Source organism: Arthrobacter hankyongi (assembly GCF_022012395.1).
GTDB classification, from domain to species: Bacteria; Actinomycetota; Actinomycetes; order Actinomycetales; family Micrococcaceae; genus Crystallibacter; species Crystallibacter hankyongi.
Genome location: NZ_JAKLTQ010000002.1, coordinates 170,364 through 226,299, shown reverse-complemented (window position 1 = coordinate 226,299; position 55,936 = coordinate 170,364). Strand labels below are relative to the sequence as shown.

The following is a 55,936-nucleotide window of genomic DNA, read 5'->3' as shown; positions in this document are numbered from 1 at the left end:
GCTGACACTGCGCGGCATTGTTACTGGCGGCCAGCGCCGACAGACAGTTCCTCCCCGCCTGCCGGCTGCGCTTCGGCTGCGGCCTGCCGCCGGCCGCGGTACCGCCACACGCCGATGGCGACAACGACGGCGGCCAGCAGCACCGAAAGCAGCAGCGACTCACGGGTCTCCGGCAGGACCACCATGCCGACCACCAGGGCCACGATGCTGGCAATGGACAGCCAGGTCAGGTACGGGAAGAACCACATCTTCAAGGTGAGGTTCTTCGCCTCCGCTCCCATGCGCCGGCGCAAGATCAGCTGCGAGGCCGCGATGACGAGCCAGACGAACAGCGCAATGGCACCGGAGGTGTTGACCAGGAACAGGAAGACCGTGTCCGGCGCAATGTAGTTCAGGCCCACGGTGATGAACCCGACGACGGTCGAAGCCAGCACCGCCGACACCGGCACGCCGCGCTTCGAGATGCGGGTCCAGGCCCGCGGGGCGTCGCCGCGGGTGGACAGCGAGAAGAGCATGCGGCTGGCGGTGTAGAGGCCAGAGTTCAGGCAGGAGAGCACCGAGGTCAGCACGATCACGTCCATGATGACGCCGGCACCCGGGATGCCATAGAGCTCCATGACGGCCACGTACGGGCTCTTGGCCACCGAGGTGCTGTTCCAGGGCAGCAGCGTCACCACGATGGCGATGGAACCGATGTAGAAGACCAGGATGCGCCACACGGTGGAGCGCACGGCCTTCTTGACCGCGTTCACCGGATCGGCGGACTCACCGGCGGCGATGGTGGCGATTTCGGCACCGAAGAAGGCAAAGACCACCACAAGGATGCCGGCCAGGACAGCGGCACCACCGTTGGGGAAGAATCCGCCCTGGCCGGTCAGGTTGCTCAGGCCCGGGGCGTCAACGCCAGGAACCAGGCCGAGAATGGCGGCAATGCCGAACAGCAGGAAGCCGACGATGGCGGCCACCTTGACCGAAGCGAACCAGAACTCGAATTCGCCGTAGGACTTCACCGACACCACTTTGGTCAGCGTCAGCAGGACCATCAGGACCAGCGCCCAGATCCACTGGTCGACGCCGGGAACCCAGCGGTGGATGATGGCGGCACCGGCGGTGGCCTCGATACCGAGCACGATGATCCAGAACCAGGCGTAGAGCCAGCCGATGCTGAATCCGGCCCAGCGGCCCAGCGCCTTGTCAGCATAGGTGGAGAAGGAACCGGTTTCCGGGTGCGCGGCAGCCATTTCGCCGAGCATCCGCATCACCAGGATGACCACCAGGCCCGCCGCCGCGTAGGCGACGAGGATACCGGGGCCGGCCTGCTGGATGGCGGCGCCGGAGCCGACGAACAGACCGGCCCCGATGACGCCGGCAATGGCGATCATGGACAGATGGCGGGGTTTAAGCGACTTGGACAGGGCGGGTTGTCCGCCCTGCACCGTGTCGCCGGGCGCGACAGAGCGCATGTGCAGTTCTCCAGTATTGGTAGAGGTAGGAAACGCCACGGTGGGATGGCCGTGAAGCGCGCCCCAATGAACGGTCGAATACACTACACCGACCGATCGGTCAGGCAATAATTGCGACGAAGCCGCATTACGGCCTGCCCTAGCCCCGGCGCCGGGGCCGCCGTGCCTCCGCGTAGGCCGGTTCGCGCAGCCGGCGGGTCCATTCGCAGGTCCGTGCCCCGGGCAGCAGGATGCAGCACCGGATCGAACCTAGTATCCGTGTCCGGCCGCAAATGGTCCAGGTTCAAGGACAGCGTGCCGAACCGCCGCCATTTCCCCAGAGAGCGCCGTAGTACAGTGCCACGGCCCAGGTCCGTCCTGCCAAGGCCCGGCGGAAATCGTCCGGTGCCGAGGCGAGCAGGACGTCAAAGTAGCCGGTGCCGGTGGAGACCCGGAATGCCGAGCCAGGAGATGCCGCTGTCCGGTGCCCGCGTGGGCCGCCGTTCGAGCACCCCGGCCAGGCGTACTCCCCCCGGATGTATCAGACGCACGGGGCGGACGGCCTTGACCGCCCGGAACATCTGCTGGAGTCCGCGTCCTGCAACGGTACTTGCGATGTGCCTCATGATGCCTCTGCTCATCCGCCGGCTCGGCGGCGCCCAGGTCAGCCGCGGTCGGGCCCCCTCAGGTCAACGTCCTTCCCGGGTTCGCGGTGCGCTTTCCGCGCGGCTTGTTCGGCCTGGATGCGTTTGGCCTGCTCCAGGATCGCCCGCTCCGCGACGCCCCGGACACCGGCAAAAAGGCCTTTGACAGCGCCGCCGACTGCGTCCGAGCCCTTCTGCGCAACGTCGGCAACGGATTTGCTCCAGTCCTTCTGGGAGGCATCCAGCCAGGCGAGCGGACCGATCTGGGCGATGCTGACGAATCTGCCAATCTGTTCGTGCGCCTGGTTCACCGCCTGCACCAGATCAGCAGCAGAGATCGGCTGGAAGACCCGGTCCAGGTCCGAGACGCGGCCCGCCTGCTCCAGCGCCCGGGTGAGGCGTTGCAGGGTCCGGGCGATGCTCTGCCCCATGGCCTGATGGTGCCTGGCGACGGCGTCCCGGCGGGCGTCGGCGTCCTCCGGGTGTTCCTGCTCCCCGCGCGCGATTTCGAGGATGTGGAACCGCTTCTGGTCGATGAGGCTGACCGCGGTCATGGACAGCCAGTAGGGCAGTTCGTCCCCCGCCACCTGCTGGACCGCCTTTGCCTTCTCCGCTACCGATCCCTGCGAGACCTTATCCGCCAGCGAGTCCAATTGCGCCAGGCTCCGGGCCGCGAGGGAGGCCAGCTGCGCCGGGGACTGCTGCACCGTCTCCCAGCTCTCCGGCGAAACGCGGCCGGTCTGCTGGTACCTGTCGAAGGCCTCGGAGAGATTCCGCGTGGTGCCGGAAGCATCCCCCATCGCTTCGGCCCTGCCGTCCTGCAGCAGCTGGTCCGGCGTGACGTCCATGGTTTCGAGGTAGTTCGCCAGGTCCTCGACGGTCACCTGGATGGCCATGGACATCGCCATGGCCGCCGCGTTGGACATCCTCAACGGGCTGGGCGTGCCGCCGCCGGGCATGATGAACTTCAGCTCCTGCCCGGTCCTTCCCTTCGGCCCGCGGAGGATTCCGGCCACGACGCCGTGGTGCGGCTTATCCGTCCCAGCGACTCCCCCGAATCGGGCGGCAGCGTCCGGCGTCAGCCTGACCCACCGGCCGCCTGCCGGCGTCCCCGGCGCCATTCCGGCCAGTCCGGCCACGGCTGCGAGCGCGTCCCTGGTCAGGGCCCGGCTTTTCAAGCCTGAACCAGCCGAAAGTTGCGCAATAAGGTGGTCAATGTCGTCCTCGTGCCCGACAATCATCATGACGTCGCCATCAACGTAGATGCCCAGCTCCGTCGATTCGTTATCCATGCAGACACCTTCTCACGGTGTCCGCACGAGATCGACAGCAGCGCGGCCGCCCGCCGAGCTGTCCAAAACGCTCTCCGGCTCGATAGCCTTGCAACACCCCTGAACAGGAAGGACGCCATGGCCGATCCCCACCGCAACCGTGCCGCCGTCGTCGTCAATCCGATCAAACGGACTGAAGTCGATTTACGCTCGCTGGTCACCAAGGTGTGTCTCGATGAGGGTTGGGACGAGCCACTCTGGCTGGAAACCAAGGTGGAGGATCCGGGCCAGGGCATGACCCGGGAGGCGCTCGAGGCCGGGGTGGACCTGGTGATCGCCGCCGGCGGGGACGGCACGGTGCGCTGCGTCTCGGAGGTCCTGGCCGGGACAGACACCCCGCTGGGCCTGTTGCCGCTGGGCACCGGGAACCTGCTGGCCCGCAATCTGGACATCGACATCAACGATCCGCAGGCGGCCGTCCTGGACGCCCTCAACGGCACCGAACGCCGCATCGACGTCGTGCATATCCATGTCGACCATGCCCAGGATTCCCATGTGTTCCTGGTGATGGCCGGCCTCGGCTTCGACGCCGCGATCATGGGCGACACCCGGGACGATCTCAAGGACAAGGTCGGCTGGCTGGCCTATGTGGACGCCGGGATCCGCAACCTGCCCGGAAAGCCGGCGCGGACCAAGCTCCGCATCGACGGCAAGAAGCCGTTCTACCGCCGGGTGCGCAGCGTGATGGGCGGAAACTGCGGGAAGATCATGGGCGGGCTGGAAATCTTCCCCGGCGCACGCCTGGACGACGGCCTGCTGGACATCATGACCGTGGCGCCCCGCGGCAAACTGGGCTGGCTCGGCGTCGCCGCCGGCCTGCTCCGGCGGGGCAAGGGCAGGGACCCTTCGCTCGAGTATTTCCGGTGCGAATCCGCCGAAATCCAGACCCTGCTGCCGCAGGAAATCGAAATCGACGGGGATACGCTCGGCCAGGGCACGCACCTGTTGCTGCGGGTCCAGCCCCGGTCATTGCGCATCCGGATGCCGTACGGCAAGAAAGACCCTGCGGTCCTCAGCCAGACCGAACCGTAGCCGTGTGGTTTCCACGATCCGTCCGTAGACTCGTGGCATGGAATTCACAGGTGACTATTTCGCTGCGGCGGCCCCCGGTGATGCCGATGCGCAGGTACGCGTCTACCACGGGGCCCAAGGTCTGGACGCGGTGCAGTTGGGTGAAGCACTGGACAATCCGGAACTGCTCGAAGGCAACTGGCAGCTGGTGCACACCATTCCAGCGGCCGCGGCCAGCACGGAAGACATCGTCGCCAGCCTGGCGGGGGACACCACGCTGTCCTGCGCGGAAGGCGAAAGCCAGGTCGTGGGCCGGTGGCGGATCGTAAGGCTGCAGGACGTCCGTCTGGTGCCGGGGCGGCAGGTCCGGTAGCTGCCGGGCGGCTAAGGCAAGGCCCGACCCCGGGCGGAGACCCACAGCGAGTACCACTCGGCCCGGGTCATGGAGCGCGCCACCCGTTCCGCATCGGAGCAGGCCCTGATCCGGTCCGGTTTGCTGGTGCCCACCACCGGGCGGATGCCCGCCGGATGGCGCATCAGCCAGCCGAGCACCACCGCTTCCGGTGCGCACTCCTTCTCCCCGGCCAGGGTTGAGACCAGTTCCGCCGTCGCCGCATCCGGCCCGGTCTCGGCCGCTCCCGGTGCCCCGCTATAGCGTCCCTGCGCCAGCGGGCCCCAGGCCTGCAGCTCCAAGCCGTTCGCCTGGCAGTATTCCAGCGCCCCGTGGGGAAAGCCCACCGCCGCGGACTCCGGGTGGTTGACCAGTACACCGGATTCCAGCCACCCGCTGCGGTACAGGCTCATCTCCAACTGGTTGGCCGCCAGCGGGTCCGGCAAGGCCGACTGCAGCCAGCGCATCTGGTCCGCGGACATGTTGGAGACACCCAGCCGCAGCACCTTCCCCGCGTCCTTGAGCTGTTCGAAGGCGGCCGCGATATCCTCCGGATGCGCCAACGGATCCGGGCGGTGGATCAGCAGCGTGTCCACGCGGTCCGTGCCCAGCCGCCGCAGGCTGTCCTCCACCCGGGCGATGATGGCCTCGCGGGACGAGTCGTACCAGCCCGTCTGGCCGGCCCCCGGAAGCCTGATGCCGCACTTGGTCTGCAGCCGGATCTGGTCCCGGAGCCCGGACCGCCCGGCCAGCACCTTGCCGAAGGCTTCCTCCGCCTTGCCATGCGCATAGATGTCCGCATGGTCGAAGTCGCTGATGCCGGAGTCCAGCGCGGTTTGGACGGCCTCGTGGGCGGCGGCCACCTGGGCTGCTTCCAGCGGACCGGAGGACCAGCCCCCGCCCAGCCCCATGCAGCCGAAGATCAGGCGGGAACCGGCGACGGCGGGGACCCGCCGCGGTGGGTCCCCGCCGTCGTTCCTTTCCGGTTCTGTTCCGGGGCGGATCCGGGTCAACTAAATCCGGGCCGGATCAGACGACCAGCGGCACGGGATGGACCTCGTCCGCCGGATGCCCGGCCCGCTCGTGGATACGCTTGATGGCGTCCGCGGAGGGAGCCTCGGACAGGCAGTAGACGACGCCGGAGTCCGGGTCCGCCCAAGCCTGCTTGAAGTTGACCTGTTCCTCGCCCTGGATGGCGAGATCGGCGTCGTGTGCTTCCTTCAACTGTTCGGCTGTTATTCCGACCATGTTGTGGTGGACATCCATGAATTCCGGCATGATGACCCCTAAACTGCTTGGCGGGTTTAATTGCGGATATCTAAAACCGTACGCAGGCGCGGATGGGCGGTCAACAGGCCGGCAAGGATCTCGGCGATGGCATCCTACTGCGGGCCCGGGCCGCATCTCGCCGTTCACCAACCCCGTCACGCTGGCGACGGCGGCGGGCCTGGCCGTGGCGGCCGCCGGCCTGCACGTGCCCGAACTCATCTGGAATCCGGTGGAACTGGTGGGCCATGCCTCGGTGCCGCTGCTGATGGTTTTCGGCATGAGCTTGGTTGGGCACCGGCCGCTGGGTCTTCGGGCTCCAGGGCGTGGACCTGCTCGGCGTGGTGGTGATGAGCGCCCTGCCCAGCGCGCAGAATGTGTTCTTGTCTTCCGGCCAGTTCCCGATGGACTCGGTAGTGGCCCGGGACGTCGTCTTCATCACCTCGCTGCTGTCGTTCCCGGTGATCCTAGCCATCGCGCTCGCGCTGGCCTAGGCACATCACAGCAATTCGGCCAGTGGGGTGTTCGGCACGTGGATCCAGCCCTCCTCGGCGGCTACACCGGCAAGGTGTGCCGGAACCGGATACGTTTTCCCTACCGCGGCCGCCCGTGCCGTCAGGGATGCCACCAACGCATCGTGCAGATCATCCGAGGCAAGCAGTTGTTCATCCCGCCCCTTGAGCCGCAACCAGCCGGCCTGATCCCGCAGGGACCGCAGCGACGACTCGCGCACCAGCCGCGCATCCGCCGAAGTCCCCTTGTACTTGCGGGCCTTGATCCCCCAGGACCGGAGTGAAGCAGCCGGATAGACCTCGGCGATGCCATCGGAGCCATCGCGCCGCGCCGGCCCTGCCGCGCGGGCGGCTTTTGCCTGGATGACGGCGCACCGCATGGCCACGTGGCCCAGCCTGTCGGCCGATACGCTCATCGGCACCAGCCGCAGCAGCCCGGCGACGAAACGGTCCGTCTGCCGGTAGGCGAGCGTGCGCCGGCCCTCGGGTCCGTCGTGGGCCAGAACGGCGCCGGTGTCGTTGTCGATATGCCCCTGCAGGAAAGGCAGGAGCCCGGCGGGCCAGCCCAGCGGGCAGTCGATGCCCGTGTAATCGCAGCCGGCGATCAGGGAGATGATGTCCTCGTCGAGGACTCCCAGCCGCAGCTCGACCAGTTCCGCCCGGTCCGGCTGCCAATCCAGCACCGCGACGGCGGTCTTCCTGGGGTTGGCCGACAGGTCGACGCCGAGTGTCCTCATGCTACCCACGATGTCATCCCTTCCGCCGGCTGGCGGCACGGACGCCGCCGCCCAGCATGAACCATGCACAATAGAGGCACATCCCGGTCAGACTTGCCCATCCCGGCCCGGGCGACCGCCTGCGGCCCGAAGCCATGGAGGACTGCAGTGAAAACCGTCGTCGTCGCAGGAAACCCCAAACCCAGCTCCCGCACCTTGGACGCCGGCGTCCGGCTGGCCGGACTGCTCGGTGCCGAACCACCGGAGGTCCTGGATGTCATCGCGCTCGGGCCCGGCCTGCTCGGCTGGGGCGACCCGGAGGTGAAGCACGCCGTCGAACTGGTTGCCGGCGCCGATCTGGCCGTGTTCGCCTCGCCCACGTTCAAGGCCACCTACACCGGGCTGCTGAAGCTGTTCCTGGACCAGTTCGCCACCGGCGAGGGGCTGCGCGGTGTCGTCGCCGTGCCGCTGATGCTCGGCGCGGGGCCCGCCCACGCGCTGGCGCCGGAGCTGCTGCTCAAGCCCGTCCTGGTCGAGCTCGGTGCGACCTGCCCGGCCCCCGGGCTGTACCAGCTGGACTCAAGCTATGACACCGATTCGAGCGCAGCGGACTACGTCCGCCGATGGGGCCCGGCGCTGACAGCCAGCATCGGCAGCCGCTGACCCAGCCCCGTCCCACGTCACCCCCGCCCTACCCCCCCATCGACCCGACACCTAACGACCTTTTCACGGCTGAGAAGGTCGTTAAGTGTCGGGTCGATGGGGGCGGATAGAGGATGGGGGCGAATAGACTGGGCGGGAATACCTTGCCGGTCCGGCCTGTTGGCCCTGTATCGGCCTGTGTCGATGCAGGCCTCCGGCTCCATCACTTCCCCAAGGAACCCGACGTGAGCAAATCTCCGCCCTCCCCTGCCCTGTTGCAGCCGGACCTGACGGCCGTCACGCGGCGGAACCGCAAGGTCATCCGGCTGCTGCTGGCCGCCACCTTCGTGGTCATCCTGAACGAGACCATCATGAGTGTGGCGCTGAGCGAGCTGATGACGGATCTGGATATCACCGCCCGGGCCGCGCAGTGGCTGAGCACCGCCTTCATGCTGACCATGGCCGTGGTCATTCCCGTGACCGGCTTCCTGCTGCAGCGGTTCAACACCCGCCCGGTCTACACCGCCGCCATGACGCTGTTCTCGGCCGGCACGCTCATCGCCGCGCTGGCGCCGGGCTTCGAGGTACTGCTGCTGGGCAGGATCGTGCAGGCCTGCGGCACGGCCATCATGATGCCGCTGCTGATGACCACCCTGATGACCCTGGTGCCGCCGGCCGAGCGCGGCAAGACCATGGGCAACGTGTCGATCGTCATCTCGGTGGCACCGGCCATCGGCCCCACCATCTCCGGCATCATCCTGAATGCCCTGTCCTGGCGGTGGATGTTCCTGCTGGTGTTGCCCATTGCCGTGGCCATGCTGCTGATCGGCGCGCGCCGGGTGGAGAACGTCACCGAGCCGCGGCCGGTGCCGCTGGATGTGCCGTCGGTGCTGCTGTCCGCCGCAGGCTTCGGCGGCCTGATTTATGGGCTGAGCACCGTGGGTGCGGGTGACGGAGGCGACGGCGGACCGGTGGTGCCGCTGTGGGCGTCCATTGGCGGGGGTGCCGTGGCGCTGGCCGTGTTCATCCTGCGCCAGTTGCGGCTGCAGAAACGGGACCGGGCGCTGCTGGACCTGCGCACCTTCCGGGCCCCGATCTTCTCCCTCGCCGTCGGAATGATGACGGTGAGCATGGCGGCCCTGTTCGGTACCATCATCCTGCTGCCGATCTACCTCCAGCAGGTCCTCGGCCTGGAACCGGTCCAGATCGGCCTGATGCTGCTGCCCGGCGGCCTGCTGATGGGGCTGCTCGCACCCGCCGTCGGACGGCTCTACGACAGGTCCGGGCCCAGGGTGCTGCTGGTGCCGGGCACCGCCATCGTCAGTGCCGTGCTCTGGTTCCTCTCCACCCTGCACGCGGATACGCCGCCGATGCTGGTGCTGGCCGCCCACCTGGTGCTGAGCCTGGGCCTGGCCCTGCTGTTCACCCCGTTGTTCACCGCGGGCCTGGGCGCGGTGCGTCCGGAGCTGTATTCGCACGGCAGCGCGATTGTCGGCACCGTGCAGCAGGTGGCCGGGGCTGCCGGCACCGCGCTGTTCGTCACCGTCCTGTCGGTACAGTCGGCGGCCCTGTCCGCCGCCGGCCAGACCCAGACCGTGGCGGTTGCCGGCGGCGTACAGGCGGCCTTCCTGACCGGTGCCGTCATTTCGCTGGCGGCCATCGTCGGTGCCTTCTTCATCCGCAAACCCGCCGAGATTCCCGCCGAAAGCCTGCATTAGCGCCTACCGGCTTCCCACCGTTCGCTTCGCTCACAGCGGGGCCCTCGGCCGATAGGCTGGCGGGTCCGGCTGCCGCGGTGGCGGTATCGTGCACAGCAGAAGCCTCGGCCACAAAGACAGGGGAAATATGCGCAGGGTTCTAGGTTCGCTGCTACTGGCGCTGGCGGCGCTGCTGGGGCCGGCTCCGGCCGCGCTGGCGGAAACTCCCACGGACATCGTCGTGGAAGACAACGCGGGCGTGCTGGACCGGAAGACGCTGCTGCCCGCCGTCGAAAGCATTGATTTCTACGAGCCGACCAAGGTGGCGGTCTACACCTACCGCGGCAGCCGGTCGGACAACCTGAACGAACAAGTGCTGCGCTTCGCCCGGGCCGAGCATCCGGAATGGATCAGCGCCGACGGACAGAAGTGGGCCGACGGGCTGTTCATCTTCGCGCTGGATCCGGTCGGACGCCACGTCGGCACCTACCTGGGCGAGGACCGGAAGGTTTCCACCGAGGCGCAGCAAGACATCCAGGATGCAGCCAAGGACCTGTTCCGCGACGCCCAGTGGACCGACGGGACCATCGCCGGCATCCAGCGGGGCGCGGAGCTGATCAACCGGCCCTGGTACCGCTCCGGCTTCTTCATCGGCAGCCTGTGGGTCGCCGGCGTCGCCGCGGTAGCGGGCCTGGGCAGCTGGCTGGCCGTGCGCCGCCGCAACCAGGTCCGCGGGCTGCGCGAACGGGAACGCGGGGACCGCAGCTACGCCAATGTCACTATGGACCTGGACGCCACCGAGGTGAACGCGAGGGTCATTCCGACGACATCCAAGTACGGTGCGCTGGTGCTGGAGCGATACCGGACATTCATGACGGCGTATTCTGCCGCCAGCAAGCTCAACGGCCAGGTCCATGCAATGTCCAACCGGGCCCTGGCCGCAGGCCGAAACGTCAAGGTGGTCCGGCAGTACGCCGACGCCGCCGCCGAACTGGATGCGCTCGACGACGTGATCGCCGATACCAACGCCCTGCTTAACCGCGCCGCCGGCTGGGCGAAAGCCTGGGACCGGCAGGTGGCACCGCTGCGGGCCGACCTGGACGGGATCGGGGAACTGCTGGATAAGCCCGAGGCCCGCGGGAACTCGGCCACCGCGGCGGCGCTGCTCTCCTTCCGGGACACCACCCGCCGGCAGCTGGACGAGTGGGCGGCCGGCCTCGGCGCGGGCAGCCTGGCACCGGATGCCGCGCTGGACCAGCTGGAGCAGGCCCGCCGGGACTTCAACGACCTGCTGAGGAACCATTCGCAAACAGTCATCGAGGGCTACGCAAAAACCCAGAAGGAGGCGGAGCTGATGCGCAAGGACATGGACGATTCCCTCCAGGGCAGCCGCGGCCCGCGCTCGACCATTCTCGACACGGCGTATCCGTCCTACGCCTTCTACTCCATCGTGGCCTTCAACAGCGGCTTCAGCAGCGCACAAGGCAGCGTCGATTCCTCGCGCAGCGATGCCAGCACGACCGGCTACGGCAGCAGCGGCGGCAGTTTCTCCGGTTCGGGCAGTTCCTCAAGCTTCTAGGGGGCGCGCTGCCGGCGCCCGGTGGTCCAGCCGTCTTCCGGGCAGCCGCTCCGGGCGCGGAAACCTTGCCGCACCGAGCCATTTGGTCTAATAATGAATTATTTGGATCAAGAATAAAGGGGATGTTGTGCGCATATTGGTCTTGGGTGCGAGTGGATACATCGGCCGCCATGTTTCCGCCCGGTTTGTCGCTGACGGACACGACGTGACGGCCCTCGTACGCAGTACGCAGGGCGCGGCTACGGCCGGACAGACTGGAGCATGCACCGTACTGGGCGACCTCGCCAAGACCGACGAACTGGTCCGCCTGGTCAAGGACCAGGACGCAGTCGTGTGGATCGCCCAACTCATGCTCGACGATGAGCATCGCGTGGTCCGCGCCTTGTTGGAAGCACTGCACGGGACAGGCAAGACATTCATCTTTACGAGCGGGACGAGTTTGCTGTCCGAACGGACGAACGGTGAATGGATCGAAAACAGCTACGCGGAGGACGATTCGTTCATCCCTCGGCGCCAAATCGCGCCGCGCCTGGCCATCGAGAACATGGTGCGGGAATCAGCGACCCGCGGCGTGCGGGCGATGTGCGTCCGGCCCCCGCTGATTTGGGGCAACGGCGGCAGCAAGGTCATTTCCGACTTCTACCATTCGGCCCGGCGAACCGGCGCCGTCTGTTATGTCGGCCGCGGACTCAACGTCTACTCGAACGTCCACGTCGAAGACCTCGCCGACCTTTTCAGCCGCGCGCTCAAACGAGGCGTTCCCGGAGCCCTCTATCACTGCGTCTCAGGCGAAGTGAACTACCGCACCATGGCAGAGACGATCGCACGCCATCTCGGCATACCCACGCGGAGCATCGAGGTAGCCGAGGCGATCGATGTCTGGGACAAGTTCACCGGTCCGATCGTCTTCTCGTCCTGCAGCCGCACGCGCTCGAAACGGGCCCGCGCCGAACTGGGGTGGCAGCCGGACCCGGCCCGGGCCGACATCCTTGAAGAATGCACGAACCCGGCGTACCTCAGCCAGCAGCCAAGGACAGTGCCCGCACACGTCAAACCGGCGACCGCCTAATCCGGCTAATCTGGATGCCGCCGTTCCGGGCACCCTTGGCCGGAACGGCGGCATTCGAAACCATTGCATCAGCAAGCCGTCCGGCCGATCTGGACGATAAAGCAGTCGAGCCGCACGGAGCCTCCAATATCAATCGAGGATTCGCTGCTGGCGCGCTCTCCCGCCAGCGCCCACGACTCTCGACAACCGGAGTCCCGGACAGACAGCGGCCGCCCCGTCGTGGTGGCGGGGCGGCCGCTGTGGGAGTGGCGTCAGTTCATGGTGGGGATGACGAAGCTGGCGCCGTCCTTGATGCCCGAGGGCCAGCGGGAGGTGACGGTCTTGGTCTTGGTGTAGAAGCGGAAGGCGTCGGGGCCGTGCTGGTTCAGGTCCCCGAAGCCCGAGCGCTTCCAGCCGCCGAAGGTGTGGTAGGCGATGGGCACCGGGATGGGCACGTTGATCCCGACCATGCCGGTGTTGACCCGGGCGGCGAAGTCGCGGGCGGCGTCGCCGTCGCGGGTGAAGATGGACACGCCGTTGCCGTATTCGTGCTCGCTGGGCAGGCGCAGGGCCTCTTCGTAGTCCGCTGCGCGGGTGATGACCAGGACGGGTCCGAAGATCTCTTCCTTGTAGATGCGCATGTCCGGGGTGACGTGGTCGAAGAGGGTGGGGCCGAGGAAGAAGCCGTTCTCGTGGCCGGGCAGGGTGAAGCCGCGGCCGTCGGCCAGCAGCTGTGCGCCTTCGTCGATTCCGGCCTGGATGTACTCTTTGACCTTGTCCGCGGCCTGCGCGGTGATCAGCGGGCCGTAGTCGGCGGTCTCGTCCAGGGAGTGGCCCACGCGCAGGGTCTTCACGCGTTCGGTGAGCTTGGCGGCCAGGGCGTCGGCGGTGTCCTGGCCGACCGGCACGGCGACGGAGATGGCCATGCAGCGTTCCCCGGCCGAACCGTAGCCGGCGCCGATCAGGGCGTCGGCGACCTGGTCCAGGTCCGCGTCGGGCATGATGATCATGTGGTTCTTGGCCCCGCCGAAGCACTGGGCGCGTTTGCCGTGGGCGGCGGCCGTCTCGTAGATGTACTGGGCGATCGGGGTGGAGCCGACGAACCCGACGGCCCTGACCCGGGGGTCTTCCAGCAGGGTGTCGACGGTTTCCTTGCCGCCGTTGACCACGTTGAGCACGCCCTCGGGCAGGCCGGCTTCCAGGAACAGTTCGGCGATCCGCAGCGGCACCGAGGGGTCGCGTTCGGAGGGCTTGAGGATGAACGCGTTGCCGGCGGCCAGGGCGGGGCCGGCCTTCCAGAGCGGGATCATGGCCGGGAAGTTGAACGGGGTGATGCCGGCGACGACGCCCAGCGGCTGGCGCATCGAGTACACGTCGATGCCGGTGCCGGCCCCGGTGCTGTATTCGCCCTTGAGCAGGTGGGGCCCGCCGGCGGCGAACTCGATGACTTCCAGGCCGCGCTGGATGTCACCCCGGGCGTCGGCCACGGTCTTGCCGTGCTCGGCGGAGAGCAGCCGGGCCAGGGAATCCATGTCCCTGTTGGCCAGGTCCAGGAACCTCAGCAGCACCCGGGCGCGGCGCTGCGGGTTCCAGGCGCCCCATTCGGTCTGGGCCTTTTCCGCGTCGGTGATGGCCGCTTCGGTCTCGGACCGGGACGCCAGCGGCACCCGGGCCTGGACCTGGCCGGTGTTGGGGTCGAAGACATCGGCAAAGTGTCCGGACAGGCCGGGCACGTGCCGGCCGCCGATGAAGTGGGTCAGTTCGCGAACCATGGAAATACCTGCTCTCTGCTGCAAAGGGATGGGCGTGTCGGTTACTTGTGGCTGAAGTTCGGGGGCCGTTTGTCGATGAAGGCAACCATCCCTTCCTTCTGGTCCTCGGTGGCGAAGCAGGAATGGTTCAGCCGGCGCTCGGCGTGCACGCCCTCGGCCAGGGAGGTTTCGAAGGCGATGTTCACCGCTTCCTTGGCCAGCATCGCGATCGGCTTGGACATGGAGGCGATGGCCTCGGCGGTGGCCAGCGCCTGGTCCATCAGTTCGGCCGCCGGCACCACCCTGGCCACCAGGCCCGAGCGCTCGGCTTCCTCGGCCCCCATGGTCCGGCCTGTCAGGACCATCTCCATCGCCTTGGCCTTGCCGATGGCCCTGGTGAGGCGCTGGGAGCCGCCCATGCCCGGGATGACGCCCAGCTTGATTTCGGGCTGGCCGAACCTGGCGTTCTCCGCGGCGATGATGAGGTCGCAGATCATTGCCAGTTCGCAGCCGCCGCCCAATGCATGTCCGGCGACGGCGGCGATCAGCGGGGTGCGCACCCGGGCCAGTTCGTCCCAGCCGGAGAAGAAGTCCTCCACATACATGTCCGCAAAGCCGCGTGGGGCCATCTCCTTGATGTCCGCGCCCGCGGCGAACGCCCGCTCCGAGCCGGTGAGGATGATCGCCCCGATCCCCGGGTCCGTGTCGAAGGCCCGGGCGGCGGCCAGCACTTCGGTGCCGAGCCGCACGTTGAGCGCGTTCAGCGCCTCGGGCCGGTTCAGGGTAATGATCCCGACGCGGCCTTCCTGCTTGACGAGGATGGTCTCGAACTCGCTCATACCGTTTCCTTCACCGTTTCCTGTGTCGTTGAGTTGGCCCGGATCGCATTGATGATGCCGGAGAAGTCCCGGTCCGCCCCGTCCCCGTCGGCGAAGCCGCGGTAGATCTCCTCGGCCAGGGCCCCCATCCGGCCCTCGACGCCGGCGGTCCGGAGCGCCTGGGCGGCCAGGCCCAGGTCCTTGGCCATCAGCGCCCCGGCAAAGCCGGGCTGGTAGTCCCGGTTGGCGGGGCTGGCCGGCACCGGGCCGGGCACCGGGCAGTTGGTGGTCAGCGCCCAGCACTGCCCCGAGGCGGCCGAGGCCACGTCATAGAGCGCCTCGTGGGACAGGCCGAGCTTTTCGCCCAGGACGAAGGCCTCGGACACCGCGATCATCGAGATGCCCAGGATCATGTTGTTGCACACCTTCGCCGCCTGGCCTGCCCCCGGGCCGCCGCAGTGCACCACACGCTTGCCCATCGCTTCCAGCAGGGGCAGCGCCTGGTCGAAGTCCTCCTCCGCACCGCCGGCCATAAAGGTCAGCGTCCCGGCCCCGGCGCCGCCGGTCCCGCCGGAGACCGGGGCGTCCAGGCCCCGGTGCCCGGCCGCAGCCACGAGGCCGTGGGCGGCGCGGGCGTCGTCGACGGCGATGGTGGAACAGTCGATGAACAGGGTGCCCGGTGCGGCGGCGGCCAGCAGCCCGTCCGGCCCCGCATAGGCGGCCAGCACGTGCTTCCCCGCCGGCAGCATGGTGATGACGGTGTCGGCGCCGCCGGCGGCCTCGGTCGCTGAGGCCGTGATGGTGACGCCGGCAGACCGGGCCTTGTCCAGGGCCTCCGGTGCCAGGTCGAAGCCGGACACCTTCCAGCCGGCCTTGACGAGGTTGGCGGCCATCGGCCCGCCCATGTTGCCCAGCCCGATGAAGGCGATGGTCCTGCTCATCGTGTCAGCTCCTAGCGTGTAGTTGTGCGGCCAGCCCGAGTTCGCGCGGGCCCAGGTCCGCGAAGTACTCCTCGACGTCGTCGGCGGTCACCTCGTGCAGCAGGGGCGGAGCCCAGCGCGGGTTGCGGTCCTTGTCGATCACCTGCGCACGGATCCCCTCGGTGAATTCGGACCCGGCCAGGAAGCGCAGGGAGACCCGGAACTCCTGGTCCAGCGCTTCTTCCAGGCTGGCCAGGTCCCGGGCCCGGCGCAGCGATGCCAGCGCCACTTTCAGCGCCATCGGGGATTTGGCCAGGATGGCCGCGGCCGCCTCGTGCGCGGCCGGCACCGGGGATGCCTGCAGCGCACCGAGGATCTGCTCGACGGTGTCGAACGCGTAGCACTCGTTGATCCAGGACCGTTCGGCGGCCAGGCCGGAGGGTGGGAAGTAGTTGCTGGACAGGGACTGCACGGTTTCCACGGCGTCCCCGTGGGCCAGGGCCTGCGCCAGCACCGGCAGGTCGCTGCTGCTGATGAAGTGGTCGGCCAGGCCCAGTGCGATCGCGTCACTGCCGCCGATGCTGCCGGCGGTCAGCGCCACGTGGGTGCCCAGTTCGCCCGGGGCATGCGAGAGCAGCCAGGTGCCGCCGACGTCGGGGACGAAGCCGATGCCGGTTTCCGGCATGCCGATCTTCGAGCGTTCGGTCACCACCCGGATGCCCGCGTGGGCGGAGACTCCGACGCCGCCGCCCAGGACCACCCCGTCCATCACGGCCACGTACGGCTTCGGGTACCGGGCGATCCGGGCGTTGAGCCGGTATTCGTCGGCCCAGAAAGCGGCCGTCGCTTTGCCCCCCTGAAGGGCGTCCCGGTAGATCGCCACGATGTCACCGCCGGCACAAAGGCCGCGTTCACCGGCGCCGGTGAGCAGGACTGCGGCCACGCCGTCGTCCTCGCGCCAGGCCTCGAGCGCGGCGGTGATCTCCGCGACCATGCGGTGGGTCAGCGCGTTCATCGCCTGGGGCCTGTTCAGGATGATGTGCCCCAGGCGGCCCTCGCGGCGCAGGATGGTTTCGCTGTCCATGTCTAGTCCTCCGCCAGGGTTCGTCCGACAATCAGGCGCATGATCTCGTTGCTTCCCTCCAGGATCTGGTGGACCCTCAGGTCGCGGGCGATCTTCTCCAGGCCGTACTCGGCCAGGTAGCCGTAGCCGCCATGCAGCTGGATCGCAGTGTTGGCGGCGTTGAAGCCGGCGTCGGTGGCCACGCGCTTGGCCATCGCGCACAGCCGGACGGTGTCCCCGGCGCCCCGGTCCAGGGCATCGGCCGCCCGGCGCAGCAGGGTGCGGGCGGATTCGAGTTCCATGTCCATGTCTGCCAGCTCGAACAGCAGGGCCTGCTGGTTGATCAACGGGCCGCCGAAGGCCTCGCGCTGCTTGAGGTAGGCGACCGTTTTCTCCAGCGCCGCCTGGCCGCCGCCGAGCGAGCAGGCGCCCATATTGATCCGGCCACCGTTCAGACCCTTCATCGCAATGCCGAAACCGGTGCCCTCCGCACCGAGCCGGTTCGCGGCCGGGATGCGCACGTCCTCCAGGATGACCTGCCGGGTGGGCTGGGCATTCCAGCCCATCTTCTTCTCGTTGGGTCCGAAGGACAGCCCCGGCTCCCCGGTCGGCACCAGGAAGGCGGTGATGCCGCGGGACCCGGTGTCCGCGGTCCGGGCCATGACGATGTAGAGCGCGGATGATCCAGCCCCGGAGATAAACTGCTTGACCCCGTTCAGGATGTACCCGTCCCCGTCCCGCACCGCCCGGGTCGTCAGCGCCGCGGCGTCGGAACCGGCCCCGGGCTCGGTCAGGCAGTAGCTGCCCAGCGATTCCATCGACGCCAGCTGCGGTACCCACTCGGCGCGCTGATCGTCGTTGCCGAACGCGTCGACCATCCACACCACCATGTTGTGGATCGAGATGTAGGCGGCGATCGCGGGGTCGGCCTTGGCCAGCTCCTCGAAGATCAGCACGGCGTCGGACCGGGTCAGGCCCGAGCCGCCGTACTCCTCGGCGGCGTAGACGCCGCCGAGGCCGAGGTCACCGGCGTCGCGCAGCACGTCCACCGGGAAATGCTTGGTCTCGTCCCATTTGGCCGCATTCGGCGCCAGGGCGGCGGTCGCGAAGTCCCGCACCGTCTCGACCAGGGCGAGCTGGTCCTCGTTGAGTTCGAACATGGTGGTCCTTCCGTCCCTACCGGGAAACCTTGCCCATCAGGGATGCGATGGGCCGCAGGAAGAGCGGGCGGGCCAGGAACCAGCCGGCGGCCATCACGGCCACCGAGGCCGCGAAGATCCAGAAGCCCACCCAGCCGGCATCGTCCCGCGACGCGTACATGTGGTTGAGGTTGCGCAGCGCCCCGGTGGCAAAGACCAGGGCCACGTGCGTAACGATGAAGACAACGAAATAGGCCATGACCGGCAGGTGGACGGCGCGCGCGGCCTCGACCGGATAAATCCTGTTGAGCTTCTCCGCGTTCTGCGGCCAGGCCCCGGACATCCGCAGCCCGGTGGCCAGGGCCAGCGGGGCCGCGATGAAGACCGTGGCGAAGTAGGCCAGCACCTGCAGGGAGTTGTAGTTGACCCAGCCGTTCTCCGTCGGCCAGTCGAAGGACGCATACTGCAGTACCGCGGACAGCGCGTTCGGCACCACATCCCAGCTTGTCGGGACGATCCGCATCCACTGCCCGGTGGCGAACAGCAGCACCATAAAAACGATGCCGTTGAGTACCCAGAGGGCATCAAGGGTCAGGTGCAGCCACAGGTCCAGGCTGATCTTCTTGGGCGGGTTCTTGGTTTTGAGCAGGCCCTTGTTGTTGCGGGTCCAATACGCCTTGGGCCGGGCGGTGGTGCGCACCAGCCAGCCGGTGCGGATGATCAGCAGCATGAAGAACGCGTTCAGGAAGTGCTGCCAGCCCAGCCAGGCCGGCAGGCCCGTCGGCGCGCCGTCCGGCAGTTCGCTGTGCCCGGGATACTGGATCAGGAACGACTCGGCCGCAGGCATCGTCCGCAGCCACCGGGCCAGCAGCACGACCAGCAGCAGAACGACGACGGCGGCCGCGGCCGCCGCGGCGCCCTTGGCCCAGCCCGGCAGCGGCTTCCGCGGGGACTTTGTCCCGGAAGTGGTTGGTTTGGTGGAGATCGCCATGGTCCTGGCTCCTTTCCCTTCGACTGGCGCCTAGACGGCCGCCAACTGCCTGGCCTTGATCGCCTCGACCAGCTGCGGCACGACGGTGAACACATCACCCACGATGCCGAAGTCAGCCACCTCGAAAATCGGGGCATCCTCGTCCTTGTTGATTGCCACGATGGTCTTGGACGTCTGCATGCCCGCCCGGTGCTGGATCGCCCCGGAGATCCCCAGAGCGACATACAGCTGCGGGGACACCGCCACGCCGGTCTGCCCGACCTGATGCGACTGCGGGACAAATCCGGCGTCGACCGCCGCACGCGATGCGCCCACCGCGGCCCCCAGCGCGTCGGCCAACTGCTCGACGAGCGCGAAGTTGTCCTTGGCCCCCAGCCCGCGTCCGCCGGAGACCACCTTGGCCGCGCCGCGCAGGGCCGGGCGTCCGGTCTCGGCCGGTGCCTCGCGCAGTTCCACGATGTTCGCGGCCGGTCCGGCCGCGAGGACCAGCGTCACAGTGGAGACCTCCGGAATGGCCGCTTCGGCCCGCTCCTCGATAGACCCGGGGCGCAGGGTGATGATGGGCAGGCCGCCCTCGATGGTCGACTCGGTCGTGTAGTCGCCGCCGAAGACCGAATGGACGGCGATGATCCGGCCGCCGTCGGCCCTCACGCCAACCGCTTCCGCCGCCACAGCGCCGCCGACGCGCACCGCCAGCCGGCCGGCCACGCCGCGGGATTCATTGCTGTTGGATACCAGGACCGCGGCGGGCCCGTGGGCCTCGACCGCGCCGGCCAGCGCCTCGAGCTGCGGCCGGGTGAGCACCCGGCCCACGCCGTCACCCTCGGCGATGTACACCTTGGCCGCGCCGAGCCGGCCCAGTTCCGCGACGCTCGCCGCCCCGGCCCCCGGGGTGGCGGCCAGCACCGCCACGGGGGTGCCTAGTTGCGCGGCCGCACCGATCAGGCCCGCTGCGGAGCTCTTCAGGCCGCCCGTGGACGTGGTTTCAATAAGAGCAAGGATGTTTGCCATGTCGCTTTCCTCCGGTGGAATGTCAGGCTGGTCAGATGAGTCGGTTGGCGGCCAGGAAGTCCGCCAGTTCCTGCGCGGCTTGTCCCTCATCGACGATCTTGGTGCCGGCGGCGCGCACCGGACGTTCGACGGCTGCGGTCACGGTGGACCGTGCGCCCGGTTCCGGGGACAGGCCCAAATCGGCGAGGGAGATTTTCGCCAGCGGCTTCTTCTTGGCCTTCATGATCCCCTTGAAGTTGGGGAACCGGGCCTCGGCCGAACGCTCCGTGACGGACACGACCGCCGGCAGGGCGGCATTGACGACGAGCGTGCCGCCGTCGATGGCACAGCTGCCGGAGACCGACTCCGCGGTGATCTCCAGCGTGTCGAGGGACGGCAGCAGCGGCAGCCCGAGGTGCTCGGCCACCATCGCCGGCACCAGGCCGCCGCGGCCGTCGGTCGACTCGTTGCCGGCGACAATCAGGTCGAAGCCCTCGCGCTGGACGGCCGCGGCCAGCACGGCCGAGGTGCGCACCAGGTCCGCGCCTGCCAGCGAGGAGTCCTCCACCAGGACGGCAGAGTCCGCGCCCATCGAGAGCATCTTACGCAGGGTCTTCACCGTCGATTCCGGCCCCATCGACAGGACAACGACCTCCGTGCCCTTGTGCGCGTCCTGGTAGCGCAGCGCGGACTCGAGGGCGCGCTCGTTGATCTCATCGGGCACCAGCTCGCTGGCAGTTCGGGCGAGCATGCCACTGCTGTCCAGCTTGCGCGCCTCATAGGTGTCCGGCACCTCTTTGACCAGTACGACGATCTTCATGGTCTTCCCTCCTGCGTTGTCCAGGCCGTGCCGACGGCGCTGCCCGCCCCCCGCTAACTTGCCTATCGCTATTTACTATAGAAGCAGATAGTTTTGCACTAGAGTATTACTCGGAAGCCAAGCACTCGTCAATGGGAGAGGCAAAATGTCGGCACGGTCCGAAACGGCCTTCAAGACCACGGGAACCGCAGGAATCATCGAACTCGCCGGCCCCGGCGCCAACTCGCTAGGCACGCCCATGATCGCGGCCATCGACACGGCACTGACGCGGTTCGAGGAGTCCGGCGCCAAGGTCCTGCTCATCGTCTCGGCCCTACCGGGCGTTTTCATTGCCGGGGCGGACATCAAGGAAATGAACGGGGCCGGCGCATCAGCCCTCGCCGAGTACGGCACCGCCCTGCGCCGGCTGCTCACCAGGCTCGCAGGCCTCGATCGGCCTTCCATCGCGGTGATCGAGGGACTGGCCCTCGGCGGAGGACTGGAACTGGCCTTGGCCTGCAGCCTGCGCGTCGGCTCCACGGACGCGAAAATGGGCCTGCCCGAACCCAGGCTCGGCCTTATCCCGGGGGCCGGCGGAACGCAGCGCCTGCCCCAGATCGTGGGGCGCGCCCGGGCCTTGGACCTTCTCCTCACGGCACGCACGGTGGAAGCGGCCGAGGCCTATCACATGGGCCTCCTCACCCGGCTGGCCGGCGCCGGCAGGGCCCGGGAGGCCGCCTTGGAGCTTGCAGAGGAAATAGCCCGCCTGTCACAGCCCGCCATCGCCGTGATCCTTCGACTTGTCGACAATTCCTTCAACGTCGACCTGTCCAGCGGCCTGGCGGACGAGGAGCGCGAAGCGACCGGACTGTTAACCAACGGAGAGGCCGCCGAGGGGCTTTCCGCCTTTGTGGAGAAACGCCTCCCGCGCTTCGCCTGAACCCGCCTCCCCGAGTACGAACTGCCACCATCCAATGAACCACTATCCGGTACAAACGAGGTTGAAGCCATGAACAGCAAGGAAAAGATCGTCCTGATCGACGGCGCACGAACCCCCATCGGCAGCTTCGGCGGAGCCTTTAAGGACATCCCGGGCTTCGAACTCGGCGCGGCGGCTGCGAAGGCCGCGCTGGAACGTTCCGGCGTACGGCCCGAGGACATTGACGAAGTGGTGATGGGCTGCATCGGACAGGTCGGCCCGGACGCCTACAACGCCCGTCGTGTCGCCCTGGCGGCGGGACTGCCGAAAGGCACCCCCGCCTACACCGTGAACCGGCTGTGTGGCAGCGGCCTGCAGGCGATTTGGTCCGCTGCCATGCAAATGCACTGGGGTGGCGTCGACTTTGCCCTGGCTGGGGGGAACGAATCGATGACCCGGATGCCGTTCTACGACTTCGGGGCCCGGAACGGCTACCGGCTCGGGGACCGCGCGCTCGTCGACGGAACCGTAGCCATCCTCACCGACCCGTTCAGCGGCGCCCACATGGGCGTCACGGCGGAAAACGTCGCCCGCCGGTATGGAGTCACCCGCCAGGAACAGGACGAGTTCGCACTCGAGTCCCAGCGCAGGGCGGCAACCACAGCTGCCCGGAAGGCATTCGCCGAGGAGATCACCCCGGTCAACACCGGCGGACGGAAACCCTACACTGTCGAAGCTGACGAGCATCCCAAGCCATCGACCACCTTGGACGGCCTCGCCAAGCTGCGTCCTGCGTTCGAGGACGGCGGCACAGTTACGGCCGGAAATGCCTCCGGCATCAACGATGGGGCTGCCGCCGTCGTGCTCGCCCGCGAATCGGTCGCGGCCGAACGTGGCATCAGGGGGCTGGCCACGCTGGAATCCGTTGCCACAGCCGCCATGGAACCGCAGCTCATGGGCTATGCTCCGGTTCCGGCGCTGGAGAAGCTCTTTGCGCAGACCGGGATGACGCCGGCAGACGTCGATGTCATCGAACTGAACGAGGCCTTCGCGTCCCAGGCCGTCGCCGTGATCCGCGACGCCAAGCTGGATCCGGCCAAGACCAACCCCTACGGCGGGGCCATTGCGTTGGGACACCCGGTCGGAGCCACCGGCGCCATTCTGTCCCTCCGGGTTGCCAAGGACCTGGTGCGGCGGGACCTGGAGTTCGGCATCGTGACGATGTGCATCGGCGGCGGGCAGGCGCTCGCCGCACTGTTCCGCAGGGCAGGCTGACGACCGGCGGAACGCATCCTGGTTCACGTTGATACCCAAATTGGTATACAAATCGATTGTTTATCACTAGAGTAACGACCCACGTCAAAGGCAACCGATTCCCGCACCGAGGGAACACAAGGAAGAGGCAGGCACTGTGACATCCAAGCCCATCGTGTCCCAGCACAACGAAACCGTGGTCTCGCTGTTCCGCGACACGGTGTCCGCCCGTGGTTCCGCATCCGCCCTGCGACATGAGGTCGACGGTGCCTGGACCACCCTCGACTGGGCGCGGTACGCGCACCGTGCCGCGTCGTTCGCCGCCGGCCTGCGCAACCTCGGCGTCAGGAAGGGCGACCACGTGGTGTTGCTGATGCGCAACCGGCCCGAGTTCCACTTCGCCGACGTGGGCGCGATGCTGATCGGCGCGGTATCCGTCTCCGTCTACAACTCGCCGTCGGTCGAACGGCTTGCCGACATCATGGAGGACTGCTCGGCGGTGGCCTGCGTCGTGGACGAGCCGGCCTTCCGCGACCGTGTGCTGGCAGCGGCGGAGCTGCGTGGCCTGGATCCGAGAGTCATTGCCGTTCATCCGGGGGCGGAGGCTTCGGAGCGCATTACGGACTACGCGGAGCTGCTGGCCACGCCGCCCTTGGACTTGGGAGCCTGTGTGCAGCACGTGGCGTCGTCGGACACCGCCGTCATGCTGTACACCTCGGGGACCTCGGGGCGCCCCAAGGGCGTGCCGCTGAGCCACAGCAACGTGGTGTTCGCGGTGCGGACCTTTGCGCAGCGCTCCCGAGTGCCGCTGGCAGGGAAGCGGCAGCTGTCCTACCTGCCCATGGCGCATATCGGCGAACGCTTCGCAACCCACTACGCGCACATCGCCTCGGGCAGCGAAGTGACCTGCTGTCCGGACATGGCGCATCTGCACCGCGTCCTGGCCGAAACCCATCCCCACATGCTCTTCGGCGCACCGCGGATGTGGGAACTGCTGCATGCGCGGGTGTCCGGCGGACTGCAGGAAGACCCGGACGCGGCGGCGGCATTCGAACCGGCCCTGCGCCGGCGCCGGGCCGGGGTGCCGGAGGCCGGGGACGAGGACGCCATTCGCTCCGTCCTGGCCCGGTTCGGACTGGACGAGATCCTCGTGGCCATCGTCGGATCAGCTCCCCTGCCGCGGCACATCCACGAGTTCTGGCTGGACTGCGGGCTGCCGCTGGCCGACTACTATGGCCAGACCGAAACAACGGGCATGGGGTCCTGGGATCCACACGATATCACCGCCGGCACCGTCGGGCGCCCGCTGGACGGCATGAACGTGCGGATTTCCCCGGACGGGGAAATCGAGGTCCGGGGCCCCGCCGTCTTCTCCGGCTATTTCAACGACGCGGACAAAACGGGCCGCTCGTTCACCTCCGACGGCTGGTTCCGCACCGGCGATTCGGGCAGTTTCGACGCCGCCGGGAACCTGGTCTACGGAGGCCGGCGGAACGACGTCGTTGTTCCCACTTCCGGACACAACGTCAATCCTTCCCACATCGAATCGGCGCTGGCCAGGCATCGCCTCGTCTCCTACATCTGCGTGGTCGGGACCGGGCGGCCGCACGTGGGCGCAGTCATCGTTCTCGATCCCGACGCGACAACTGAATGGCTCGCATCCCGAAGCGTCCAGGTCCCTGCCGGCCGACGCCTCGAAGACGTGCCCGAGGTGCGCGGCGAGATTGACGCCCGGATCGCCGAGATCAACGCAGACCTGCCGGGGGCCGAGCGCCTGCGCACACGGGTGATCGTCACCGACTGCTGGGACCTGGATTCGGACGTGCTGACGGCCACCGGGAAGATGAAGCGCGCCGGAGTGGCAGCACGCTATGCCGGCCTGATCGATGCCATGTACGCCCGGGAACCGCTCGCCGCGGGACAACCGGATCATGCCTAACCACCCGGAGAAGGAGAACAATATGGACACCGTGGAACTGGCCGCCCGGGAGGGCATCCGTGATTTGGTGGCCCGCTACAGCAGATTGGGCGACTCGGGGCAGCTCGATGGGCTCCTTGACCTGTTCGTCGAGGATGCGGTGCTGGAATTCGTCGGGAAGGGCAGGCCGGTCGTCCACACCGGACGCCCCGCGATCCGCGCAGCCTTCGAGCAGTTCCGTGCCGATTTCGCCGCCCGCGCTCCCGGCGGGCGCCCGGCACGGATCTACCACAGCGTGACTTCGCATGTCATCGACGTCGTTGACGGGGACCATGCCACCGGGGATGCGTACGTATCAGTAATCGGCCACCAGGGGCTGCTGGAGTGGGGATCCTACCAGGACCGATATATCCGCACCTCGGATGGGTGGCGCTTTGCCGCCCGCCGCGCCCGCCTGGACGCCGCTGCCGACCGACGATTGTGACGGCCGCGGTCCAATACGACAGCCGCCCCGGCACCTGACTTGCCAGGTGCCGGGGCGCTCCCGTGGAGGAACTTACTGGATGTGGCGTTTGAGGAAGGCGCCGATCTTGGCGATCGAGTCGTCGGCGTCGGGGTCGGAGCCGGCGAGGAACTGGAAGACGTGCTGCTGGCCCTCGTAGACCTCGAGCTCGACCTCGACCCCCTTGCCCCGGGCAAGCTCGGCGAAGTCCTGCCCGCCCGAGAGCAGGGCCTCGTCGCCGCCGAAGGCGATGTGCACCGGGGGCAGGCCCGCCGGATCGGACTTCAGCGCGTTCAGGTACGGGTCCTCGGCCGTGATGCCCTCGCCCAGGATCAGCGCGTGCAGGCCGCCGACGGCCGATTTCTCGGCCAGGGCATCGCGCCCGGCGTTGGTCTCGAACGTGCGCCCCTTGGCCTCCACGTCATAGAACGGCGACATGGTGGCCACCGCCCCGGGCCGCGGCAGCCCCGCGTCCCGCCGGTGCAGCGCCACCGCGGTGGCCAGCGCCCCGCCGGCCGAATCGCCCACGACCGCCACCCGTTCGGCCGGGGCGCCCTTGGCCAGGATCCACTCGTAGGCTGCCAGCGAATCCTCCAGCGCCGCCGGGTACGGATGCTCGGGGGCCAGCCGGTAGTCCAGCACGAACACCGGCAGGCCCGCCGCCTGGGCGATATGCGCCGCCAGCTTGCGGTGCCCCTCCGCGCTGCCGCCGATGTAGCCGCCCCCGTGCAGGTAGAGGACTGCCCCCGGCCGGTGCGGTCCGGGCTTGGCCCACAGGCCCCGGATCCCGTCCTCGTCCACCGTCTTGAAGCTCACGTCCTCGGCCTCGGTGGCAAACTGCCCCCAGCCCAGATACAGGTCGCGCAACAGATCCATCCCCGGATCATCCCCCGGCGTCTGGCGCCGGGCCCAATACCGGTAAAGGTCGCCGAGCTTCTGCGCGGTCGGGACCTGGGTTCGGGTTGTTGCGGGATTCAGTGTCATGGCTATGCCTCCTGGTTGCGCCAGCTGTCGAGCAGCGCCGGGGCTGCATCGACAAAGGTAATCGGATCGACGAACAGATGCTGGGTGAGCACGCCGGCGTCGCGGACCAGCCGGCCCATCACGGTCGGGTTGCGGAATGCGTCGCTGCCCGACCACAGGCGGGCCTTGGACACCACCCGCTCCAGCATTTCGTGCGTCCAGGTGGTCGCCTGGCGGTTGCGGGCGGCCAGTTCGGGCGAGGGCCTACCTTTCCGCGCCGCATACTCGTCGGTCTTAGCGTAGGTTTCGAGCGCGTACGCGCGCGCGGCTTGGTAGTCCGCCTCGATCTTGGCGAATTCCGAGAGGAAGACCGGGTACTGGTCGACCGGCGACGGGTAGCCTGCGCGTGCCCGGTTCGCGCTCGAGCCGGCGACCTCCTGCAGTGCGCGCTTCACCAGGCCAAGGGCGATGCCGGCATGGGCGGCAAGGCCGATCTCCGGTCCGGTGGTAAACGGGGCGATGTGCTGGGTCGGCCCTCCCGTCACCGAGAAGACGAAGCGCTCCTCGATGACCTGTTCGGGAATCTCGTAGTCCTGGCTGCCGGTGGCAACGAGCCCGGTCACATCCCAGCCGCCCTTGAAGACCACCTGCTCGCGGGGAACCAGGGACTGCAGGTAGTCGAGCACCTCGCCCTGGTCGTTAACCAGGGTGAGGCCGAAGGCCATATGGGTAGTGTGGTGGCTGCCGCTGCCGAACCGGTAGCTGCCCTTGACCAGATAGCCGCCATCGACCTTGCGCGCGGTTCCCACGGGAGCGCCCATGCCCGCAAGGATCGCCTTGTCCGGCCCCCCGAAAAGCTCTTGGGCCCCGTCCCGGGGCAGGAAGCCGGCCAGGATTCCGTTGGCGAATGCATTGGCCATAAAGGCCCAGCCGGTCGAGCCGTCGGCCCGCGAGATCTCCTCGATGACCTCGATGGCTTCACCCGTCCTGAGCCCGCCGCCGCCGAAGGCCTTGGGCACGATCATCCAGAACAGGCCTGTATCGCGGAACGCCTGGACGACCTTCGGGGTGAGCCGGCCCGCGGTTTCGGCGGCAGCAGCCTCGCTCTCGATCAGCGGGGCCAGTTCCCGCGCCCGCTCCAAAAAAATACCCCGGTCGTCAACGGAGGACTGGCCCTCCGTTACCGGACTGACAATTACGGACGACTCTGTCACGTGGTTCCTCCTTTGAGCAGGACGCCGCACTCACAGCGTCTTTGCCGAGTGAACGGGGCGGGGACCGCACGCCGTTCGGTGAACGAGCTTCAAACTATCTGTAAATAAACTACTGATCAATAGACTAGCTGGAAAGAATTCCCGGATACTCCGGCACGGGACAGCCCTCTCGGAAGGCGCCAAACACTGCGGCAGCACGGACACCAAACGATGCCCCTGTGCCACCGGGATGAATGCTGGGGTGCCCTGACCCGCATCCAACGAGAGTGGAGTAGCCTCCGCGGGCTCAGTTTGTGTAGCCGCTGAGAATCTCAGTCTCTTCGGCCTTCCGCTGCTCCTGCATCGAGAGGGCGAAATCATAGCCTTCAGTTATCCCCTCCGACCCCTTCAGGAGCATCCCGCCCTCCACGCCGATGCTCTGGCCGGTGATGTAGGAACCGCCAGGAGCGGCCAGGAGCACCGCGACGGCCGCGATATCGTCGGCGTCGCCGCGCCTGCCCATCGGGATCTTCTCGACAAACTTGTCCGCCGCGCCGGATTCCTCCAAGGCGCTCTTGCGAAACGTGCGGATCCCGCCCGGGATGATGGCGTTGACCCGGATGTTGTCCGGCCCGAAGTCCACCGCGAGCGACTTCGTCATGTAGTCCAGGGACGACTTAGCGATCCCATAGGGAAGATAGGGCGGCGCGGCGATGAACCCGGCGGCGGACAGTGTGTAGATGATTGAACCCCCGCCTTGGGACCGCATATGGGGAACCACATAGCGAGTGAGTGCAGCATAGTTGCGCACATTCGATTCAAAGGAAGTTCCGATGAGCTCAACCTCCTCGTCCATCGACTCCAGCCGGCCCAGAAGGATATGCGCCGCGTTGCACATCAGCGTGTCGATCCGCCCCCATTTCTCAAGGGTCCGGTCAATAAGCGCCCTGCCCGAGGCGCGGTCCGCCAGGTCGAAGCCGATGCCAATTGCCCGGCCGGAGCCAAACTGCGTATTGAGTTCCGCGGCCCGGGCCTGGGCTTCCGCTTCGCCGCGCCCCGTGACGACGACACGTGCGCCGTGCTCGAGCATGCGGTACGTTGTCGCCATTCCAATGCCTTTTGTGCTGCCTGTCACAAGACATACGCGATTGCTTAGATCGAACAGAGACATTTCAACCTTCCATGATTATGTGGTGCCCGGCATCAGCCGCTCCCGGGTACCACCGTCGGCCTTTTGTACACTTGGGGGTCTGCGTCGCCTGCCAGTCCAGCTTCGCCACACCGACCGCGCGCGGGACATTCCCGGACGGATCACCAAAGCATGCCCGCGCCGCCGTTAGGGCGCATCACCTGGCCGGTGACAAAGCGGGCGGCATCCACTGCGAGATAGAGGATCGCGTACGCCCGCTCCACAGGCTCGCGCTTGAACCCCATGGGGAACATCTCGGCCCAACGCTCGAGTAGTGGCTCCGCCGACCGTTCCATCCTCTGCACAGATGGACTGTTCGGTCCTCGGAGTCTCCAGCCAGTCTGGGGCTACCGTGTTCACCCGCACCCCGGTCGACGCGACCTCGAGCGCGAGCGAGCGGGCAAACTGATTTATTCAGGGCCATACAGTGCTCCTTCTACTCCGGCATTGCCTGGAAGTCCCGTGTCGGGCCGCGTCACCGGAATCGCCTGTCGGCAGGCAGCGTCGCTTGCGGATAGACGAGGCGTCCGGGATGGAACATGGACAGGTGGTTCTCCGCCGAGTGGCCGAATTCCCCGTAGCCGTGCCCGAGGGATCTTTCCGGGTACGGCGCCGTTGCCGGATCCGGAGCATGTATCCCCATCACTGATTATTGATAGTGAGACTATCTTGCAGACAATTGATTGACAATAGACAAATTAGTGGTTCCATCCGCCCCGGCGGCCGGAAAACGGAAGGCCCCTGGCGCTGCAGCCAGGGGCCATCCGAGCCCAACGGGAATCCCGTTGGTCGATGATGCTCTACGGCACCGCGGGGCGCCCCCACTGATCAGCGGTACTCCACCTGCCCGCCGTCGAGGACCAGCCGCTCCCCCGCGCCAGGCTCCCCAGTGGCCGTGGTGGTGAACGTCGCCCGCCCCTCCCCCGTCCGCCAGATGGAGGTCCGGAGCGTCTCGCCTGGAAAGACCGGCGCCGCAAACCGCGCATGCATGGACTCCAGGCGTGCCGGATCACCGCCGCACAGGCCGGCGAGCACCGCCCGCCCGGCATAACCGTAGGTGCACAGTCCGTGGAGGATCGGCTTGGGGAAACCGGCACGCTCGGTGGCGAATACCGGATCGCTATGCAGCGGGTTGCGGTCCCCGGAGAGCCGGTACAGCAGCGCCTGGTCCGCACGGGTGCCGTACTCGATTTCAACGTCCGGCTCCCGCTCGGGGATCTCGACGCGCAGGGCACTCGTCCCCGGTTCGCCGCCGAATCCGCCGGCGCCGCGGAAAACCAGCGTCGTCGTCGACTCCGCCACCAGCGCGCCATCGACAGGGTCGCTTGCGCTGGCGGTGATGGTCAGGACGGCATTCTTTCCCTCACCCTTGTCCTGAAGGTCGGTAATCTCGGCACACACGTCAACCTCCCCGGCCGCCGGCAGGGGACGGTAGAGGCGGATCCCCTGCGCGCCGTGGACCATCTTCCCCCAATTGATCTTCCCCGCCTTGGCGAGGATGGAATTGCCCTCCGCCACGATGACGGCAAAGGTCGGCAGGACGCGCTGCTCCACACCCTTGGAGTTTTCCGTCACGAACGGCAGGTCGTCCAGCCCGGCACCCACGCCCAGGGCATACAGCAGCGTGTCACGGTCTGTCCACGACCGCCGGCGGGGTCCGATGCTTGCCCCCAGCGCATTCGGGTCGATACTCATGGTCTCCTCCTTGGTCCACCCCGGTCGGGGTTGTCAACTTTCCATACCCAAATTAGTCTATTCATAGATTGTTTATCAACGGAGTTTGTTGGAGGGATTTCCGCCAACTTCAAACCGCGCCGCAGGGCCCTCCGCCCTTGCGGGCAGGGGAGGTACGCATGGAAGCAAACGCCTTGACCGCCGCCAGTCCGGCAGTGAACGACCCGTCCGGCACACCGACGCGCGTGCCGGTGGTCGACTACCTGGTGCTCGACGAACAGCCATACATCCAGGCCCAGTGCTGCAACGCGTGCGGCGCACTGTACTTCGACCGCAGGAACGCCTGCGCACGGTGCTTCGCCACGGAGTTCTCCCCGAGGCGCCTTGCCGGCACCGGCAAGGTACGCGCCTTCACGGTGGTGCACCGGGCAGCCCCGAACATACCGGCCCCCTATATGTCCGTGGTCGTCGATCTGGACGGGGGCGGCGTCATCAAGTCGAACCTGCTCGGTGTCACCGACCCGCAGCAGATCAAGGCCGGGCAGCGGATCAAGCTGGAAACCTTTACGGCAGGCGTCGACGACGATGGCACCGAAGCCATCGCTTTCGGATACAAGATGGATGGGGACGAGCTATGAGCAGTGGGGACATCTGGATTATCGGCGCTTCCATGACGCCGTTCGGCAGGTTCGCGGATCAGGATTTGATCGATCTGGCGTCCACGGCAGCGATGGACGCTTTGAAGGACGCCCAAACGACCATGGACCAGGTCGGCGTCCTGGCCATGGGCAACGTCTACGAGGCGAACTCGCACAACGGCCAGCGCCTGCAGAAGCAGATCGGGCAGACCGGCATTCCGGTCTTCAACGTGGTCAATGCCTGCGCCACCGGGGCGACCGCGGTACGCGTGGCCATGATGGCCATCGCCTCGGGGGAAACCGATCTCGGCCTGGCCGTGGGCGTAGAAAAGATGGGCAAGATGGGGCTGCTTGGCGGTGCCCGCAAGGGCCGCACCAAGACCGAATTCACCCCGAACGGACGCTACGGCGCCGTCATGAAGACCGAAGGGATCCTCGGCACCTCGCTGATGCCCGGCGTGTTCGCCCAGGCCGGCACCGAGTATGCGCTTCGGCATGGGGTAAGTGCCGAACAGTTCGCCAAGGTGGCCCAGAAGAACCATGCGCATTCGGTCCTGAACCCGCTGGCGCAGTACCGGAAGGAATTCTCCCTGGCGGAGATCCTCAACGCGGAGACGATTTCCTATCCAAACACCCTGCCAATGTGCTGCCCGACGGGGGACGGCGCCTCCGCCGTCGTGCTGGTGTCCGACGCCAGGCTGCGCACGCTGGACCCGGACGTGCGGCGCCGCGCCGTCAAGATCTCCGCCTCGGTGTTGACCTCCGACCCCTGGACGGAATCCGACCAGGTACAGGCCGACATCAACACCCTGACCCGCCTGGCCGCCGACCAGGCGTACGAAAAGGCCGGAATCGGCCCGGAGGATCTGGATCTGGTCGAACTCCATGACTGCTTCGCGACTGCCGAACTGCTGCACTACGACAACCTGCGCCTGTGCGAACCGGGCGGAGCCGGCGACTTCATCGACTCAGGCGCGCCCTGGCGCGGCGGAACCACTCCCGTCAATGTCTCAGGCGGCCTACTCTCCAAGGGACACCCGCTGGGCGCCACCGGCATCGCGAACCTCTACGAAGTCGCCACCCACCTGCGCGGTGAGGCCGGCGACCGCCAGGTGGAGGGGGCGAAGGTCGGCCTGACCCACGTCGTGGGCCTGGCCTCGGCCTGCGCCGTCCACATCCTCGAAGCAGCAAGCTAGCCCCGTCCTGCCGGGACACCTAAGAGAAAGATAGGTTCACCATGGGACCTCTGCAGGGCCTGAAAGTCCTCGAAATCGCCAGCGCCGCCCCGGCACCCTTCGCGTGCATGATGCTGGCCGACCTCGGAGCCGATGTCGTACGCATCGACCGGCCCGGAACCGCCGAACCGTCGAACGGACGCCCCCGCCCCATCGACCCCCTCACCCGGGGACGCACCTCGATCGAGCTGGACCTGAAGGAACCCTCCGCACGCGACCAGGTGCTGCAGCTCGTCCGCGGGGCCGACGTGCTGGTCGAAGGGTTCCGGCCGGGCGTCGCCGAACGGCTCGGGCTGGGACCGGACGATTGCCTGGCCGCCAACCACCGGCTGGTCTACGGCCGCATGACCGGGTGGGGCCAGTCCGGCCCCATGGCGGGCAAGGCAGGCCACGACATCAACTACATCGCCCTTTCCGGCGCCCTCGAGCCGATCGGCCGGACCGGTGAGCCCCCGGTCCCGCCGATAAACATGGTCGGCGACTACGGGGGCGGAGGCATGCTGCTGGCCTTCGGCATCCTGGCGGCCCTCTACGAGCGCCGATCCTCCGGAACCGGACAGGTGGTGGACGCGGCCATGGTGGACGGCAGTTCACTGCTGGCCGCCTCCATCCACGGCATGATCGGGTCCGGGACCTGGCGGTCCGAGCGCGGCACGAACCTGCTGGACAGCGGCGCCCCGTTCTACGACGTGTACCAGACCGCCGACGGCGGTTTCCTGAGCGTGGGAGCCTTGGAGAAGCGCTTCTACGCCGAGTTCCTGGCCGGGCTGGGGCTCGACCCTGCCGGTCTGCCGGCACAATATGACCGGAAGGGCTGGCCCGAACTGCGAAGCGTATTCGCCCGGTGCATTAAGGCACGCAGCCGCGACGAGTGGGTCGAGGTGTTTGCGGACCTGGATGCCTGCGTGGCGCCGGTGCTGGCGCCCCCGGACGCCCCGCACCACCCCCATGCCCGTGAGCGTGCCGCCTTCGTCCACGTGGATGGAATTGCCCAGCCCGCTCCCGCCCCGCGGTTTTCGCGCACGCCGGCCGGTGTTCCGAACGGTACCCCGGTCCGGAACTCCGCCGTCGTGGACGTACTATCTGTGTGGGTGCCGGAGGTCGACCACGAGCAGGCCCTCCGGTGACCGCCGGTCATTCGTCGAAATACCCCGCCCAAAGGAGCAATAGAGCATGACCGTCTCATCCCCAACCCACGTCGAGAGCCTGGCCTCGCTGGGCCTGGCGGAAGTTCGCGAGGCCTTCGTCACCTGGATCGCTGACAATGCCGACCGGCTCAACCAATTCCGCGGGCTCCACGGCGACATGGACTCCGTCTTCGCCAAGCTCTCCGAGCTGCAGCGACTCCTCTACGACACGGGATGGATCCGCTTGGGCTGGCCGGCCAACCTCGGTGGTCTCGGCGGAACCCTGGGCCTGCGGGGGATGATCAGCGAAGAGCTGGCCGCGGCCGGTTATCCCCCGCCCTTCTCCTTCGCCACCCAGGAGGTCCTCGGCCCGGCCGTCGCGCGTTTTGCCCCGCAGGAGCTGGCCGCCGAACTCATTCCCCGCCTGCTGCGCGGTGACGAGAAATGGTGCCAAGGATTCTCCGAACCCGGCGCCGGCAGCGATCTTGCCTCGCTGAGGCTGCGGGCCACCGATGAAGGCGACTCGTGGCGCCTGAACGGGGAGAAGATCTGGACCAGCTGGGCCAAGTTCGCTGACCGGTGCGTGCTGTTGGCCCGCACCGGCGAGCCGGGCTCCGGGCACCGGGGCATCACCGCGATGGTCCTGGACATGGACACTCCCGGAATCGAGGTCCGGCCGCTGCCGAGCATTGCCGGCGACGACGAGTTCTGCAGCCTCTACTTCGACGACGTCGTCGTCCCGAAGACCAGGACCCTGGGCGAAGTCAACGGCGGCTGGGCCGTGGCCATGTTCGTGCTGGCCAATGAGCGCGGAGCCGCAGCCTGGCAACGCCAGGCGTGGATGGGTTGGCGCCTGGGCACACTGGTGGACGAGGCACCTGGCCTCGATGCCGCCGTCGCCGGGGAGGCTTTCGAACTCATCTACGGGCTCCGGTTGCTCTCCCGCCGCACCCTGCGGACCCTGGACCGAGGCGAGTCGCCGGGGGTGCTGCCCTCGTTCGACAAGATCCTCATGTCTACGGCGGAGAAGTACCTCTTCGACGCCGCCGTGGAGGCCATGCCCGGCCGCATCCTGCTGGGCGAGGACCCCGGCGCGGCTTCCTGGCGCGGGGAATACCTATACTCCCGGGCGTCGTCGATTTACGGCGGGACGGCCGAAATCCAGCGAAACATTATCGCCGACCGCGTGCTCGGCCTTCCGAAGGACTGACCCATGGACGAGTTTGAGAAGCAGGCATTCAGCGAGGGCCTGGCCAAGACCATCGACTCCACCCCCGCCGCGCAGCTGCGCGAGGCACTCGAGGAATTCGGCTGGCTGGACCTGCTGGACGAGGAGCCTGCCGAAGCCGCCGGCATCGTTTTTCCACTACTGGGCGAGCATCTGGTCGCCCTGCCGCTACTGGACGACGTCTGCACCAAGGCCGCGGGCCTCGAACCCGGACCGGACACCGCTTTTGTCTATCCGGCACTGTCATCGCCGGTACCGACCAGCACGGCCACACTCGACGGCGGCATCCTGAAGATGACGCTGCGCGGCATCGTCGCCGCGCGGGACGCCGCCCCGGAAACCGTCGTGGCACCGGTGCTGCTGGACGGAGAGCCGGCGCTGGTCGCCGGACCGTGGGAGGGCACATGGCCCGCCGCCGGCCAAGGCATCGACGCCGAGTCGGGCTGGGCACAGCTCGACGCTAATTGGTCCGTGCCCGCCGGCGCCGTGGTTGCCTCCGGGGAACCCGGCACGGCATGGACGGCGGTCCGGGCCGCCGGGCATCTCGCGCTGGCCTTCAAGATGAACGCAGTCGGCGCGGCAATGCTGCGCCTCGCCGTGGAGCACACCGCGTCCCGCGAACAATTCGGCCAGCGGCTGTCTGGATTCCAGGTCGTCCGCCACAAGCTGGCCGACGTGCGGGTCTGGCAGGAGACCGCTTCTTTGGCCGCTGACGCTGCCGAGGAATCCACCGATGTGCTCTCATGCCTTCTGGCCAAAACCCTGGCCGGGAGGTTCCTGCGGACGGCGCGGGAAAACTGCCAGCAACTCCTGGGCGGCATGGGCTTCACCCAGGAACACGATTTCCACCGTTACCTGCGGCGGGCACTGGTGCTGGAGAACCTGCTCGGTTCGACGGGGTCCCTCCGCGCCGAGTTGGGATCCTCCATCCGCGCGGCCCGGTCCGTCCCGCGGCTGGCGACCCTCTAGATCCAGCACCCGGGCGCCTCTCCGGTGGTGAGACGACAAAGTCGCATCGGTAGCGGTGAACAAGTAACGACGTTGTTTGGAACAAGGGAGACCACAGAATGATCCGACGATTCTACGTCATGCCGTTGAATCCTGGTGCGACCGAGGAAAGGATAGATGAATTTCTCAAAGCCTTAAGCGACTCGGATAGGTTTATTTCCGGCTTGTTGGACTCGTCTGCGGGCGTCGACCTCGACACTAGAACTGTGGTTTGGGAAATGACATTCGTCGATGAGGAAACGTATACCGGACCGTACATGGTGCATCCGTACCACATGGCCACCCTCGACAATTACTTGATTGCCGACAGTCCCGAGAGCCTGGCGCATGACATCGACACCACGCGCTACACGTTGCCCGATTCCGTTCCGCGGCTCGAAGAGGGCGTTAGACGAGTGGTGCTCATGAAGCTGCCCGAGGGGACCGACACCTCGATGCTGGAAACGCTGGCTGCACAGGGCGAAGGCATGGCGGCCTCGGTATTCTCTCCCGACAATGTGGCATGGCGTTTTCCGACTAAAGACTTGAACTGGACTCATGTCTGGGAACAAGGGTTCACTGACATGGCGGCCCTGAACCACTATCTGAAAACGGCGGAAGGGATCGCTTGCTCGAGTCTGGAGGGCTTTAAGCGCCTTGGTATAGACGCACGGTCTCTTAAGATCCTGACTTACCCCTTCAAACTCAAGCCGGCGCAGTCACCCCCCAACATCCCGTCGGAGCCATTTCCCATCCTTTACACGATCACCGCGCGCACGGCCCTCGAAGATGTTGACACCTACATCGATTTGCTCGAACGGGACTACGATCCGCCGCTGGCCGACGTCGGGGCGAAATTGCTTCACCGTTGGCGCACCGTTGATCATGCGTACACTGAGGCCGAAGTGCAATCGACCTGGCAACTGGATTCAGTCGCAGCCTTCAGCGACTTGAGAATAATGACCGTGACCAATCCGTCTTGGAATCGTTTCGTCTTGGAGGGAATGCCACTGGTGAGAAGCGGCACGCGCCGATTTTACCGCGCTGTCTAGCGGTAATCTCCGTTAGTTTGCCCGGGATTAGGCGGCCAGGGGCTTGTTCATATTTGACTAGGCAGCGAGGTAGTCGTAGAGGTCAGAACGTGTGCGATCCGACTGGTGCCCAAGGAAGAGCGGCGCACCGGCGTCCTGGATGAGGCAATCATCAGCCTCTACGCCGGTGGGGATGACGGTGAGGGATATCGCCAACCATCTGGAGTCCCCGAGCGGCACCGAACTGTCGCGGGAGACCATTTCGAAGATCACCGACGAGGTCCTCGAGGAGGTCATGGCTTGGCAATCGAGGCCGTTGGATGAGATCTACCCGATCCTGTATCTGGATGCCATCGTGGTGAAGATCCGCGACCGCGTCCATGTCAAAAACAAGGCCGCACACATCGCCGCGGCCGTGGACCTCGACGGCATCAAGCACGTGACAAGGCATCTGGGTCCAGGAGAGCGAGGGAACGATGGGTGCACCTCTCGCTCGCGAGCGATTCTGGGCCGGGGTCTGCGCCGAACTGGCAAACCGCGGGGTGAAGGATGCGCTGATCGCCTGCTGTGAGCCGTTCATCGGCTTCCGGAGGCCATCCAAGGCCACCTTCCTGGGCGAAGCGACCGTCCAGACGTGCGTGCTGATCCGCTCCTGGAATACGGTTCGTCGCCTACGGGGACCGCAAGAAGGTTCGGTTCATCCCGTTCCTGGCCTTCCCACCGGCCATGCGCAAGGTCATCTCAACGCCATCGAGACGTTGAACTACCAGTTGCGGAAAATCACCAAGAACCGCGGCCACTCTCCAACTCTGACTTTTGGCGTCGATTGGTGGTTTTCACAGCTCGGTTTGTCGTTTACAGGTGATTGCCGATGACACGGGTAGAGGATGCTGTTCGCCGGTAGCGGCCTTCGCTGAGCTTCGGCGGAACGCGGGACGGGGCAGGTCGTGTTTCTAGCTTCGGTATCCGTGCCGGAGGATTTCGCCTACTCCGCCGAGCCCGCGTTGTCGCTCCGGCTCCTGGGATATCAGCCAGGCGGTCATGAGCGTGGTTTCGAAGAGATCCTGCCCTTTTATGCCCGGTCGCACCGTGCCCTCTTGCTGCGCATCGGCGAGAATCCCGTCGGTGATCTCGATGATCTCCTGACAGGTGATGGCCAGGGGGGTTTTGTCCCCGGATTCGAGTGCCTGGGCAATGGAGTCGGGAAGCCCCTGGTATGAGCTGAGGTAGTTCTGTACCTGGGCCAGCCACCGCTCCAACCGCTCAAGGCCCGTTTCTGCTGACCGGATGAGATCGGCGGCTGTTCGCAGTTCTTCGCCCTGAGCGTTCAAGGCCGCGAAGATCAGATGGTCCCGGTCGGGAAAGTGCCGGTAGAGCGTTCCTACGCCGACGCCGGCTTCACGGGCAATGGCGTCCAGCGATGTGGTGACTCCCTGGCTGCTGAGGTGTTTGCGGGCGGTTTTGATGAGCGCTTCGTAGTTTTTGCGTGCATCCGCCCGCATCGTTCGGGACGTTGACATCGATCGACCTCTTTCAATACCGCGAGTCTGTCAACCGGAGGCCCTCTCCGTATGCTCATAACGGAGCTTACCTCCGCTTAGTCTTTGATCCCAAACTTCTGAAGAGGAACGCACGCCCATGACCAGACAGATGCACCTGACGGTGCAGCTCATCTCCGGGTACGGTCTCGAACCGGCGGCCTGGCGCTGGCCGGGGATCGATCCCGCCTCTTTCATCAATGCGGATGTCTTCGTCAAGGCCGCGCAGACCGCTGAGCGGGGCAGGTTCGACGCGCTGTTCCTCGCCGATACGCCGGTGTTGAGCACCGATGTGGCAACGGCGCCGCCGCAGCAGGCCCTGGAGCCGATCGTCACCCTTACGGCGGTGGCGCGGGAAACCGAGCGGATCGGCCTGGTGGCCACCTCGTCAACGACGCTCAATCACCCGTTCACCGTCGCGCGGCAGTTCAGGGCACTGGATCTGGTCAGCCAGGGCCGGGCGGGGTGGAACGCCGTGACGACGTCGCATCCGGGAGCATTGCTCAACTACGGCACCGGTGTGCCCAGCCGGGGGGAGCGGTATGAGCGTGCCCATGAGTTCATTGCTGCCGTCATGGCGTTGTGGGGCTCATGGGAAGATGATGCGCTCATCATGGACAAGGAGGCCGGCCGGTTTGCTGACGCCAGTCGCGTCACCCCGGTGGGACTGGCCGGCCGCCATGTCGCCAGCCGCGGCCCGCTGGGACTGCCGCCCTCGGAGCAGGGGCAGCCGGTGGTCTTCCAGGCCGGTGGCGGACTCAACGGCCTGCGCCTGGCCGGGCGGTTCGCCAACGCGGTCTACAACAATCCCTTCGACATCCCTTCCGGAGTCGAGCATGCCGCGGCAGTGGCACAGGCCGCCTCGACCTACGGGCGGTCCCCGGATCACATGACCGTCTTCAACGGAATCATCACCTCCGTCGCCTCGACCCGGAAGGAAGCTCTGGAACGCCGCGAACAGCTCGACGCACTGGGCGACCTGGAGACGAAGGTGGCCTATCTCGGCCAGCAGATCGGCGTTCCGCTCTCCATCGAGGACATCGACAAGCCGGTGCACCAAAGCCTGCTGGAGAACGCCCGGGCCAATCCGGCAGATCCGCGCTCTCCCCTGGCGCTGGAACTGGCCGGGGAAGGGCTCACGGTGCGGCGCATCCTGGCCCACGGCACCATGAACTACCATCCCGTGGCCCTGGGGACTCCGGACGAGGTCGCTGACATCCTGCAGCGGTGGCATGAAGCAGGCGTGGGCAAGGGGTTTAACATCAACCCGGATGCCACCGACGGGCTGGAGCACTTCGTCGATGAAGTGATTCCGATCCTGCAGGAACGCGGCCTGTTCCGGCGCGAATACGCCGGCACCACACTGCGGGATCATCTGGGCATCCCCCGTCAGAACGGGCTGCCCGCCGGGTACGGACAGCACGTGGGCGCAGCATCATGAAGTATTCACTGGTGGAACTGGCCCCGGTGGCCCACAACGGATCGAAACGCGAGGCGCTCCACGCCGCGGTCCGTGCGGCACGTGAAGCCGACGAACTCGGTTATGAGCGCATCTGGTACGCAGAGCACCACCACACGGTGGGATACGCAGCCCAGGATCCGGTCAGCTTGATCGCCCTGGCCGCCCGTGAAACCGAACGGATCCGGGTCGGCTCCGGGGCTGTGCTGCTGAACCATTACAGCCCGTTCAGCATCGCCGAACGCTTCCTGCAGCTGGAAGCCCTCACACCCGGCCGCATCGATCTGGGCCTGGGACGGGCCACCGCAGGCCCGCTCATCGACGCAGCCCTGCGCCGTGACCGGAACTCCCGCCCTCAGGATGACTTCTCCCACCAGGTGCAGGAAATCCTTGCCTACTACCACCACGGCTTCGGACCGGACCACCCCTTCTCCCCGATCAACCTCACCGCCGGTATGGAAACCGTTCCCGACGTGTGGGTCCTGGGCTCCTCGGGCAACAGCGCAGCACTGGCCGGCAGCCTGGGGCTCGGCTACGCTTTCGCCGGCTTCATCAATCCCGGCACCGCCGTCGCTGCACTGGATGCCCATCGCGAAAGCTTCCAATCCACGCCCTTCGGCACGGCGCAGCGCAACACCATGCTGGCGCTGAACATCGTCGCCGCCGACGATGAAGACACCGCCCACCGGCTGACGTGGCCCGCCCGGCTGCTCTGGCGCAGGGTGGCCGCCAGCGGCCAGGCTGCGACCACGCCCACACTTGCCCAGGCCGAAGCCGAACTGCCGCTGGACGCAAAACAGCAGAGCAGCACGTTCGACGGAAAGACCATCCCCGCACAGATCTCAGGAAGCCCGGACACCCTCAAAACCCAACTGGAGAAGCTCGTCGAAGCCACCGGCGCGACCGAAATCATGATCCAGGACATGCTCATCGACCCCGACCTGCGCAGCCGGTCCCGGGCACTCATCGCCGAAGCCATCACCCGAGTTGACCTCTCTGAGACTGCGGATCAGCCGAGACTGTAGTCGGCAACAAGCCGACGACCGCGAAGCTCGCCCCGGCGCATCCGTAGCAGCCCGTCATTGATCTCGTCGAACGTTATTGGCTCAACGTCAATCGAAAAGGAACCATCCGCCATGAATTCGTAGAGGGCGGCGGTATCCGCGGTCGAACCCGCCAATGATCCCACCAAGTGAACCTCTCGGAAAACCAGCGATGTCGTTGGGAACGTGATCTCGGGCTTGCCGAGGCCGACCTGGACTACACGGCCGCCATGCTTGACCATCTCGATTGCCGTCTTCGTGGTGTCCACACCGGCGAAATCGATGATCACATCCAGATCGAGATCAGCGAACTCTTCGGCAGAGAGGAAAGTGTCCTTGACACCGGCAGCCTTGGCGGCCTCAAACGCCGCATCAGATACATCGGCTGCAAAGACTTCGCCGCCGGCGAGGACCGCGACGCTGATATGTAGGAAGGTTTGTCAAGAGGCAATGGTGAGCGGCTCCCGGCTGGTTTGGTCGGGGGCCGCTGGTTTGGGCGCCGTCCGGGTGGGGTGGTCGTGCCGGCGGGTCTTGGTTTCGACTGCAGTGTCAGGCTGATATGCGCGGGTTGGGTACCGCATGACGATTGTTCGGCTGGGGCGTATCGCTGTCTGGCATCGGGCGTCGACGGTGTTGGTCCGCCTGCCCATAGCGTTGTCCCGGGTTGGCCCCAAAGTGCTGCCACGTCACGGCCGCCACACTCCGGAAGGCACGTTCGTCAGGCCGCGTTCATGCGGCCTCCCTGCCCGTGTCCGCCTTGCTGGAGGGGTGCGGCCAGGGACCAGCACCATCCAGCCATTTCCCGGGCGATCGCGGTGTTCGCCGTGACGGAGCGTTTCTTCCGGGCGTCGAAGACTTCCCACTTGTGGTGGAGCCTGTGGTTGCCTTCCAGGGCACGGATCCTGGTGGCCGGGCCGACCAGGTCCATTTGCCTGACCAGCCGGAGCCCGGGCCGGGAGTAGGGGCGTCGATGGACCCAGGCTGCCTCGATCAGCAGCTTCCGGGCGTATCTGCTGCCGGCCTTCGTGATCGGCCCCTGGTGCCGGGTCTGGCCCGAGGACTGCTCGGACGGCACCAGCCCCAGGTAGGAGCCGATGGAGGAACCGGTGAACCGGGTCCAGTCGCCGATTTCCACGGCGAGCCCGAAGCCGGTGGTGATATCGACGCCGCGCAGGCACATCAATGCGTCGATGACCGGGGTGTATTCACAGTTTCCGGCGGTCGCCGCGACGCGCTGGTCGATCCGCTTGAGGTGTGCCGCGAGCAGTTCGGCCTGCTCCAGGTCGGCCTCCCAGGTGAACTGCAGCACCGGGGAGTCGAAGTGCTGCCGGTGCAGCCACAGCACGTGCTCCTTGGTCCACTTCGTCTTTTTCGGGTACCTGATGCCGTGACGGAGCAGGATCGCGTTGACGTGCTGGCGGGCATGGGCGAGGTTCTTTGCGGCCGTGGCCCGCAGCCGGGACAAATCCCGCAGGTCCTCCTGCTCCCGCGTCGGGACCCTCACATCGGTGACCTGTCCCAGGGCGAGCATTTCGGCCAGGAGCCGGGCATCGCGCTTGTCGGTCTTGACCTTGTCGCCCGGGGCCCGCAGCAGCTTCGAGGACGCCGCGACCACGCAGTCAATGCCGGCCTCCCGCAGAAACCTCGCCAGGACGTACCCGGTCGGGCCGGATTCATACACCGCCTTCACCGGGGCTTCGAAGCGGCAGATCCAGTCCAAAACGACCGCCGGGTCCGAATCCATCTTCGCCTGCACCAGCTCACCGGTATCCGGGGCCAGGGCGCAGCCGACAACGGAAGCCGCGTGAACATCCAGTCCGATAAACGTATGCTGGATCATAGCCGGGACCTCCCATCCCTCACATGTGGCACTACCATTCCACCTCTCCACCGGCCGACAGGCCAGGAGGCTGCTCAATGGCAACCCACGGGATCTGTGAAACAGAAGGCCCCGGCCCTCGATGAGGGTCGCGGCCCGGTCCCTGCCGATCCGGATATGAGGCCATCCCCGCCGGGCCACAGGCCCCGCGGCGCCGCCTCCGCCACGAAGGACACATACCGGCATCAAGCCGGCGCCGCGGGACCGCCCGGCGACAATGGCCGCTCCGGACAGGCAGGAACCCCAACCACCCCCACCTCATATTTCTAATGGGTAGTGGCAAGCCCGAGGCTTGCTGCCAGACTTGGCCCCCTCGGGCCGGGCGTGACTCGCTTCATATCCGACCTGCCTGGGCAGTGTCCTTTAGACGACCTGTCCACCCGACCCGTGGGGGCCAGTCTGGCTCGCACCGGTGGCCTGATAGAAGGTTGTCCGTTCCGCTGCAACCGGCGGAACGTGACTCGTTAGAGATCTGCCTCGGCGTGACCCCTCCCCGGCTGGCCATCTCGTGTCCAGTCCTGGGAAGGAACCCGCACCAATGAGCACCGTCCGTGATGAATACACGAACATCGTCGGCGTGGACACCCACGCCCGAACCAACACCTACGCCATCCTCTCCGCCGCTTCCGGCCAAGTCATTGACACCGCCACCTTCCCCACGAACCCTTCCGGCCTCCAGCGCGCCATCGCCTGGATCAATCGGCGCAGCGAACCGGGCAAGACCCTCGTGGCCATCGAGGGCACCAATTCCTACGGCTCCGGACTGACCCGCGCCCTGCGCTCCACGGACCTGGACCTCTGCGAGGTGCGCCCGCCCCGCCGGACCTCGCGTGCCGGCCGCGGAAAATCCGATGACATCGACGCCCTTGCCGCCGCCCGCACGGTGCTCGGCGAACAGGTGCCGGCCCTGTTGGTCCCCCGCACGGAAGGGGACAGGGAAGCCTTGCGGATCCTGCTCAATGCCCGCGAGGCCATGGAACGGCAGGCCACCTCCGACCGGCTGATCCTCACCGCGCTGCTGCGCACCATGGACCTGGGCATCGATGCGCGCACAGCCATCACCGACGCCCAGGTCCATGAGATCAGCCGCTGGAGGCCCCGCCAAGGCGATGACCTGCAAACCCGGACCGCACGCGCCGAAACCAAGAGGCTGGCCACCGCCATCCACCAATTCCAGGCCCAGCTGGTACGGAACAAGGAGCAGCTTCAGGAAATCGTTGACATGATGGCGGCCGGCCTCATGGACCTGCCCGGGCTCGGCCCGGTGACCGCCGCGCAGGTCATCGTCTCCTACTCGCACCCTGGTCGCGTCCGGTCGGAAGCGGCCTTCGCCGCGCTGGCCGGGGTGAACCCTATCCCGGCATCCTCGGGCAACAATATCCGGCACCGGCTCAACCGCCATGGAGACCGACAGCTGAACAGGGCACTGCACACGATCGCCCGGACACGAATGATGTTCGACCCCGCAACGAAGGAATACGTCACCAGGCGCACCGCCGAAGGCAAAAGCCTTCGGGAGATCCGCCGCTGCCTCAAACGGTTCATCGCCAGGCAACTGTTCCGGAAACTCCAAACCCTCCTGGCTTGACGAGAACCATAGAAGGGTCGTCTAGCACCGGAGAGTCCGAGGGCGCCAAGCCCGATGATGCCGACCCGTGTTCCCGGCGTCACGCCACCTGTTGTGACGATAGCCTTGTGTGCCGTGCTTCCCGCATCGGTTGCGACGGCAGCCTGGATGAAGTCCACCGAGTCAGGGATGCGGATGAGCTGGTGGGGCGCTCGTGTTACATACTCACCGTACCCGCCTCCGACATGCGCGTCGGGGCCATCACCCGGTGATGAGTCGATTCCGACCCGGTCGCCGAGCTTCCAGTCAGCGACTTCATCGCCGACATCCACGATCACCCCCGAAATCTCATGCCCAATGATTGCAGGCGGCTGAGCCTCCGTGGGCGTCTTGCCATCCATGGGTATCGTGCCATCCATGATGTGTAGATCACTCGCGCATAGGCCAACAGCGCGAACCTCTATGAGAACCTGATCCGGTCGAGGCTGCGGCTTCGGCACGTCTACCCGATCGAACGAGTCACCGAACTTAGTAAGCTGCCACGCCTTCATGACACTTCCTTCTTTTATTATGCGATTCATGCGCGAGCGCGACATGCACGAGTAGGGACCTCCTAGGGATTCCGGGGTCACTCCAAACCAGACTTGGTTGGTCAGCAGGCACGGAGTGCCGTGCGGGCGAGGCCCTTAGTGATCTCGGATTCGCTGTTACCGCGTCGCTACGCGCCCCGATTCGGTCATCGGCGCGCCGAGGGACGCACGGAATGAAGGGAGGTCGTTAACGATGTGCAATGGTTCGAGACGGGAAATCTGCTCCCAGTTCTCCGCGATGAGCTCCGGTGTCAGGTCCTCGATGTGGATGCCGTCCCCGGATGCCAGGACGAATCGCCGCACGTGCCCGTGGCCTGCATAGATCATCTCCCCGTTGAGTGAACACTCGTCACTCATGAGGTAGGTGACGACAGGGGCGACCAACGCCGGCGAAGAGCGACGACGCGCCTCTTCCGACGGCTCCGCGGCACCACCGAACTGTTCCCGGGCGAAGGCCTGCATTCGAGTCTCCGCACCGGGCATGAGCAGGTTCACCCGCACCCCTTCTGCATCGCCCACTGTCGCCAGAGCGCGGGAGAAAGCAAACACGGCCCCCTTCGCGATGCTATAGGCCATCGAGACGGGGGCACCGAAGATTCCGGAGGACGTGGTGTTGACGACGGACCCTCCGCTGCGCACGAGTTCGGGCCACAGTGTTTGCGTCACGCGCACAGTGCCGAACACGTGGACATCGAACTGGCGTTGGATCTCGGCAAGAGACATCTCCGCGAATGCCACATGGGAGAGGATTCCCGCATTATTGACCAGACCGTCGACGCGACCCCCCAGGTCCAGTGCGGCCTGCAGCAGTGCCTGCGCGCCATCGGCCTCGCGTATGTCTGCCGCGCAGGCAACTGCACAGCCGCCTGCGGCAGTGATCGCCTCGGCGACTTCCTGCGCCGGATCTGAACTCACCCCCGAGCCGTCGATGTCCACTCCCAAGTCACCGATCACGACCGCCGCACCTCGTGCAGCCAGCAGTTCGGCGTGGGCTCGGCCGATGCCTCGCCCTGCGCCGGTTACAACGATGACCTTGCCATCAAGTCGAATCACTTGTGCCTCCTACGTTGGCTGTCCACCAATAATAGAGTTATCAATAATTTATCGCTAGGGTATATCTGTGGCGCCGCGGCTAGGAACTGGCCATGGCCGCCGCTCCGGGGAAGCCCTTCAGCTGATGTCTGCGTCACTGAGGCCACTGCGAGGAGGGCGTGGGAGTGCAACCTCCAACGAGCGCAGGACCTCCTGCGGGGAAGGATGCCAACCGTCACCGCGCCGAACGGGTAGGCAAGAGCGGCCCGCCGGGGTATGTATAAAGGGCAAAAGTGCTTCACGCTTGATGGCGAAATCCCTGCCCGGATGTGTAGTCATGCCCGCCTTGTGGCAGCACCGGCCAGCAGGAGTACCCACCCGGTGCAGGTTTTTGGCCGCTTCTCCACCGCCCGGTCTCCACGGTACCCGGTCCCTGCCAGCCCGCCCGCCCTGGGTCCCGCGGCCGGCGGGCATCGGCAGCATTCCGGCGTTCCTACCTGAAATTCGGCCGGCGGCGCTCGGCGAACGCCGCCATGCCCTCCCTGACTTCCTTCGAGCGGAAGCTCAACGACTGGGCGACGGCCTCGGCCTCGATGGCCTGCACAAAGGTAGAGGACGCCGCGTTGTTGAGCAGGCCCTTGATCGTCGAGATGGCGCGCGGTGGGCCGTCGGCCAGCCGCACGGCCCAGTCACGGCATAGGCCGTCGAGTTCGGACAGCGGAACGGTCCTGTTCACCAGCCCCAGCCGCTGGGCCTCGGCCGCTTCGATGCGCTGGCCAAAGAACAGGATTTCCTTGGCCTTGGCCATACCCACCAGGCGCGGCAGCAGCCAGGATCCTCCGCCGTCGACGCTGAGTCCGCGCTCGGTGAAAACCTCGGCGAAGACCGCATTTTCGGAGGCCAGCACCAGATCGCAGCACAGGGCGAAGTTTGCGCCGAATCCCACCGCGGGTCCGTTCACCTTGGCGATCGTCGGCTTCGGCAGGTTGTAGATGGCCGTGCACAGCGCCGCGACGCGGCGCATGAACGTCAGCTCGTCGGGTTTTACGGGTGCACCCAGGTCCATGCCGGAGCAGAATGCATCCCCGGCCCCGGTCAGCACCAGGACCCGGTCCGCCGGATTCTGCGCGACGGCATGGACTTCATCGATCAACGCTTCCACCAGTTCCCCGGTCAGCCCGTTCTTGCGTGATGGACGGTTGAGTTCGACGACGACGACGCCGGCGTCCCGCCGGACGAGGACGACGGGGTCGATGTCCGTCTCCTCGGCCGGCGGCCGGCCCGCGGCGGTCGCGGACGGTGCCTCCCCGGTCACAGCCCGGCCGCCTTCGCGAGCCGTTCACGGTGGCTGTCCGGGCTACCCAGCAGCTGCTGCGTGGATTTGGCCCGGCGGAAATACAGGTGCGCGTCGTGCTCCCAGGTGAACCCGATGCCGCCTACCACGTGCAGGCCCTCGTCTGCCACGTGCATGTACGAGTCGGAGCACAGCGCCTTGGCCAGGCTGGCTTCCCGCAGCAGCGCGAGCCGGGTGTCCTCCCCGCGGTCCTCCCAGTGTTCGTCGGCGGCATCGACCGCCGTAGCCAGCGCCGAACGCGCCATTTCGACGTCGAGCAGCAGATCGACCAGCTTGCTGCTGATCTGTTGGAAGCTGCCGATCTTCTGGTCGAACTGGACGCGTTGCTTGGCGTACTCCACCGCAGTGTCCAGCACCCTTTGGGCGCCGCCGACCTGCTCCGCGGCCAGCAGCACGGATCCGACGTCCCAGGCCAGATCCGCCGCCGCCCTCCCGCCGCCGGAAGCTCCGGTCTGCTCGGCGCGGGCTCCGTCCAGCACCACTTCGGCAATTCCGCGGGTCAGATCCAAAGTCCTGAGGGGGCGCCGTTGAACGCCGGACGCGTCCGCCTCCACGGCAAAGAGCGTGACGCCGTCACCCGTCTCGGCGGTCACCAGGAGCACGTCGGCACCCGCCCCCTCGATCACCACCCCGGAGCGCCCGGAGACCAGCCACCCGCCGCCGGCCCGCGGGACCGCAACGAACCGGTGGTCATCGGGCAGGCCGCAGCGGGCATCGGCCAGAGCAACCGTCGCCTCCCCGCGGGCGATGCGGCCCAGCAGCGTCGCAGCCGCTTCCCCACCCGAAGCGACCAGGGCCGACGTCGCCAGCGCCACCGTAGCGAACAGGGGAACCGGGGCCAGCGCTGCGCCAAGTTCTTCGAAAACGATGGCCGCGTCGGCCAGCTGCCCGCCGGCACCGCCGCATCCGATCGGCACCAGCAGCTCCGCGAGCCCGAGCTGGCGGTTCAGATCCTCCAGCAGGCTGGCGTCGAACCATTTCCCGGACGGTTGTTCAGCCAGGAATCCGCGCGGCCCGGGATGGCGCTGCAGGGATTTGCGGACGGCCTCGCGCAGCTCGAGGCGTTCAGGGGTGGGCACCAAAGCCGTCATGGTCATTCCTTCCGTTCGGCGGTGCGGGATTCTGCCGTGATGCTGCCGAGGCTCATGCCCCGGTTTTCGCCTTCGTCGGGTTGGCCGTCCAGCCGTTGCCCTGCGGGATGCCGATCTCATCCACGGCATCCCGCAGGGCCTCAACGGTCCAGCGCCCGTCAGTGGTCAGTTTCCACTGGTCGTCGCGCTCCCAGGGCTTGACTCGCTGGACGCGGCTGCCGCCTACGATGAATGCCTCACCGCTGAGCTCGCAGTCAGGCGAGCTCAGGTAAGCCACGAACGGGGAAACGTTGGCCGGATCCCAGCGGTCGAACGAACCGTCACCCTTGGCCGAGACGGCGTCGCCGAACGTTGCCGCGGTAAGCCGCGTGCGGGCCTGCGGCAGGATCGCATTGACCCGGACACCGTAGCGCTCCAGTTCCTTGGCGGCGACCTGGGTGAGCGTGGCGACGGCACCCTTCGCCGCGGCGTAGTTGGCCTGTCCGGGGTTCCCGAAGACACCCGATTCGCTGGACGTGTTCACCACGGCGGCCTGCCGCTGGCGGCCGGCCTTGCTTTCCTCGCGCCAATACCTGGCTGCGGCCCGGGTCGTCAGGAAGGTGCCGCGGAGGTTGACCTTCACCACCGCATCCCAGTCCCCCTCCTCGAGGTTGACCAGGACCCTGTCGCGGAGGATGCCGGCGTTGTTGACCAGGATGTCGAGTCCGCCGAATGCCTCCAGGGCGGTGTCGACGACGCGCTGGGCGCCGTCGGCGGTGGCGATGTCGTCGCCGTTGGCGACGGCCGAACCGCCGGCCGCCTTGATCTCCGCAACCACTTCCTCCGCGGGCGTCGCCGTGGCGCCGGTCCCGTCGGAGGCACCGCCGAGGTCATTCACGACGACCTTCACACCTTCCTTGGCGAGCAAAAGAGCGTGCTCCCGGCCCAAGCCTCGCCCGGCGCCGGTTACAACTGCAACGAGTCCTTCAAGTGACATTGTCTGCTCCTACCTTGATATGGGTCCGCGCCGTCCGTAGCCGGGGGGATCCGGTTTGATGATCGATTGGTGAAAAGTTCCGCGGGGCGGCCCGTGCCCTACTTGACCGGCAGGCCGAGAACCCGCTTGGCGATAATGTTCCGCTGCACCTCGTCGGTTCCCCCGCCGAGGCGCATGCCCGGTGTGCCCAGGACGTACTCGGTCCACCCGAAGGTCTCGGCAGCCCCGGTATCGGCCACGAGCCGAGGCCCGAGGGCGTCCGACACCAGATCGGCGAGCGCCGCGAGGTTGGCCACCAGCGCCAGTTTCGACAGGGACATCTCCGGGCCCGGAGGCCTGCCCGCCTTCACACCGGCTTCGGCGCGGGCGCGCATCGTCTTGGCCGCCGACACGCCGGTGTGCACGCGTGCGTAGGCCTGGCGGACCAGAGGGTCCTCCGAACGGCCGATCTCGCGGAGCCATTGGGCGAGCGTGTCCATCCGAAACAGACCGCTGCCGCCGCCAACCCCGCCGCCGATCGCGCTGCGCTCATACATCAGGGTCGCCATGGCCACGCCCCAGCCCTCGTCCACCTCGCCCAAGCGGTGGCTGTCGGGGATCCTGACCCCGTCCAGGAAGACCTCATTGAAATCCGCACCGCCGGTCATCTGGCGCAGCGGACGCACCTCGACCCCCGGCGCATGCATGTCGACGAGGAACGCCGTGAGATTGCGGTGGCGCGGTCCCGTCGAGGTGCGTGCCAGCAACAGTCCGACGTCGGAATAGTGCGCCCCCGACGTCCAGACCTTCTGGCCGTCGACGACCCACCCATCGCTGTCCCGAACGGCCTTCGTCGCTACGGCCGCGAGGTCGGACCCGGCACCGGGTTCGCTGAAGAGCTGGCAGCCGATGGCGTCGCCACGGTACAGAGCCTCGGCCCACCGCCCCTTGGCCTCGGCGGTGCCGAACTGCACCAGGGTTGGTGCGACCATGCCGAGGCTGACTCCGAGGGCAGACTTCTGCGGCGTGCTGTATCGACGCTCCACCTGCAGGTAGGCGCCGACATAGCGCGACGGCAGGCCGCGTCCCCCCTCCTCAACAGGTCCATCGATCCAGCCGAAGCCGGCGTCGAAAACCGTCCGCTGCCATGCCCGCGCCGCATCGGCGTCGGCCACGGTGGAACCCCGGAACAGGGACAGTTGACGCTCGCCGGCGGACGAGGCCGCCTCGGTGCGCGGCTCTGCCACGCGATCGAGGAATGCCGCCGCCTCGGCCTTGAATTCATCCAGCGATGGTGCCGTAGTGGCTGGGCTGACCGACATCCGAATTCCTTCCGCCTGCTCCCCGATAACCGGACATGGGATATGCCGGAGACCTGGAGCAAATGCTCTATGACTGGACTATTTATAAATAATCTAACACTAGAGTAAGTTGCGCTGTCCACCCCTTCCGGCGGACATTTTCCGACCGTTCGCAGCGGTCCTGGAGGCTAGATCCGCTCGATGACCGTCGCCGTCGCCATCCCGCCGCCGGTGCACATGGCCACCAGCCCGGTACTGAGATCACGGCGTTCCAGTTCGTCCAGGACGGTCTGCAGGAGGATTATGCCGGTGGCGCCGATGGGATGCCCCAGGGCGATCGCTCCCCCGTTGACATTCATGCGGTCCTCATCCACACCCAGGTCACGGGCGAACTTCATCGGCACGGCAGCAAACGCCTCATTGATTTCCCACAGGTCGATGTCGGAAACCTGCATTCCCGCCTTCGCCAGCGCAGCCTCGGCCGCGGGACCGGGGGCGGTGAGCATGATGACCGGCTCGGCGCCGGCAACCGCCCCGCTGACCACGCGGGCCCGGGGCGTCAACCCGTGGGCCTTGGAAAAACTAGGGGAAGCCAGCAGCATCGACGCAGCCCCGTCCACCACTCCGGAGGAGTTCCCAGCATGGTGGACGTGGTCAATGGCCTCCACCTGCGGATAGACAGAACGGGCCATCTCGTCGTAACTGCGCCCGTCCGGATCGCGGGGCTTGGCTCCGGCACGCAGGAACGAAGGCGCCAGCGCGGCCAGCGATTCCACGGTCGTCCCGGGGCGTGGATGCTCTTCCCGGTCCAGGACTACCCGTCCTTCGGCACCCACGACCGGCACCAAGCTCCGGTCGAACCGCCCCGAGGCCATCGCCTTCTCGGCCCGCTGCTGGCTCCGCTCCGCGAAGGCATCGACGTCGGCCCGGCCAAAGCCTTCAAGCGTCGCAATCAGATCGGCCGAAATTCCCTGGGGAACCAGTGGATACCGACGGTGCAGTGCGGCATTCCCGCCACCCATGGGCGCATTCATGGCCGCGTCATAACGGGACATGGACTCGACCCCGCCCGCCACGACGGCCTCCTGCCAGCCCGAACCGATCCCCATCGCGGCATTCATAAACGCCTGCTGGCCCGAGCCACAGAACCGGTTCAGCGTCACACCCGGCACACCCACAGGCCATCCGGCAGCCAGCACCGACCACCGGGCGATGTCGTTCGAGTGGTCGCCCGAATTACTGCCGTTGCCCACCACGACGTCCTCGACCAGCGCCGGATCGATGCCCGTCCGGTCCGCCAGCCCCCTGAGGGTCTGGGCCAGCAGTTCCTGGGGGTGCAGACCATGCAGCGCCCCGGTCGGCTTTCCCTTGCCCCGGGGTGTACGCACCCCGTCGATGATCCATGCTTCGCCCATGCTCGGTCTCCTTATCAGACATCCGGAACTGTGAATTTAGTCTTAAACTCAACAATAGAACAAGCAAGTACATGCTGGACAGGGCCGGCCGTCACGATTATTGTCGCGTCATATACTTTTTTTAACTCGATTATTGTTTCCAGCGCGATCGAAGCCTGTTGCCAGCGGTGCCTCCGGCCCGCTGTGACGGACAAGGAGATACCCGTGCGTTTGTCAGCATCGGACGAGTCATTCACCCACCAGGTACCGCTCCCGCACGCGATGGTCGGTTCGAGCGACCCGAGTTGGCGGGAACGGTTTTGGATCAGCATGCAGGACACCCACAACAAGGACGCCGTCTTGTCCTGCGGGTTCGGCCAGTACCCCAACCAGGACGTCCAAGAGGCCTTTGTGGTCTACGCCCAGGGCGGCCGCCAGCACAACCTGCGGCTCTCACGGACGCTTTCCACTGATCCAGAGCATTTGCGCGTCGGGCCGTTCTCGATCGAGGTCGTCCGCCCCTATCAGGAACTCCGGCTGGTGTTGGAAGACAACCCCTCCGGGCTGGCCTTCGACCTGAGATGGCTGGGCACCATGGAGCCGATCCTTGAGGAACCGCATCTGGAAGTGCACCGCAACCGTGTCACGCACGACGCCATCCGCTACGTCCAGGTGGGCCGGGTGGAAGGCGGTCTTTCGACGCCCTTGGGACAGCACGCGCTGCGGCCTGATGCCTGGTGGGGCGAGCGGGACCATTCCTGGGGGACGCGCCCGCTTCCGCGCAGCGCCGGATCCCCGCCGGGAGTTCGCCCCAACTGGCGCATGCTCTTCTTCTGCCCGGTGCAGTTCGAGGACTTCAGCCTGCATTTGTACCTGTACGAGGATGCTGCAGGCCGCGAACTGCACCTGACCGCGGGATTCTCCGGGCCGCTCGGTTCGATGGCGGAGCCCCCGTTCGGCCGCGTTGTCGCCGTCGGACACGATCTGCGCTGGGCAGCGGACGCCCCGGCGGCGACACTGGAGTCCGGGACGGTCACGCTGACCCTGGAGGACGGCACCTCGATGGACCTGGAGATCACCGCGCACCCCGGCCGCGCCTGCCTGCGCGGCGGGGGCTATGAAGGCTGGAACGGCTGGCTTCAGGGCCATTGGAAGGGCGACGACACCCTGGAACACGAGGTGTGGGACCTGACCGATGCGTCGAACTTTTACCGCTATGCCAAGGCCGGCAGCGACCACCTCATCGAAGTCAGGCACGGGGGACGCACCGGCTACGGCGTCATGGAGTACATCGTCCTGCCCGGCTATCACCGCTACCGGGAAGCGACTGCGGACCGCCGCGCGGAAAAGGTGTCGCCATGACGAGGATGGCACCGAGCGTGGAGACCCCCGTCCCGCTGCAGGGGCGCATTGCCGATTTCATCGGCGCCCGGGTCGACGGCGGTGCGGTCGAGGTCTCCGGACTGCACCGCGTGGGCGGAGGCAGTTCGCGGGAGAATTGGCCGTTCGACGCCCTGTGGGGCAACGGGGGCTCGCGCCGCAGTCATGCCCTGCTGCTGCGCCGCGATCCCCAGGATTCCGTTGTCAGTTCCGACAGGGACGTCGAGTTCAATCTGCTCGGGGCCTTGGAATCCACGCCCGTGCCTGCCCCCAGGGCCCTGTGGATCGACGAGGCCGGCAATCACTTCGACCGCCCCAGCATGATCCTCGAACGTTGCCCCGGCTCTGCCGCCCGAAGCGTGCTGCGCGACAAGGACCCGCTCGGCTTGGGCCTGCCCGGGCAGGTCGGACTGGCGCAGGAACTGTGCCGGCTCCTGGTAACCGTACACCGCCTGGATGTCGGCGACGCGGGGCTCGACGGGATCCTGCAGCCGCCGCCGAACAACCCGGCGGAGGATCAGCTTCGGATGTGGCTCGCGGAGCTGGACCGGCAGGAAACGGCTCCGGAGCCGCAGCTGCGCATGGCGGCAACCTGGCTGGGCGACAACCTGCCGGATCCGCCCGAGCGTCTCGTGCTGGTTCACGGGGACTTCCGGCCGGCGAACGTGCTGGTCCACGAGGGGCGGATCGAAGCCTTGCTGGACTGGGAACTGGCCCGCCTCGGCGATCCGTTGGACGACCTCGGGTGGTACACGGCACCGCTATACCGCCAGGAGCACTTCATTCCCGGCTTTTGGGAAGCCTCCGATTTCCTGGCTTGCTACGAGCAGTTGGCAGGATTCGCCGTCGAACCCGCGGCGTTGAAGTTTTGGCAGGTCCTGGCCACCTTCCGGCTGGCCGTCATCGCCCTGACCTCCGTGCGCTCCTTCCGTGAAGGCACCGCAGACCGACCCACGGCGCCCGTCACCGGAATCGCCGCCCAGGCGCTGGCCGCCGCCATCAGCTGACAGCCACCGGACAACCATTACCCAGGAGCCCACCATGCAGCCCACCCCGGCGGAAGTCATCACCGGAATCCGGCGGATCCTCAAAGATGTCGTCGAGCCCAGCGTCGGATCCGACTATGCCCGCAACCGGCTCGCCGAAGTTCGTGCGGTGCTCGCCCAGATCGACTGGAACGATTCCCTGACCCATCTGGCCCGCGACAACAGCGCAGTCTCGGACTTTGCCGGGCAGGCGGCCGACTGGGTCAACGCGGCGCCCGAGCGCCGGGCGGCCTTCGCCGGCCTCCTGCCTGGACTCACCGAGGCACAGCGGCCAGCCGTCGATGTAGTGGAGCCCTTCGCCGTGCACAACGAACGCAGCGAGGCCTACTCACGACTCATGGTCTCCCTGACCGACTGCCTGGCCGCGTGGGTGCGCGAGCATCCAGCGGACGATGGCGCCGCGGAACTGCTGGACCGGATCCGCCGCCATTACGCCCGTCTAGGCTAGGCAGGTTCCGTCAAGCAGGCTGGATCCAGCGGGACTGCATCTCGGCTCCGTCCAGACACACACCAGCTGCCCCGCCCGGGCCGATTCCCGGGGCGGGCCCGAATAAGAAACAGACCCGGTTACGGCGGCGGCCTGGGCCGTCACCGTAACCGGGTCTCTTTGCGGAGCGCTAGGAACGAATACCCAGGACGCCGCAGACGGGGGCGTCCCAGTCCAGCATGCCGTCGGCCGCGAGGAGGTCGTCGGCCCGCATAGCGACGTCGGCGGGCAGCGGCGCCGCGCGGCGGGCAGAGAGGTCGAAGTGCAGGAACACCGCCTCGAGCGTGCTGGCCACAGCCTGCCGTTCCTGATCAACGAGGAAGGCCATCGTGTGCAGCACCTTCTCCGAACGGGCCAGCAGCCGCCCGTGCACGCTGAACCTCTCCCCCTCGAACAGCTCACTGAGGTAGGTGGAGTGGTTCGCCGCAGTGATCGGACACGAGCGACGCACCGCGGCGAATTCCTCGTCGAGTCCGATCCGTCGGCACAGCTCGAGCGCGGCCGCGAAGCCTTGGGCGAAGTGGTCCTGGACGGTCATATGCATGCGCGGCTCGTCCGGGTCCCGGGGGACCGTTCCGGTGAAGAGTGCCGGCAGCTGCATCACCTGCCCGTAGCTTGGCTGGATCATTTCTGGTTCCCCTCGTAGTCCGCCCGCGGGATCACGAAAAGTGCCGTTGCGCTCACCAGCGGAACCTCCGGGTCACTCTCAAGTGCAATGAACCCCTTCACGGTGGTCTTGCGGCCGTCCTCGGCATCGATCCGGGCCCGTATCTCAAGCGGCACCTGGATGGGCACCGCCTGGTGGTAGGACGTGTTCAAGTAGGCGGTGAACCCGCCGCGGCCGGCGCTCGTGGAGGCATAGGCGAGCACTTCGTCCAGCAGCAGCGCACTGATGCCGCCGTGCGTACGGCCGCGCGGCCCCTCGTACTGCCGGCCCAGCGTGATCCGCGAACGCACCCCCTCCTCCGTCGCTTCGACGTGCACGGGCGGGGCCACAGGGTTGCCTGCCCCGTGGCCAGCCGGGTAGAGGTGCGGAAGCAAGGGATCCTCACTCGAAGAGGCCGTCCCCAGCGGCCTGGCGAACCCGCGCAGGCCCTCGGCCAGCTGTCGGGTGCCTGCGATGGCCCGTTCGAGTTCCTCGGGCGGAGCCTCGGCGGCGCACGTCGCCGCGACGAGCCCGCGCACCGCATCACCGAGCTGTTCGATGAGCCG

Annotated in this window: 51 protein-coding genes and 3 pseudogenes (1 of these 54 running past the window's edge); 24 read left to right on the top strand and 30 right to left on the bottom strand. The window is 66.9% G+C overall.

Going from position 1 to position 55,936, the window contains the following annotated elements:
• Positions 1-20 precede the first annotated feature (20 nt).
• Positions 21-1,463 (bottom strand): amino acid permease, encoded by a 1,443-nt coding sequence (locus tag LVY72_RS05035; protein WP_237818381.1) that lies wholly within the window; start codon positions 1,461-1,463, stop codon positions 21-23.
• Between the two features lie 643 nt (positions 1,464-2,106).
• Positions 2,107-3,378: a hypothetical protein gene (locus LVY72_RS05030; RefSeq protein ID WP_237818380.1), complete on the bottom strand. Its 1,272-nt coding sequence runs from the start codon at positions 3,376-3,378 to the stop codon at positions 2,107-2,109.
• Between the two features lie 117 nt (positions 3,379-3,495).
• On the opposite strand from LVY72_RS05030, the gene LVY72_RS05025 reads away from it, so the two are divergent.
• Both LVY72_RS05025 and LVY72_RS05020 read left to right on the top strand, forming a co-directional pair.
• Positions 3,496-4,449 carry a diacylglycerol/lipid kinase family protein gene (locus LVY72_RS05025; protein ID WP_237818379.1) on the top strand — a complete coding sequence of 318 codons (954 nt, stop codon included), beginning with the start codon at positions 3,496-3,498 and terminating at the stop codon, positions 4,447-4,449.
• A gap of 37 nt (positions 4,450-4,486) precedes the next feature.
• Complete coding sequence (locus LVY72_RS05020) at positions 4,487-4,801, top strand: hypothetical protein (RefSeq protein WP_237818378.1); 315 nt, start codon at positions 4,487-4,489, stop codon at positions 4,799-4,801.
• 11 nt (positions 4,802-4,812) lie between these two features.
• Here LVY72_RS05020 and LVY72_RS05015 read toward each other — a convergent pair whose 3' ends face one another.
• Together LVY72_RS05015 and LVY72_RS05010 are read right to left on the bottom strand one after the other, a co-directional pair.
• On the bottom strand, positions 4,813-5,745 hold the full coding sequence (locus LVY72_RS05015; RefSeq protein WP_269092223.1) for an aldo/keto reductase: 933 nt from the start codon (positions 5,743-5,745) through the stop codon (positions 4,813-4,815).
• A gap of 103 nt (positions 5,746-5,848) precedes the next feature.
• Positions 5,849-6,097, bottom strand: coding sequence for an SCO4226 family nickel-binding protein (locus tag LVY72_RS05010; protein ID WP_237818377.1), 249 nt, complete (start codon positions 6,095-6,097; stop codon positions 5,849-5,851).
• A 278-nt stretch (positions 6,098-6,375) separates the two neighbouring features.
• Between LVY72_RS05010 and LVY72_RS05005 the strand changes: the two genes are divergently transcribed.
• Positions 6,376-6,579 (top strand): hypothetical protein, encoded by a 204-nt coding sequence (locus tag LVY72_RS05005; protein WP_237818376.1) that lies wholly within the window; start codon positions 6,376-6,378, stop codon positions 6,577-6,579.
• A gap of 5 nt (positions 6,580-6,584) precedes the next feature.
• On the opposite strand, the gene LVY72_RS05000 is transcribed toward LVY72_RS05005, so the two are convergent.
• Positions 6,585-7,334, bottom strand: coding sequence for a DUF429 domain-containing protein (locus LVY72_RS05000; RefSeq protein ID WP_237818375.1), 750 nt, complete (start codon positions 7,332-7,334; stop codon positions 6,585-6,587).
• A gap of 147 nt (positions 7,335-7,481) precedes the next feature.
• On the opposite strand from LVY72_RS05000, the gene LVY72_RS04995 reads away from it, so the two are divergent.
• The 4 genes from LVY72_RS04995 (at position 7,482) to LVY72_RS04980 (ending at position 12,300) form a co-directional block, all read left to right on the top strand.
• Positions 7,482-7,976 (top strand): NADPH-dependent FMN reductase, encoded by a 495-nt coding sequence (locus LVY72_RS04995; RefSeq protein WP_237818374.1) that lies wholly within the window; start codon positions 7,482-7,484, stop codon positions 7,974-7,976.
• A gap of 224 nt (positions 7,977-8,200) precedes the next feature.
• Positions 8,201-9,673: an MDR family MFS transporter gene (locus tag LVY72_RS04990; protein ID WP_237818373.1), complete on the top strand. Its 1,473-nt coding sequence runs from the start codon at positions 8,201-8,203 to the stop codon at positions 9,671-9,673.
• 127 nt (positions 9,674-9,800) lie between these two features.
• Positions 9,801-11,231: a DUF5129 domain-containing protein gene (locus LVY72_RS04985; protein WP_237818372.1), complete on the top strand. Its 1,431-nt coding sequence runs from the start codon at positions 9,801-9,803 to the stop codon at positions 11,229-11,231.
• A gap of 127 nt (positions 11,232-11,358) precedes the next feature.
• On the top strand, positions 11,359-12,300 hold the full coding sequence (locus LVY72_RS04980; RefSeq protein WP_237818371.1) for an NAD-dependent epimerase/dehydratase family protein: 942 nt from the start codon (positions 11,359-11,361) through the stop codon (positions 12,298-12,300).
• A 251-nt stretch (positions 12,301-12,551) separates the two neighbouring features.
• On the opposite strand, the gene LVY72_RS04975 is transcribed toward LVY72_RS04980, so the two are convergent.
• From LVY72_RS04975 to LVY72_RS04940, 8 genes and pseudogenes are all read right to left on the bottom strand, one after another.
• Positions 12,552-14,051, bottom strand: a complete 1,500-nt coding sequence (locus LVY72_RS04975; protein ID WP_237818370.1) for a CoA-acylating methylmalonate-semialdehyde dehydrogenase — start codon at positions 14,049-14,051, stop codon at positions 12,552-12,554.
• A 41-nt stretch (positions 14,052-14,092) separates the two neighbouring features.
• Positions 14,093-14,869, bottom strand: a complete 777-nt coding sequence (locus LVY72_RS04970; RefSeq protein WP_237818369.1) for an enoyl-CoA hydratase — start codon at positions 14,867-14,869, stop codon at positions 14,093-14,095.
• A pseudogene (gene mmsB, locus LVY72_RS04965) lies at positions 14,866-15,798 on the bottom strand (3-hydroxyisobutyrate dehydrogenase); the annotation flags it as partial. The gene LVY72_RS04970 and the pseudogene mmsB, both read right to left, overlap by 4 nt.
• Positions 15,794-16,852, bottom strand: coding sequence for an enoyl-CoA hydratase/isomerase family protein (locus tag LVY72_RS04960; protein WP_237818368.1), 1,059 nt, complete (start codon positions 16,850-16,852; stop codon positions 15,794-15,796). The gene LVY72_RS04960 and the pseudogene mmsB, both read right to left, overlap by 5 nt.
• 2 nt (positions 16,853-16,854) lie before the next feature.
• Positions 16,855-17,991: an acyl-CoA dehydrogenase family protein gene (locus LVY72_RS04955; RefSeq protein WP_237818367.1), complete on the bottom strand. Its 1,137-nt coding sequence runs from the start codon at positions 17,989-17,991 to the stop codon at positions 16,855-16,857.
• A gap of 16 nt (positions 17,992-18,007) precedes the next feature.
• Entirely contained in the window at positions 18,008-18,961 is a 954-nt protein-coding gene (locus LVY72_RS04950) for a cytochrome b/b6 domain-containing protein (protein WP_237818366.1), read from the bottom strand.
• A gap of 30 nt (positions 18,962-18,991) precedes the next feature.
• A complete protein-coding gene (locus tag LVY72_RS04945) occupies positions 18,992-19,972 on the bottom strand; it encodes an electron transfer flavoprotein subunit alpha/FixB family protein (RefSeq protein WP_237818365.1) in 981 nt (326 codons plus the stop codon).
• A 31-nt stretch (positions 19,973-20,003) separates the two neighbouring features.
• Positions 20,004-20,771, bottom strand: a complete 768-nt coding sequence (locus tag LVY72_RS04940) for an electron transfer flavoprotein subunit beta/FixA family protein (protein WP_237818364.1) — start codon at positions 20,769-20,771, stop codon at positions 20,004-20,006.
• Between the two features lie 145 nt (positions 20,772-20,916).
• Between LVY72_RS04940 and LVY72_RS04935 the strand changes: the two genes are divergently transcribed.
• The 4 genes from LVY72_RS04935 (at position 20,917) to LVY72_RS04920 (ending at position 25,325) form a co-directional block, all read left to right on the top strand.
• The gene (locus tag LVY72_RS04935) at positions 20,917-21,690 is read left to right on the top strand and encodes an enoyl-CoA hydratase/isomerase family protein (protein WP_237818363.1); all 774 of its coding nucleotides are present in this window, start codon (positions 20,917-20,919) and stop codon (positions 21,688-21,690) included.
• Between the two features lie 69 nt (positions 21,691-21,759).
• Entirely contained in the window at positions 21,760-22,944 is a 1,185-nt protein-coding gene (locus tag LVY72_RS04930; RefSeq protein WP_237818362.1) for a thiolase family protein, read from the top strand.
• 136 nt (positions 22,945-23,080) lie between these two features.
• Positions 23,081-24,862, top strand: coding sequence for an AMP-dependent synthetase/ligase (locus LVY72_RS04925; protein ID WP_237818361.1), 1,782 nt, complete (start codon positions 23,081-23,083; stop codon positions 24,860-24,862).
• Between the two features lie 22 nt (positions 24,863-24,884).
• Positions 24,885-25,325 (top strand): nuclear transport factor 2 family protein, encoded by a 441-nt coding sequence (locus tag LVY72_RS04920; protein WP_237818360.1) that lies wholly within the window; start codon positions 24,885-24,887, stop codon positions 25,323-25,325.
• Positions 25,326-25,397: 72 nt separating this feature from the next.
• On the opposite strand, the gene LVY72_RS04915 is transcribed toward LVY72_RS04920, so the two are convergent.
• From LVY72_RS04915 to LVY72_RS04895, 5 genes are all read right to left on the bottom strand, one after another.
• Positions 25,398-26,327, bottom strand: coding sequence for an alpha/beta hydrolase (locus LVY72_RS04915; RefSeq protein WP_237818359.1), 930 nt, complete (start codon positions 26,325-26,327; stop codon positions 25,398-25,400).
• Between the two features lie 2 nt (positions 26,328-26,329).
• Complete coding sequence (locus tag LVY72_RS04910; RefSeq protein ID WP_237818358.1) at positions 26,330-27,520, bottom strand: acyl-CoA dehydrogenase family protein; 1,191 nt, start codon at positions 27,518-27,520, stop codon at positions 26,330-26,332.
• Positions 27,521-27,806: 286 nt separating this feature from the next.
• Positions 27,807-28,670 carry an SDR family NAD(P)-dependent oxidoreductase gene (locus tag LVY72_RS04905; RefSeq protein WP_237818357.1) on the bottom strand — a complete coding sequence of 288 codons (864 nt, stop codon included), beginning with the start codon at positions 28,668-28,670 and terminating at the stop codon, positions 27,807-27,809.
• Positions 28,671-28,810: 140 nt separating this feature from the next.
• Positions 28,811-28,984, bottom strand: coding sequence for an SDR family oxidoreductase (locus LVY72_RS04900; RefSeq protein WP_269092218.1), 174 nt, complete (start codon positions 28,982-28,984; stop codon positions 28,811-28,813).
• A gap of 532 nt (positions 28,985-29,516) precedes the next feature.
• A complete protein-coding gene (locus LVY72_RS04895) occupies positions 29,517-30,383 on the bottom strand; it encodes a MaoC/PaaZ C-terminal domain-containing protein (RefSeq protein ID WP_237818355.1) in 867 nt (288 codons plus the stop codon).
• 158 nt (positions 30,384-30,541) lie between these two features.
• Between LVY72_RS04895 and LVY72_RS04890 the strand changes: the two genes are divergently transcribed.
• From LVY72_RS04890 to LVY72_RS04860, 7 genes and pseudogenes are all read left to right on the top strand, one after another.
• On the top strand, positions 30,542-31,000 hold the full coding sequence (locus tag LVY72_RS04890) for a Zn-ribbon domain-containing OB-fold protein (protein WP_237818354.1): 459 nt from the start codon (positions 30,542-30,544) through the stop codon (positions 30,998-31,000).
• Positions 30,997-32,196, top strand: a complete 1,200-nt coding sequence (locus LVY72_RS04885) for a thiolase family protein (RefSeq protein ID WP_237818353.1) — start codon at positions 30,997-30,999, stop codon at positions 32,194-32,196. The genes LVY72_RS04890 and LVY72_RS04885 overlap by 4 nt, the downstream gene beginning before the upstream one ends.
• A gap of 41 nt (positions 32,197-32,237) precedes the next feature.
• A complete protein-coding gene (locus LVY72_RS04880; RefSeq protein ID WP_237818352.1) occupies positions 32,238-33,362 on the top strand; it encodes a CaiB/BaiF CoA transferase family protein in 1,125 nt (374 codons plus the stop codon).
• 46 nt (positions 33,363-33,408) lie between these two features.
• Positions 33,409-34,572 carry an acyl-CoA dehydrogenase family protein gene (locus LVY72_RS04875; RefSeq protein ID WP_237818351.1) on the top strand — a complete coding sequence of 388 codons (1,164 nt, stop codon included), beginning with the start codon at positions 33,409-33,411 and terminating at the stop codon, positions 34,570-34,572.
• Between the two features lie 3 nt (positions 34,573-34,575).
• A complete protein-coding gene (locus LVY72_RS04870) occupies positions 34,576-35,559 on the top strand; it encodes an acyl-CoA dehydrogenase family protein (RefSeq protein ID WP_237818350.1) in 984 nt (327 codons plus the stop codon).
• Between the two features lie 98 nt (positions 35,560-35,657).
• Positions 35,658-36,629, top strand: a complete 972-nt coding sequence (locus LVY72_RS04865; protein WP_237818349.1) for an antibiotic biosynthesis monooxygenase family protein — start codon at positions 35,658-35,660, stop codon at positions 36,627-36,629.
• Between the two features lie 99 nt (positions 36,630-36,728).
• Positions 36,729-37,414: pseudogene (locus LVY72_RS04860) on the top strand (IS256 family transposase); the annotation flags it as partial.
• A gap of 147 nt (positions 37,415-37,561) precedes the next feature.
• Here LVY72_RS04860 and LVY72_RS04855 read toward each other — a convergent pair.
• Positions 37,562-38,128: a TetR/AcrR family transcriptional regulator gene (locus LVY72_RS04855; RefSeq protein ID WP_237818348.1), complete on the bottom strand. Its 567-nt coding sequence runs from the start codon at positions 38,126-38,128 to the stop codon at positions 37,562-37,564.
• A 118-nt stretch (positions 38,129-38,246) separates the two neighbouring features.
• On the opposite strand from LVY72_RS04855, the gene LVY72_RS04850 reads away from it, so the two are divergent.
• Positions 38,247-39,587: an NtaA/DmoA family FMN-dependent monooxygenase gene (locus LVY72_RS04850; RefSeq protein ID WP_237818347.1), complete on the top strand. Its 1,341-nt coding sequence runs from the start codon at positions 38,247-38,249 to the stop codon at positions 39,585-39,587.
• Complete coding sequence (locus LVY72_RS04845; RefSeq protein WP_237818346.1) at positions 39,584-40,630, top strand: MsnO8 family LLM class oxidoreductase; 1,047 nt, start codon at positions 39,584-39,586, stop codon at positions 40,628-40,630. The genes LVY72_RS04850 and LVY72_RS04845 overlap by 4 nt, the downstream gene beginning before the upstream one ends.
• On the opposite strand, the gene LVY72_RS24850 is transcribed toward LVY72_RS04845, so the two are convergent.
• The gene (locus LVY72_RS24850; RefSeq protein WP_372463675.1) at positions 40,615-41,073 is read right to left on the bottom strand and encodes a zinc-binding dehydrogenase; all 459 of its coding nucleotides are present in this window, start codon (positions 41,071-41,073) and stop codon (positions 40,615-40,617) included. The genes LVY72_RS04845 and LVY72_RS24850 overlap by 16 nt on opposite strands.
• A gap of 293 nt (positions 41,074-41,366) precedes the next feature.
• Entirely contained in the window at positions 41,367-42,488 is a 1,122-nt protein-coding gene (locus LVY72_RS04835) for an IS110 family RNA-guided transposase (protein ID WP_237818344.1), read from the bottom strand.
• A gap of 577 nt (positions 42,489-43,065) precedes the next feature.
• On the opposite strand from LVY72_RS04835, the gene LVY72_RS04830 reads away from it, so the two are divergent.
• Positions 43,066-44,115 carry an IS110 family RNA-guided transposase gene (locus LVY72_RS04830; protein ID WP_237818343.1) on the top strand — a complete coding sequence of 350 codons (1,050 nt, stop codon included), beginning with the start codon at positions 43,066-43,068 and terminating at the stop codon, positions 44,113-44,115.
• A gap of 173 nt (positions 44,116-44,288) precedes the next feature.
• Here the strand turns inward: LVY72_RS04830 and LVY72_RS24845 are convergent.
• From LVY72_RS24845 to LVY72_RS04800, 7 genes and pseudogenes are all read right to left on the bottom strand, one after another.
• Positions 44,289-44,645, bottom strand: a pseudogene (locus LVY72_RS24845) (alcohol dehydrogenase catalytic domain-containing protein); the annotation flags it as partial.
• A gap of 156 nt (positions 44,646-44,801) precedes the next feature.
• Positions 44,802-45,737, bottom strand: coding sequence for an SDR family NAD(P)-dependent oxidoreductase (locus LVY72_RS04825; RefSeq protein ID WP_237818342.1), 936 nt, complete (start codon positions 45,735-45,737; stop codon positions 44,802-44,804).
• A 472-nt stretch (positions 45,738-46,209) separates the two neighbouring features.
• On the bottom strand, positions 46,210-47,031 hold the full coding sequence (locus tag LVY72_RS04820; RefSeq protein WP_237818341.1) for an enoyl-CoA hydratase/isomerase family protein: 822 nt from the start codon (positions 47,029-47,031) through the stop codon (positions 46,210-46,212).
• Positions 47,028-48,161, bottom strand: a complete 1,134-nt coding sequence (locus LVY72_RS04815; protein WP_237818340.1) for an acyl-CoA dehydrogenase family protein — start codon at positions 48,159-48,161, stop codon at positions 47,028-47,030. The genes LVY72_RS04820 and LVY72_RS04815 overlap by 4 nt, the downstream gene beginning before the upstream one ends.
• A gap of 52 nt (positions 48,162-48,213) precedes the next feature.
• Positions 48,214-49,137: an SDR family oxidoreductase gene (locus LVY72_RS04810; protein WP_237818339.1), complete on the bottom strand. Its 924-nt coding sequence runs from the start codon at positions 49,135-49,137 to the stop codon at positions 48,214-48,216.
• Between the two features lie 98 nt (positions 49,138-49,235).
• Positions 49,236-50,438 (bottom strand): acyl-CoA dehydrogenase family protein, encoded by a 1,203-nt coding sequence (locus LVY72_RS04805; protein ID WP_237818338.1) that lies wholly within the window; start codon positions 50,436-50,438, stop codon positions 49,236-49,238.
• Between the two features lie 167 nt (positions 50,439-50,605).
• A complete protein-coding gene (locus tag LVY72_RS04800) occupies positions 50,606-51,832 on the bottom strand; it encodes an acetyl-CoA C-acetyltransferase (protein WP_237818337.1) in 1,227 nt (408 codons plus the stop codon).
• A 204-nt stretch (positions 51,833-52,036) separates the two neighbouring features.
• Here LVY72_RS04800 and LVY72_RS04795 point away from each other — a divergent pair, with 204 nt between their 5' ends.
• From LVY72_RS04795 to LVY72_RS04785, 3 genes are read left to right on the top strand one after another with little or no spacing between them, the layout of a single operon-like run.
• Positions 52,037-53,173, top strand: coding sequence for an Rv3169 family protein (locus LVY72_RS04795; protein ID WP_237818336.1), 1,137 nt, complete (start codon positions 52,037-52,039; stop codon positions 53,171-53,173).
• Positions 53,170-54,198 carry a phosphotransferase family protein gene (locus LVY72_RS04790; protein WP_237818335.1) on the top strand — a complete coding sequence of 343 codons (1,029 nt, stop codon included), beginning with the start codon at positions 53,170-53,172 and terminating at the stop codon, positions 54,196-54,198. Before LVY72_RS04795 ends, LVY72_RS04790 begins: the two co-directional genes overlap by 4 nt.
• A 34-nt stretch (positions 54,199-54,232) precedes the next feature.
• Positions 54,233-54,685 carry a hypothetical protein gene (locus tag LVY72_RS04785; RefSeq protein WP_237818334.1) on the top strand — a complete coding sequence of 151 codons (453 nt, stop codon included), beginning with the start codon at positions 54,233-54,235 and terminating at the stop codon, positions 54,683-54,685.
• A gap of 169 nt (positions 54,686-54,854) precedes the next feature.
• On the opposite strand, the gene LVY72_RS04780 is transcribed toward LVY72_RS04785, so the two are convergent.
• Positions 54,855-55,352 (bottom strand): thioesterase family protein, encoded by a 498-nt coding sequence (locus LVY72_RS04780; RefSeq protein ID WP_237818333.1) that lies wholly within the window; start codon positions 55,350-55,352, stop codon positions 54,855-54,857.
• A protein-coding gene (locus tag LVY72_RS24570; protein WP_237818332.1) for a PaaI family thioesterase crosses the window boundary here: on the bottom strand, positions 55,349-55,936 show its 3' portion. The gene runs 63 nt beyond the window's last position; only the last 588 of its 651 coding nucleotides appear in the window; the start codon falls outside the window, past its right edge; the stop codon is at positions 55,349-55,351. The genes LVY72_RS04780 and LVY72_RS24570 overlap by 4 nt, the downstream gene beginning before the upstream one ends.

What these genes read in the sequence shown, in the direction of transcription:
- LVY72_RS05010 (WP_237818377.1), bottom strand. Translation starts at nt 6,097, where the DNA reads ATGCCGGAATTCATGGATGTCCACCACAACATGGTCGGAATAACAGCC.
- LVY72_RS04810 (WP_237818339.1), bottom strand. Translation starts at nt 49,137, where the DNA reads ATGTCACTTGAAGGACTCGTTGCAGTTGTAACCGGCGCCGGGCGAGGC.
- LVY72_RS04785 (WP_237818334.1), top strand. Translation starts at nt 54,233, where the DNA reads ATGCAGCCCACCCCGGCGGAAGTCATCACCGGAATCCGGCGGATCCTC.
- LVY72_RS04935 (WP_237818363.1), top strand. Translation starts at nt 20,917, where the DNA reads ATGTCGGCACGGTCCGAAACGGCCTTCAAGACCACGGGAACCGCAGGA.
- LVY72_RS05030 (WP_237818380.1), bottom strand. Translation starts at nt 3,378, where the DNA reads ATGGATAACGAATCGACGGAGCTGGGCATCTACGTTGATGGCGACGTC.
- LVY72_RS04920 (WP_237818360.1), top strand. Translation starts at nt 24,885, where the DNA reads ATGGACACCGTGGAACTGGCCGCCCGGGAGGGCATCCGTGATTTGGTG.
- LVY72_RS04890 (WP_237818354.1), top strand. Translation starts at nt 30,542, where the DNA reads ATGGAAGCAAACGCCTTGACCGCCGCCAGTCCGGCAGTGAACGACCCG.
- LVY72_RS05000 (WP_237818375.1), bottom strand. Translation starts at nt 7,334, where the DNA reads ATGAGGACACTCGGCGTCGACCTGTCGGCCAACCCCAGGAAGACCGCC.
- LVY72_RS04970 (WP_237818369.1), bottom strand. Translation starts at nt 14,869, where the DNA reads ATGAGCGAGTTCGAGACCATCCTCGTCAAGCAGGAAGGCCGCGTCGGG.
- LVY72_RS04870 (WP_237818350.1), top strand. Translation starts at nt 34,576, where the DNA reads ATGGACGAGTTTGAGAAGCAGGCATTCAGCGAGGGCCTGGCCAAGACC.
- LVY72_RS04915 (WP_237818359.1), bottom strand. Translation starts at nt 26,327, where the DNA reads ATGACACTGAATCCCGCAACAACCCGAACCCAGGTCCCGACCGCGCAG.
- LVY72_RS04885 (WP_237818353.1), top strand. Translation starts at nt 30,997, where the DNA reads ATGAGCAGTGGGGACATCTGGATTATCGGCGCTTCCATGACGCCGTTC.
- LVY72_RS04985 (WP_237818372.1), top strand. Translation starts at nt 9,801, where the DNA reads ATGCGCAGGGTTCTAGGTTCGCTGCTACTGGCGCTGGCGGCGCTGCTG.
- LVY72_RS04850 (WP_237818347.1), top strand. Translation starts at nt 38,247, where the DNA reads ATGACCAGACAGATGCACCTGACGGTGCAGCTCATCTCCGGGTACGGT.
- LVY72_RS04905 (WP_237818357.1), bottom strand. Translation starts at nt 28,670, where the DNA reads ATGTCTCTGTTCGATCTAAGCAATCGCGTATGTCTTGTGACAGGCAGC.
- LVY72_RS05025 (WP_237818379.1), top strand. Translation starts at nt 3,496, where the DNA reads ATGGCCGATCCCCACCGCAACCGTGCCGCCGTCGTCGTCAATCCGATC.
- LVY72_RS05035 (WP_237818381.1), bottom strand. Translation starts at nt 1,463, where the DNA reads ATGCGCTCTGTCGCGCCCGGCGACACGGTGCAGGGCGGACAACCCGCC.
- LVY72_RS04855 (WP_237818348.1), bottom strand. Translation starts at nt 38,128, where the DNA reads ATGTCAACGTCCCGAACGATGCGGGCGGATGCACGCAAAAACTACGAA.
- LVY72_RS04835 (WP_237818344.1), bottom strand. Translation starts at nt 42,488, where the DNA reads ATGATCCAGCATACGTTTATCGGACTGGATGTTCACGCGGCTTCCGTT.
- LVY72_RS04780 (WP_237818333.1), bottom strand. Translation starts at nt 55,352, where the DNA reads ATGATCCAGCCAAGCTACGGGCAGGTGATGCAGCTGCCGGCACTCTTC.
- LVY72_RS05020 (WP_237818378.1), top strand. Translation starts at nt 4,487, where the DNA reads ATGGAATTCACAGGTGACTATTTCGCTGCGGCGGCCCCCGGTGATGCC.
- LVY72_RS04940 (WP_237818364.1), bottom strand. Translation starts at nt 20,771, where the DNA reads ATGAAGATCGTCGTACTGGTCAAAGAGGTGCCGGACACCTATGAGGCG.
- LVY72_RS04900 (WP_269092218.1), bottom strand. Translation starts at nt 28,984, where the DNA reads ATGGAACGGTCGGCGGAGCCACTACTCGAGCGTTGGGCCGAGATGTTC.
- LVY72_RS04960 (WP_237818368.1), bottom strand. Translation starts at nt 16,852, where the DNA reads ATGGACAGCGAAACCATCCTGCGCCGCGAGGGCCGCCTGGGGCACATC.
- LVY72_RS04975 (WP_237818370.1), bottom strand. Translation starts at nt 14,051, where the DNA reads ATGGTTCGCGAACTGACCCACTTCATCGGCGGCCGGCACGTGCCCGGC.
- LVY72_RS04845 (WP_237818346.1), top strand. Translation starts at nt 39,584, where the DNA reads ATGAAGTATTCACTGGTGGAACTGGCCCCGGTGGCCCACAACGGATCG.
- LVY72_RS04800 (WP_237818337.1), bottom strand. Translation starts at nt 51,832, where the DNA reads ATGGGCGAAGCATGGATCATCGACGGGGTGCGTACACCCCGGGGCAAG.
- LVY72_RS04865 (WP_237818349.1), top strand. Translation starts at nt 35,658, where the DNA reads ATGATCCGACGATTCTACGTCATGCCGTTGAATCCTGGTGCGACCGAG.
- LVY72_RS04950 (WP_237818366.1), bottom strand. Translation starts at nt 18,961, where the DNA reads ATGGCGATCTCCACCAAACCAACCACTTCCGGGACAAAGTCCCCGCGG.
- LVY72_RS04945 (WP_237818365.1), bottom strand. Translation starts at nt 19,972, where the DNA reads ATGGCAAACATCCTTGCTCTTATTGAAACCACGTCCACGGGCGGCCTG.
- LVY72_RS04930 (WP_237818362.1), top strand. Translation starts at nt 21,760, where the DNA reads ATGAACAGCAAGGAAAAGATCGTCCTGATCGACGGCGCACGAACCCCC.
- LVY72_RS04790 (WP_237818335.1), top strand. Translation starts at nt 53,170, where the DNA reads ATGACGAGGATGGCACCGAGCGTGGAGACCCCCGTCCCGCTGCAGGGG.
- LVY72_RS04805 (WP_237818338.1), bottom strand. Translation starts at nt 50,438, where the DNA reads ATGTCGGTCAGCCCAGCCACTACGGCACCATCGCTGGATGAATTCAAG.
- LVY72_RS04955 (WP_237818367.1), bottom strand. Translation starts at nt 17,991, where the DNA reads ATGTTCGAACTCAACGAGGACCAGCTCGCCCTGGTCGAGACGGTGCGG.
- LVY72_RS04815 (WP_237818340.1), bottom strand. Translation starts at nt 48,161, where the DNA reads ATGACGGCTTTGGTGCCCACCCCTGAACGCCTCGAGCTGCGCGAGGCC.
- LVY72_RS04880 (WP_237818352.1), top strand. Translation starts at nt 32,238, where the DNA reads ATGGGACCTCTGCAGGGCCTGAAAGTCCTCGAAATCGCCAGCGCCGCC.
- LVY72_RS04895 (WP_237818355.1), bottom strand. Translation starts at nt 30,383, where the DNA reads ATGAGTATCGACCCGAATGCGCTGGGGGCAAGCATCGGACCCCGCCGG.
- LVY72_RS04875 (WP_237818351.1), top strand. Translation starts at nt 33,409, where the DNA reads ATGACCGTCTCATCCCCAACCCACGTCGAGAGCCTGGCCTCGCTGGGC.
- LVY72_RS04830 (WP_237818343.1), top strand. Translation starts at nt 43,066, where the DNA reads ATGAGCACCGTCCGTGATGAATACACGAACATCGTCGGCGTGGACACC.